Consider the following 47,645-nt stretch of genomic DNA (forward strand, 5'->3'; position numbering starts at 1 on the left):
CCGGCACGGTTAGCTATCAACCATTTAGTCCGTTGTGGATTTAGTTTTCCCTTCCGCTTTCTACTTCACATATCAACCATTAAATCCGCATACCCAGAAATTGTTGGGAGGCCCACTGCATAAACTCCTCGAGCCGGAGGAGGCTGACGCCATCCGAAAGGCCGGGGAGATCGTCCGCTCGATCAATATTCGTGTTGAGCACGCCAAAGAGATCAAGCGCCGGGAGGAGAAGCAGAGGGAGGCTCGGCTTAAAGCTCGCAAGGCCCTGATTGACGCCGAGGTTAGAGCTGCATTCCGGAGGCCCCAGGCAACGGCGGAGGACGCAATACGGATTACAACGCTGGCGATGGCGCTTCACCAGGAGAAATTCATCCTGGATTTCTATGATGTCCCAACCATGACAAGTCAGTATCAGGAGCGACTACAGCGAGCGCTCAAGGAAAAGGCACTGGGTGGCTACGTCGATTACGCTCATACAGACATCGTGCGCGGATTATCTGAAACCCTCGACTATCGGCAGAGTGGGAGTCCAAAGGCGGACATCGCGGCCGCACTTAGCTTGTGTGAAAGCTGGAAGCCAAAACACCGGACGGCGCAAGAATTCCTGGAGTTTGTCCATCGTCAAATAGCGATTGAGCACTCGGCCAACGTAGAGAGATTGCCGGTCAAGAAGAAGCCGGCCGGCAGGTAGCCACAGCAAACCTTCTCACAGCAATTCAGGCTGAGCCTGAAGGCGGGCCATGATTCGGCTGTTCAAGGCCCGCCGGTCTGCGGCCATTCTGGCCTCTCTGGCAGCACCTACGCCGTTGAACTGGTTTACGACATAGATCAGGTACAGCGGGTCGCTCGGGCCTACCCAGGCGTTCCAGGCTGCACGGCATTTGGCTCGGGTCTCTGCATTCAAGGCGAAATACGCAGCTCGTGCTTTACGCCACACGGCGGCATGGTTCTGACGCATACGGTCGGTGACCTTGCCCTCGTGAAGGTCACGCAGACGCTTTTCTTCTTCCCAGCTGTGCTGGATCTCGCGAATCTGATCGCCGAAGAGTGGCAGTGATTCAGCTTCCCGCGCCTGTTTGCGCTCAAAGGCCTTCTTCATCATTTTGCGGCGAGAAACCTTGCCTGAACGGCGAGGATAGCGCGGCGCGCTCAGCGCGCCCCTGCTCTCGCTGCCTCCTTCTGGGGTTGGGCGCTATCGGTCGGGGTGTCGGAATAGGCGTAGCCATCGGCTCGCTGGATCAGGGTGCAGTGGCGGTGGTGGATGCCCTGCACTACGCCATCAGGCGTCTGGATGTTGAAGCTGCCGGTCTTGCGCACGGCGACGCGACCCTGGTGGGTGCCAGCCTTTTTGCCGGTCGGCACCTCGGCGCGCACCTGATCGCCGGTCTGGAAACCGAAATGGCGTTTCTGTCGGGTCAAATAGCCGCGTGGAAAACCGTGGGCGGTAAGGCGGGTGCGCTGGTACTCGCCGCGTCCGGTGGCCTTGATCGCCAGCGTGGGGCGTTGCCAGTGCTCGATGGCCCTGATCTCACCGACACTGGCTGCATCGAGCGCGTGGGTCTTCGGAAGGCCGAGGCATCGTCGGTTAAATTTGGTTTGCGCCCCGGTGCCCGTGGTGACCGACAGGCCGGTATCCAGCAGGGCACGGAACAGGGCATTGCGGGTGGCGTTGACGGCGGCGGCATCCCGAAGTGGGACTTTGGCTTTCGCCTTGATTCGGGCCAGCAGCTCTGGCCTGGCCTTCAGGAACACCTCGACTGGCTGGTTGCCCTTGCGCTGATTACAGGGCCGGCAGGCCAGGGTCAGGTTGGGCACCCGGTCGCTGCCGCCGGCACTGCGCGGAACGATGTGCTCGATCTCCAGCGGCGTATTTTCAGCGTCGCAGTAGGCGCAGCAGCGGCCCCACTTCTCCAGCAGGTATTCACGCACCTCGTAGCCGGCCAACTCGCCCTGCTGGTATTGGACGCCGCTGATCTCCGGGTTCTGTATGGCCTGCATGTCGAACTTGACCCGCTCGACTGCCAGATCGCTGATCGGAGCCCAGTTACGCATCCGCCCGACCCAGCCCAGCGTGGTGTCCAGCCGGTGGCGCAAGCTTGGCGGCAGCCAGCCTTCCGGCCGGGTGCGGTTGTCGAAGCGCGGTGTGCGGTGGCGCAGGTTCTGACCACGGCGGCGACGGCGAAACGCCGCCCGCTGCTGCATGGCCTGGCGAATCGCTGCGCCCCGATGGGCCAATTCCATCAGTGAGAGAACAGACACCCGCTGGCCCTTCTGGCGTACCAAGGCAATGCCAGTGAATTTGCTGCCCGGATCGAACTTGAGCGTCAGCGATTGCAGCGCGCTATCGGCCTGCCGCCGATCCACTAGACGGATCACGAACGGCACCTGCCGGTGTATGCGGGCGCGACCGCGCTCCAGCAACAATCGCGCTCGCTTCTCGCTGCATGGCATCAACGGCGTGCCTGTCTTATCCAACACATAGACCGCCACGGCGATCCTCCTTTGAACTATGCCCTTACGGGCCTGGTGACGGAGCCTTGCGGCTCGCTCCCCTCGGGAATGTCTGCACCCGGCTCCCGCTGTCGCGGCGGTCGGAATCTTCGGCGTTTTACCTTTCGCCAGCATGATCCCGACCTTCCAGTGCCCGGAACTGAGGAAGCATTCCGGGGTGGGTCGGTTCGACCTGGTGCAAACGGAGCGGGTTAATACCGCTTTCCCTGGTCAACCCAGCCTGCTTTCACAAGCTCCGACCTTCAGGCCGGGGTAGTTGACTCGCTCTGTGACAGTGCGTTTTTCCTGACGTAGCAGGTACTTCTTGAATCTCATGACCGACACTCCAGCGCCCGGCGGGTAAGAGCGGCCAGCAGCAACCCCAGGGCGCACCAGGTGGCCAACATGAGTAAGCCGAGGAGTGCGATGCCAGCGGTGCCGAAAAGCCCGCCAAAAAGCAGCAGGAAGGCCTGAGGCGCGGCTGCGAACACCCCAGACCAGATCAGCGTGGCATTGGCCACCCCGGCTAGGAACATGAGCCATGCAAGGTATTCCGGCAAATAGCTCGACTTGAATGAAGGGGACTGCATGAGGCAACTCCTTGTTGTCAGAGGGGGAGATGCCTTCAGGCTATTTCCATTCCGGAATATCCCAAGCCAACAAAAAGCCCGGCGAACCGGGCTGAGATTGCTCTAGGTGCTAGTCCTCAAAATGCAAGCTCTTGCTGGCGGTCTGCGTAGCCGCACCAACGGGCGAAGCAGTCGGGATTTCCTACCTCCATCTCTATGTTTCCGGCATAGCCGTGGGTGCGCGCGTCACGGATCAGCTCTGCGATAACTTCGGGACTATCTCCCATCTCGAAGCAGGTATCAAAAGTACGCTCGCCCAGCCCTTCAAACCCACGATCCCACAACTGGTAGCTGGTGATCTCATGCACGAGATTGTGGCGGTAGGCCAGCTGAACAAAGCGCACACGAGCTTTGAAGCCCGAAGCGGTTGTAAGGCCTACCTTGTCGCGTAGACCAAACAGTTCGGTGATGGTGGCGGTGGTGTAAGACATATGGCGATCCGAGTTATCCAGGAGATGCCATCAGGCTACGGCATGAGCTGGGAATCCCAACCAGACTCAACGAGCCACGGGAGGGGCGATGCCAAGCGGCGGCATGATCAGGATTTCGTAGACAGAAGGGGGCAGGGGATCAATTTGCACCCTGATGCCGGTGTATTGGGCTGAAGGCCTCCCATCCAGAGGAAAAACGCCGTGGGGAATTTCAGGATCGGTGCCGAGCCACATCCGGGCGCGGTAGTCGACCCGGTAAATCCCAACCTCGATCCAGTAGTGGGGAGAAACGGCCCGGCCAGCAACGAGCAGTTGGCCAAGCATGCCTTGGTAGGGAATTCCTGCCTGAGCCAACCGGGTAGCAACCAGCCTGCACATCCCATCGCACTCGACAGGTGCGCTATCCAAGGATTCTAAGAGCCTATCCAGGACTGCGGCGGTGATCGGGCGGTCAGTCATAGTCCTTTGCCTTGAGGAATGTTGATCGTTCGCGAAGATGGCCAGAGTACGGTGGCTAGAGGGAAACCCAATTGCTGGTTGAGCGACAGTGCGCTGCTCAAAGAAAAGCCCGCCTAGGGCAAGCCTGGCGGGCTTCGGAAATAAAATGGGCAGCTTCAGCGACACCACAGACGAGACAGGTGAGGGGAGGAGTGTCTTGGGAGCGTAGCTTCTACCATGAAGCTGCCCAGGGCCTAATTTACCATGACTCGCTGCGGTCTTCTGCTCTCTCAGGAGAACAGCGATTTGATTGCCGAGAGAAGGCTTCGCTTTGGCGCTTCTGGTTCCGCTGGAGTGCTTGCCGCACGGTAGGCCGCCATCAGGTGAACATCCTTGGCCAACATCCGGTAGACACACTGGTTTGCGTCTGGGGTCGGCTTATGCAGTTGGTACCCATGATGTTTGCTGAGATACAAAGCAACTGCTGCACTGCGGGATCGGCCGGCGTGGCAATTGACAGCGATATATTCCCCCTGATCTGCAATTTCTCGTATGCGCTCCCGCAGCACATCAGCCTTGCTGCTGAGCAGGTAATCGACGTAATTCCGCTCAAAATCTGGCCCGTATATCTCAATGACTTCTTCGTCAAAGCCAGCATCAATGAAGTGGTGGTAGCTCACACTCTTCCAGCGTGCTTCGTCGATGCAGGCCTGATCTTCAAGGCCATCAGATATCGATATCAGATGGCAGTCAGGGCCTGGCGAGTATGCTTCAGCCTCGCTGCGCGATAAGAAGGTGCAGCTGGGTATGGTTTGGTGCATTTTTCTCTCCGTTGCTACCGACATGTCTACTGGGTTACCGAGGCCCTGAATTTCGATACATCGATGCGCTGGGCTTCCACTAGGCTCTGTAGTTTGCCGACATGAAACGCGGCAATGACCGGGCTCTGAAGAAAAGCAACACCGGGAATGGTGTTTGGCAGCAACGCCGTAACCTTGGTATGCAAATGTGCCCGAATCGGCTCATACCATGGCGCGTAACCACCCTCTCTCTTTTGGCTCGGATTGCGGTAGATGGACTGGCCGTCGCCCTCTGGCAGCTTGAGCATTTTCCGACACTCCAGTGACTCGTGGCTGAAACAGCCGATTTTCATATCACCGTCCAAGATGCCTTGACGCAGAGCACTTACCTCGGACGTTGCGAAGATGAAGGACATGCCCAGCACGACCAGGAAGAAGCCGGCCACGCGCAGGCTTAGCAGTTGCCCTAGCCCATACAGCGCAAGTAGCCCCCCCATTACGGAGCCATGCCAGTAAAGACCAACTCGAGGGCTGAGGAACGATGCGTTCCGCATATCTTCGTTGGTGATTGGCACCTGGAAGGTCAACCAGGCGGATGCGAGGACGCAGATAGCCAGCCACGCGAAGATCAGCAAGCCAGCCGTCGCGATGACAATGCTCATGAGCTTTTCAGCCTGAGTTAGCAGGGCCTGCTTGGGCATATCGGAAGAGGGAATTTCTGTGGACATGGGTAGATTCCTTTTTCAATGACAAAGCCCGCGAGCTGGTCGGGCTTGCGGGCTTCTTGTGTGGGAGGAAGGATTACTTCTTGGCGTCGATGAACGGCAGGGTTCCGCCTGGAAGTACCGTGGTAGGCAGCACGCCGTTCCAGCGCTCGGCTTTGGTAAGCTCGACCAGGCCGGGGTTGCTGCCCAGGGCGCGGGCGCGGGCGTCGATGGCTTTTGCTTCCGCTTCGCCGCGCAGCTGGATGCTTTCCGCTTCGGCACGTGCGGCGGCCAGTGCCGAATCCGCGGTAGCCTGGGCCTGGGTGACGACAATCCGCGCCTGGATCTGCTCAGTGGCCAGTTGCTGCTCACGAGTCTTCACGGCAACCTCAGCGCGCATGCGTTCTTCGATCGACTTCTCGTAAGCGTCACTGAAGTCGATGTTCTCGACTTGCACACTGTCGATCACCACCGGCCCACTGATTGCGCCCTTGATTGCGGCGGCGATATCGGCAACTAGCTTGCCGCGTTGCTGTACCGCGTTGACGGCGGTGTACTGACCGAAGACGTTTTCTACCTGTGTCGGGACATGGCGGCTGATCGCCCTTGTCAGCAGGCCTTCCAGATCGGCGTAGCCCTTGTAGACATCCGCGACCTCGCCTGCCGGCACGTGCCAGCTGACCGAGACCGACAGCGTTGCAGCCTGCTGGTCACGGCTGTACGCCTGCAAGCCGTCCCACTTGGTGGCGTTGTTCTGTATCGAGATCGCTTTGGCGCTGTCGATGAAGGGGATTTTCCAATGCAGCCCAGGATCTGCCACCTCCATAAAGGCACCGTTGCGCAGGACTACTGCGCGCTCTTTCTCGTCGACGGTATAAAACGAACCCAGCAGCAAACCCACACCAATAACGGCCACAACGGCAATCGAGCCGAGAGCCAGGGGAGATCTGGAAGAGGATGAGAAATTGTTGAATTGCATACTGATGATCCTTGGTGGTTGGTCAGCGGATAGTTTGTTAGGTAATGGCTGAAGGATGTCCCGATTTCAGGCGGTTTTATCGCCTGAAAGCGGGCTATGCTGTTTGCGGTTGTGCGGTGTTTTTCTCCTCGGTTTCGGTCGAGTTGCATTGGCCACGCTATAGGCATGCCTGAAAAACCCAAGTCACCTCGATACGGCCGTCTAGCTGGCTGATTGAGTCGTAGGGGCTGACAGCGCGAAAAAAAAGGCGACACAAATGGTCGCCTGAGTTCTATGGGCCTCCGTTTAGAGGCTCTTCAACACACCCCAGTGAACTGGACGGCGATCCGCCTTTTCCAGTGCCTCCGCTGCTACCGAGGCTTGCTCGTGCGAACTCCACACGCTGTCGGAGCAACGCTCAACTCCGTGCTCCTGGTCTCGGAAAATCAGGTCAAAGGTCGGAGCCTCATACTGGTCAGAGATATCCCGCACTACAAAGCGCTCGTGCTCGAGGTGATGTGTCACGGCGGATGCGGCGCTCACAGGCACGATCCTGCTTTCAGGGGAGCTGAGGATGCAGACCCCGAGGGGACTCCCAGCTGCTCCGCCGAATCACTCTTGGGGGGCAAGCTCGACGCCGAACCGTCGCGCTCTGGTTGGGAGATGGACGTTTCGATGTTGCAGCGACCGATCTCAATTCCAAGCTCATTGCTGGCCTGTTGGGAGAGATCTTGCAAAGCATCCTCAACAGCTAATTCGAGCTTGGCCTTCAGTCGAGAAAGTGCTTGTGGTGAGCCAGTAACTCCAATGGCCAGGCTGAGGTTAAGTCCAGCCTGATGCCGGGCTTGGGGCGTGACGACCTGCATAAATGGTTCTCCGTATAGGTTGATCTGCCTCCTTCTCTCACGATCGTCGAGAATCCCAAGTTCCCGTTGCCTGTTCAGGATTGCTTCTCCTCAGTGTTTAATAGCCGTGTATAAATTTTCTGACGGAAATCCCATGGATCAAAGCCTTGAAGTCTTGGAGCGAACGCTGCAAGCAAGCATCAAAGAGCAGCGCTCAGCACGTCGCTGGAAGAATTTTTTCCGTCTCGCGACTCTTGGGATCGTCGTGACTGCCTTTGTGGTCGGCGGAAGGGCAGACCTTGATGGCGTTGGGGCCGATGTGCCGGTAACAGCAAAAATCAAGGTGAGGGGAGTGATTGCGGATGGGGAGGAAGCGAGCGCTGAGAACCTGAAGCGTAGCCTCGGCAAGGCCTTTGAAAGTGAGAATACGAAAGCTGTGATTTTGGAAATCAACAGCCCAGGCGGTAGTCCCGTCCAAGCAGGCCATGTTTACGACGAAGTTCGCCGCTTGCGTGCACTGCATCCAGACACGAAGGTTTATGCCGTCATCACAGATCTGGGGGCCTCCGGTGGCTATTACATTGCCAGCGCAGCCGATGAGATATTTGCGGACAAGGCCAGTTTGGTCGGATCGATCGGTGTAACCGCGGCGAGCTTTGGTTACGTCGAGCTCATGCAAAAGCTTGGGGTCGAACGCCGCTCCTATACGTCCGGCGAACACAAGGCCTTCCTCGATCAATTCCAGCCTCAAAATCAAGAGGAGACGAAGTTCTGGGAAGGGGTGCTCAAAACAACCCACAACCAATTCATTCGCTCGGTTGAGGCTGGGCGGGGAGAGCGTTTGAAAGCGAAGGAGAATCCCGACCTATACTCGGGGCTGATATGGACTGGTGAGCAAGCGGTAGGACTGGGGCTGGTTGATCGCCTGGGTGATTCTGACTACGTGGCTCGTGAAGTCGTAGGTGTGAGCAAGATCGTTGACTTCACCCGCAAACAGAATCCCCTGGATCGCTTTGCCAGCAAGATCGGCGCTTCGGTTGCCGAACACCTCTCATTGCGGCTTGGGTTCGACGGCCTGAGCTTGCGCTAAAGCCCAGCAGGAACCCGGCCAGGCTAAGCAGTATCTGCCCCGTCCAGAGATGGACGGGGCATTTTTTTAGCCGCGCTTGAGTTGATCACGCAACTGAGTGGGTAGATTGCGAATAGTCAGCGTGCCGGCATTCTCGTCGTAGTCGATCTTGGAGCCCAGCAGGTGGGCCTCGAAGCTGATCGACAGACCTTCGGCGCGGCCGGTGAAGCGGCGGAATTGGTTCAGGGTGCGTTTATCCGCTGGGATCTCAGGTGACAGTCCGTAGTCGCGGTTGCGGATGTGATCGTAGAACGCCTTTGGTCGATCTTCATCGATCAGCCCGGACAGCTCCTCCAGCGTCATCGGCTCGCCCAACTTCGCCTGGCTGGTCGCGTAGCCAACCAGAGTATTGGTCTTCTCCCGCGCCTGCTCCTCGGGCAGATCCTCGCTCTCGACGAAATCGCTGAATGCCTTGAGCAAGGTGCGGGTTTCACCGGGGGCGTCTACACCCTCCTGGCAACCGATGAAATCACGGAAGTAGTCGGAGACCTTTCGACCGTTCTTGCCCTTGATGAACGAAATGTACTGTTTGGACTGCTTGTTGTTCTGCCACTCGCTGATGTTGATGCGCGCTGCCAGGTGCAGTTGGCCGAGATCCAGGTGCTTGGCTGGGGTCACGTCCAGGGCGTCGGTCACCGCCACGCCGTCGCTGTGGTGCAGCAGGGCGATGGCCATGTAGTCGGTCATGCCTTGCTGATAGTGGGCGAACAGGACGTGGCCGCCGGTGGAGAGGTTCGATTCTTCCATCAGCTTTTGCAGGTGCTCTACGGCAGCGTGAGTGAAAGATGTGAAGTCCTGGCCGCCCTCGATGTACTCCTTCAGCCATCGGCTGAAGGGATAAGCGCCGGACTCCGCATGGAAGAGCCCCCAGGCCTTGCCCTGCTTTGCGTTGTAGCTCTCGTTTAGATCGGCGAGCATGTTGTCGATGGGTGGCGACACACCCAGCTCGCTGTCGCGGGCGTGCAGGACGGCTGGAGTACCATCAGGTTTTTTGTCGATCTGATGAACGATGATGTGACGGATTGGCATGAGCAAAGTCCCTGTAGTTTGGGGTTAGTAAGGCGTTTCGTGGGGGTGTTTCGACAAATGGGCGGTGAGCACTTGCTTACTGAAGTCGGTCAGGATTTCAGGAGCAAGAACGGAACCGGTGATTGCAGCGGCGGGGCGAAAAATCCTCTTGCCGGAAGCCGTGAGCCAATCGAACACCATGAAGTGTTGGTGCGCTCCAGTTTTGAGAGGCGGCAGCGCCTGCCAGGTCATAGTTGAACTGGCGTATAGCGACAGTGCTGATATGACGGTTTGCGACTCCCCTGCATTGCGGCTCCGCTCGGGCAGAGCGTCATAGGCGCTGAGGGTTGCGCCGAGAACATCAGCGGGCTGAAGTCCGTCAAGATTCTTCAGATCCTCGCCGCTCTGCATTGCTCGATAGCCGTCCAGCGTCAGCTGGCCAACGAGTCGGGGGCCAGCAACCAGGTTGTATGAGTACAGCCAGAATCCAACGGCATTTCGTGCGCCGGCTGCTTCATCATCGATAACCCAGCTTGCATGCCGCAGCGACTCAGCAAACTTGCGAGCGCGCGCCTTTCCTACGTCATCCATCTACGACTCCTATCTCTTGGCCTGCGTCGACGCCTGTGCGAAAGCTCAGGCAATGTCGAACACAGTCGCACGCCGGCCGGAAAACCCAAGTCGAGATGCGAGCATCAGGAAGAGCCTGTATCGGCGCATTGGCAGGAAAAAATATCCGTCTCAATCAGGCTGCGCTCTGTTGCCGTCTCCATTCCACGGATCGAGCACCTGGCTTGGGTTATTTCGAAGCGATGGTTTCCTACCTGTAGTTCTTACAGCGGGAAACCTCGATGCAGCTCCGACCCTACCAACAACAGCAGGATTTTGAACTCCGCAAGGGCATAAGCCTTGGCGCGATCATTCAGATGCTGATGAGTCCTACGGGCTCCGGTAAGACAGAGGTGGCCAAGCACATCATTGCCGGTGCGCAGGCGAAGAACCGGAGGGCCTGGTTCATCGTCGACAGCGTGAAGCTGCTCGATCAGACGCTTGAGCGGTTCCACAAAGATGGATTGGTCGCCGGTGCGATTCAGTCAGACCATCCCTGCACTGACTATCGAAAACCCATCCAGGTCGCAACGATCCAGAGCTTGCGTCCGCGCCTGGACTACATGCTCAACCACCACAAACCACACCTTGTTCTCATTGACGAGGCGCATGTCATCCACGAAGCCCATATTGAGCTGATCACGTGGTGCCGGCGGAACAAGGTGCCAGTTATCGGGCTCAGTGCTACCCCTTGGCGGCGAGGCCTGGGCCGCATCTTTGACAGACTGGTCAACTGCATCTCCCTTTCCGAGCTGACAGACCAAGGTTTCCTTGTCCCTACACAGTGCTACGCGCCCTCCGTGCCTTCGCTGAAGGGGGTGAGCACGAAGCCGAATGGTGACTGGATCGAGGACGAGCTTGCCACGGTCATGGGTGACGCCAAGCTGCTTGGTGACGTGGTAACGCACTGGAAAGAACTGGGTGAAAACCGCAAAACGATGGTTTTCGCCTGCAACGTCCAGCATTCCAAGAAGCTCGCTGCTGAGTTTTTAAAAGCTGGGGTTGCCGCAGCTCATATCGATGGCTATATGCCTCCGCATGAGACCGAGGAGATCTTGCGCCAGTACAAGGCGGGCAAGATAAGGGTCTTGGTCTCAGTGGCTATGCTGATCAAGGGGTTTGATGACCCCTCGACCAGTTGCCTCGTGATAGCGCGGCCTACCAAGTCCCTGATGCTTCACTACCAGATGATTGGCCGCGGGCTGCGACTCTCGCCTGAAACTGGAAAAATCGACTGCATTATCATTGACCACTCCGGGAACCTCTTGCTTAACGGGAAGCCAACGGACGAGGTGCCCGATGCCATGGACAATGGGGAAGGGGAGCGTCTTGACCGCCGCCCGCAGGACAAAGGCGATCAGGAGAAAAAAACCAAGCCATGTCCGAAGTGCAGCTTTGTTTTCAGCGGATTGCTCTGTCCGAAGTGTGGCAATGAAATCGTAATACCGGATGGGGTGGCGGTGGCCACCGGCAAACTGGTGAAGCTAGACGATCGACGCAAAGTGCTCGGGCCGACCAGTAAACAGCACACTTTCTGTGAGCTGCTTGGGTACGCCCGTGAGACCGGCAAGAAAGACGGGTGGGCTCAGTACGCATACCAGGCATACATGAAAGAGCTGCCAGATCGCGCATGGATCGGTACCGTGCAACCCAAACCACCGAGTGAAGACATGAAAAGCTGGGTGAAGGGCTATAACGTCCGTCGCGCCAAAAGCAAACGCCGATTCGGGTGAACCGGCGGCTTGGGATTATCCAGAGCCATGTTTCACTGCTTTCAGCTGGGACTTAACACCCATGCGATTTTTCAACAACCAAGGATTGACATCCTCCCCCGGCTTAAACGCCGGGGATTCCCTCTCCAGGACGCTCATGCCCGAGCGCGAGAATGTTCCTGGCCGCGTTCACGTCGCGGTCGTGAGTGACACCGCACTCACAGATCCATTCTCTTATTCCAAGCCCTGCGATACCTCTCGGCCTGCTGTCGGGCAATGCACCGCAACAGCTACAGGTTTGGGTGGTGTACGCCTCGTTCACAACCCTGAAGACGATGCCTGCGTGCGCGCATTTGTAGGCCAGCATTGTTTTCAGTTGACCCCAGCCGGCATCGAGCACCGACTTGGCCATCTTGGTTTTGACGAGTTTCTGCGAGCTGACATCGCCCACGATGATCGTGTTGCAGCGCTCGACCAGCGAGCGGCTGAATTTGTGTAAGGCATCCTTGCGCCGGTTGGCTATCTTGGCGTGGATTGCCCGCACGCGAGCCTTCTTGCCGGCACGCTGGGCGCTGGCCAGCTTGGGCTCCAGGTCGCGGTAGAAACGCCCATTCTCCAGCCGCTGCCCGTCGCTACAGGTGGCCACGTCCTTCAGGCCCAGGTCGATGCCTACTACCCCTTGCCCCGTCGATAGCTGGGTCTCCAGCTCGACGACCACATTGAAATACCAGCGGCCTCGGGCGTCTTCGCTGAAGCTGCCGGAGCGGAGGCGGTACTGGCCCAGCCCGTAGCTGTCCCAGACCTTGAAGCATCTGCCATTGTGGAACACCTGGCCGTTCTTCCAGCTCGCTGCGCCGGATTTGAACGGAATCCAGCCGAGCGAGCGGCGAACACCGATCGATTTACGCCAGCTCAGCCGGGCCTTCTTGAACTGCCGGCGGCGCGTGGCGTATTCCCGCGACACTTCCTGCAATGTCTGCGAGTGCAGGCCCAGTTCCTTGCTTGCGCCCTGGGTATAGCGATCTAAGTCGTAGGCCGACAGAAAGACCCCGCGCTCACGGATCGAGCGATGGCTGAGTTCGTTCAGGTAGTTCCAGACGAAATTCACCTGCCGGGCCATCTGGCGCAGCAGCTGAGTGTGTTTGTCTCGAACGCGAACCTGGAGGGTCTTGGTGTGCTTCATGTCGGCAGCGTGCCATAGCTCTGGAATAACCCAAGGTGAGCCATCGCTATTCTCCGGCCGCCCCGATCTAGGGCGGCGTCTGCGTAATTCAGACCAAAAAACCGCCCGAAACCAGACCTTTCCCCGCGACCTGCATGAAACGATCTCCTCACCTAAGGAGACTCACATGCCCAGCGAAAAATATCTTCCGGCGATATGCCGATCACCACTCATTGACTACCTGGCAGGCATCGGCTCGCACGCGGTCATGATTCTGACGTTCAGGCACAGCGGCGAAGAGCTGCGCTCGATGTCCAGTCGTCACGCTGCCGGCTTGATGGCAGTAGCGGTTGGCATGGTCGTCGCCTGTACCCACCTCGCCCCGAGCTCCAGCTCCACGCATAGCTTGGCGCTTTACACACTATTTCCCCTCCTCATAGCAGCAGCAGCCTTACGCACCTTCGGAATGCATGCCGTTGCAGGGTATGCGACGTTCCTGGTGGTGACAGAGCCGGTAGCCCTGGTTGTTCGCCATCTCCCAATGGGCGACCTGATTGATGCCGTGTTTTCGTTCTGGTGCTTAGCAGCGCTGTCTGTCTACGGCGGCAAATGTGCAAAAAACAGAATGGAGTCGCCTCAATGAAGTCGACCGCAGAACAGCTCCCCATCATCGAATACCAAGGTGACCATCTGGTGGTGAAGGCCTATGCCGGGTGCGGCAAGACGACAACGCTTGTTGCCTACGCCAACCATCACAGCCACTTGCGCATGCTCTATCTGGCGTACAACCGCGCTATCCGGGATGAAGGCGCGGAGAAGTTTCCGAAAAACGTAGTGTGCAAGACATCCCACCAGTTGGCCTGGCCGCAGTTTGGCCGACACTATCAGCACAAGCTCGGGAACATCCGTCTGACGGATGCTGCCGGGCTCCTCAAAACACGGAACTGGGGAGATGTTCGAGACGCTATCGCTGTGCTCAATGCCTACCTTTCGAGCGCTGACGAAGAAATCAGTGAGGCGCATTATTTTGCTGCGCTCAGCGAGGAAGAGGCAGCGGAGCACGGAGCCGATCACCTCGACCGGACGATAAATTCTGCCCAGAAACTCTGGGACGAGATGATCGATACCGAGAGCAAATTCCCCTGCCAGCATGACGCATACCTGAAGCTCTTCCAGCTCAGTAATCCCCAGCTGCCGTATGACGTGATCCTTTTCGATGAGGCGCAGGACAGTAACCCCGTAACTGCCTCCCTGGTCGCTGGTCAGAAGGCGAGGAAGATATTTGTCGGCGACAAATGGCAGCAGATCTACCGTTGGCGAGGGGCTGAGAACGCACTTGATACGCAGATTGTGCAGGGCGCGGCGTCGATGTTCTTGACCAACTCGTTCCGGTTCGGGCCGATGATTGCCGGCGTAGCCAATGCGATCCTCAAACAGCAAGGGGAAACACGTCCCCTGGTTGGGTTTGGTGCCCGCGACAAAGTGACGACATCGCTGCCCTCTGGATGTAACCACTACACCGTGCTCAACCGCACGGTGATCGGCGTGATCATGACGGCCATTGATGCTGTATCTGACGGCCAAGTTGTCTACTGGAACGGGGGGATTGAGGCATACCAAATCTCCGACCTCGAGGATGTTTACCATCTGAAGGTCGGCCGCAAGGATGAGATCCGCAACAAGCGCCTTTTCGGGCAGTTCAGCGACTTTGGAGGGTTTGCCGAAGCGGCAGAGGAGTCGAAGGATGCCGAGATGAATCGGATGCTCAGGATACTCAAGGAGCACAACGACATTCCGAAGTTGATCTCGGCGCTACGCCGCAACTCAACAGATGATCCTCTTGATGCAGATGTGATTGTGAGCACCTGCCACCGCTCGAAGGGGCTGGAGTGGGATGTGGTTGTCTTGGAAGAAGATTTCCCAGACATCTTCGACGAAGAGAAGATCACCCCTGATCAGCGGGTTGATGAGTTGAATTTGCTCTATGTCGCAGCCACAAGAGCAAAGAAGGTGTTGGTGATCAACAGCATCACCCAGGTCGTGATCCAAAAAAGTCACGCTGAGGCCAAGCGGGAGATGGAAGCAGCAGCGGGGCAGCGCGCATGATCTACCTCTATCTCGCGCTTTTACTGGTGCCGGCCGGCGCGATTTTTGTCTGGGGTAAGCTGGTGTCACAGTTTTCGGTAAAGACGTGGATCGTCTATCGGAACACTGGAATCATCGGCGGGCCTGTACATGAAATGGCGCACGCGATTGCATGCCTGCTCTTCGGCCTGCGAATCAGGAAGCTTGCTCTATTCGCACCGGATGCAATCACTGGGCAGCTGGGCTACGTCGAGTTTTCCTACAGCCCGTTTTCTCTGCGCAACTCGATTGGTCTCCTTGTTCAGGGCATAGCGCCCTTGTTGGCCGGGGGCGCAATCGCCGTTATCTCCCTTGGCACATCATACGATCAGAGCCTTCCCGACCAGGGATTGGTGCCGTTGGTTGTCTGGATCGGCGCTGTGGCCACCGGTTCTGTTACCGCGATCGTCGACTTGGGTACTGGCTCATTGCAGGGGTTTGCTCTGGCGTTACTCGTCCTGGTTATCTCGATGCACGCCATCCCAAGCACAGCCGATACCGCCCTGGGTCTCAAGGGATTCGCGATCATCGCGGTCGCTTTCGGCGGATTAATTTTCTTGCTCCAGATGATCCCATTCCAAGGAGAAGGCGTAGCAATGGCGTTCATCATCAAGGCAGCGGATCTGGGGACGCGCTATCTCGAGATCGGCATGTGGCATGCACTCAACGGCGCGGTGACGGTGGTGACCCTATCTGTAGTAGCGAGCTTAGTGCTGATCCTGCTCCCAGCGTTTTTCTTCCATCTAAAATCCTTCTGGGATGGAGCCCGTGGCCATGTTTGAGCACTTATGGTGCATGCAATCGCGGGTGCATTAGGCCCGAGCAATTCACGAAGTCAAGGAAATTATATGCCCAAGTTTCTTAACACCAGCGCTACCAATTACTACCTGGAGGAGCTGATCAAGAACGCCAAAGAGCGGCTGATCCTGATCAGCCCGTTCCTCAAAATCAATGATCGCATCCGCGAGCTGCTGGAAGACAAAAACCGCATGAAGATTGACGTGCGGATCGTCTACGGCAAGAGCGAGCTCAACCCTCAGGAAATTAACTGGCTCAAGGCCCTGACCTTCGTTCGCACGAGCTTCTGCAAGAATTTGCATGCCAAGTGCTACCTCAACGAAGAAGTGGCCATCATCACGAGCCTCAACCTCTACGAGTTCAGCCAGGTCAATAACAACGAGATGGGCATCCTGCTGACCCGGGAGGCTGACTCGGAGTGCTACCGCGATGCCTACGACGAGGCTCAGCGTATTGTCCGTGTAAGCGATGAGGTGCGTATTGCAATGGAAATGGTCGTCAAGGTCGAAGGCGGTGGCGCTGCTGCTCAGGCAGCATCGGCATCGACCGATGAGGCTGATGGTGGTTCAGGCGCTATGGCCAAGCTCACCTCTGCAAAGTTGGCTGCAAAAATGGGCATCAAGACGAAAGACCTGATGGATCGGCTTGTTGCGGGGGGATACCTCGAGCTTCGAGATACCATGCATTACCTGACAGACCTTGGTAAATCCGCAGGTGGCGAGTTCCGGAAGGGGCCTGGCGGTTTTTACTTTTTATGGCCGTTTGATTTTGATTTTTGACGCTTGTGTCGAGGCCCGACCGGCACGGAAAGCAAGCCTGAATGCCATGGAATTCCTCACCTGATGTGAGCCGGCCCAGAAGCACGATAAGCGAGCCGCCCAAGGCTGACTAAGGGCGGCTTTTCTTTCTCCTCCGGGCCTGCTTGACCGCAAATTTGCGTGATCCCAGAGGGTTGCAGGCATCCCTGTAAATAGGCATCATGGCCCTACCGAAAGGTGCGTAAGCTGCGCGCTATTGCAGCTCAAGAACCCTCACAGTCCCGATCGGGGCTGTTCAAGTAAGCATAAGTCCGTCTGACCTATGCTACCCCCCAGAATCAACCATCCACGCATGAGCGTAGATGTTTGTCCGTGCCTGGCACGGGTCGTTAGCTGCGACTCTAATCAGCTTAAAAACCTACCCATGCGGGGAAACCCGTATGGGATTTCTCCGCTCTGAAAACTGGAGTTGAGAATATGAGCAATACCAACGAAGTCGTTAATCTGACCAAGTTTAAAACTACCCGTGAACTCGAAGCCTTCGGGGTTCGTAATCTTACGAGTTGGAAGGAATTTCAGGAGATTCGTAATCTCCTTTTCTTCCCGGTGTTGCCGACCAAGGAAAGTGTTGCAAAGCGCGTTGAGCGTCTTGCCGAAATTGCCCTTGCTGAAGCAAAAAAATCTGGCACAACTACCGTTCTGGTCAGTTGCCCGCCATGGATGATGCATTCGCTGTGTGCCGAGCTGGTTTATCACGGGCTCACACCAGTCGTAAGCTTCACCAAAAAAACCAGTGAAGACAGCCTGTCTGTGATTGATCTGGTAGTTGCTGCGTAAACCTGCACAAAATAAACCGCCCACTGGGGGAGTCTTCCCCTATGGGGATTCTCCTTTTCTTGGGCAACTGCTTTCGAGAACGGAGAATATAAAATGCAATTCAATGCAAAAGTTGAGATGAAAGAGTTCGGCTTCAATACCAACGCGCAAGCGCCAGGTTTTGCAGAAGGACACCAGTGGATGCATCACGTCGCGCCGAAGAAGAAGTATTTTTTCCGCGAGATGCTGGTCAAGCCGTTCATGAGTTGGCTCTACGCTCCGTTTGGGGATAGCTGCATGCTCCTCGGCCCAACTGGATCGGGTAAGTCTTCGCTCGTAGAGCAAGTCACTGCCCATCTTAATTGGCCCTGCATCACCGTTTCGGCACATAGTCGGATGGAAATGCCGGAGCTTACTGGTTACAACCTGCCTGTCACTGATCCGGTGAGCGGCGACCTGAACACGAAGTTTGTGGATGGGCCGCTGACCCAAGCAATGCGTAATGGGTTTGTGTTCGTGCTCGATGAGTACGACACGCTTGATCCGGCAGTAACTGTAGGTCTGCACGCTGTCATGGAGGGGAGACCCTTGGTGATTGCGGAAAACAATGGTGAGGTTGTGAAGCCTCATGCCAACTTCCGGTTTGTCGCTTGCGGCAATACGGCGGGACAGGGTGATGCATCGGGAGTACATGCTGGCACCATGCAGCAGAACCTGGCATCGCTGGATCGCTTCCGAGTGTTTGGGGTTCCGTACCTTGAGGCTGATAACGAAGTAGCAACTTTGATATCTGCTTTGCCAATGCTTCCGGAAGAGATGGCGAAAAACATGGTGAAGGTTGCGAACTCCATTCGTAATCAACATCAAGGGTTAGGTGGTAATTACCTAAGCGTCACGATGTCCACTCGGACATTGCTTCGCTGGGGGCGTATCTCTTGTGGATACACTCACCAGGGCGCGGCTAATCCGCTTCAACTTTCGCTGGATGAATCGCTGCTCAATCGCTGCGATTTAGTTCAGAAGACAGCAATTCGTAAGATCGCCCAGAGTGTCTTTGGTGGCGATTGGAAAGTTGCTGTGTAAAAACCCTAAGGGGGAATCTCCCCCACCGGGCGCGATTCCCCCTTTTTCATGCATGTGAGAAAGGAGAATCGTGAAATGTCCATTCAACAGAATGAGATCAAAATCCTAGACCAACTACTGCTGGTCGATCTTTCCGGTATCCATCTGTGGACTGCTCGGAAAAAGCTTAAACCTGAAATGCTGGAGGGGAAGATTCCTCCTGCTATTTTGGCTTCACTCGGCTCGATGCGTGTAATCGACCCGGAGAAGCTGAAACCGTTTGAGAAGATCAAGCGGCAGGCTACAAAGGTGGTGGAAGAGTGTGGTGTGCGGTTCCTCGGTGGCTATGCAGTTTCCCAGGACAAGATCCAGGAGGTTGTTGACCGACTGGAAGCGCTCAAATCGCAATTCTACGACTTGAAAAACAACTTTCTCCCTAACTACGAACGCTGGATCACTGAGTGGATCGACAAGGGCTGGGAGAAGCAAGAATGGCGTGATGCTATCCGCACCTCGGTGACACCGAAGGCGCAGGTAGATGCAGGGATGCATTTTGGGTACGCGGCATGCCGTGTTTCCCCTGATGGCGACAAGCACCTCTCTAACACGCTGGGTACGCAGGTCCGTGGTTTGTCAGATCAGCTGTACGCTGAGACGGCAGATACAGCCGAGCGCTTGCTTGAAACAGGCTTGGCCACTCGTGGCCATGTCACACAAACGACGCTGAACACTGTTCGGAAGATCAACGCCAAGCTTCGCGGCCTGATGTTCCTGTCCAGTGAGGTCAAAGCCCTAACCGAACACATTGAGGAAGTCCTTGCGGCTCTCCCCAAGTCCGGGGTGGTTAATGGCTCTCAGTACAACAGCGTTGTAGCCCTTGTGTCGGCCCTTTCTGATGAGGACTCGATCAAGCGGCTGATCAAAAACCTGAACATTGCCAACGGTCATGAAGATGCATCGATGGCCTTCGTTCCAGCATTGCCTTCAGTTGAAACCGAGGCCCCGGCCGGTGTTGAAACAGAGGCTCCTACAGCAGTTGAGATCGAGGCCCCGGCCGAGACTGTCGCTGTTGTTGCTGTACCTGATGCTGAAGTACCCGCGGATGCCGTAACGATGGTCGAGGAAGAGCTGAGCGCAAGCGTAGCTACTCCGAGTTGTCACGACAGCATCAACGAAGTACCAGCAACACCCGAGGTTGTTGAACCAGCTGAATCCGTTCCAGTGGAGCAGTCTGAAGAACCCCTCGTAATCAATCCGTCCGAACCCGATATGCCCTTCGGCACCTTCTGGTTCTGACATCACACACAAACCCCGCGTGGGAGTAGCCCTCCTCGCGGGGTTACTCCTTTTCGCGGTGGCGAGAAAGGAGATAAACGATGAGCAATCAATCCCTGGTCGGCACTCTGCCGATCTATGCACAGCACCTTGCCGAGCTAACTGGCGTCAAAGTGCACGTTGAGGGTATCCAGGCTAAGACAGATGGAAAAAACGTATTTGTCCCCTTCACCGAGGACGATCTGCCGCTGTCCTTCGGGTACATCGCACATGAATGCTCCCATGTCCGCAACACAGACATGGGCTGCTTTCGCGACTCATGCCCGACACCCTTCCGCAAGAATCTGCTGAACATTCTTGAGGACATCCGCATTGAACGATTGAGCATGGATCAGTACCCAGGTACTGAGTCGGACATCCGCTACCTGAACCGCAAGGTTCTGCTTGAGCCGTTTCGGCCTGAGCAGGTGGATGACTGCCCGGCGCTCCATGTGATTCACAACGGAATTCTCTACGGCGGTTACTGGCTACTCCAGGAACCGCAGCTTGAGGTTCCAGCAAAAGCCTACCTGGCCCGTATGGAGACCCTTCTTGGGGCTGACCTTACGGATCAGATCCTGACCCTGGTGAAGAACACCCTGACGTGCGAGAGCACAACAGATGTTCTCGCTCTGGTGGACGCGATTATCGACCTGCTGCCTTCGCAAGAGGATGAGCAGGAAGATGAGCAACCGCAGCCCGAGCAAGGCTCGGAGGGTGCTCCTCAGGACTCGCAAGAGTCGGGTGGAGGCGATCAGCAGCAGGAGCAGAAGCAAGACGGTGGTGCGGGTGCAGGTGATGAAGGCAAAGAGGAGGGGCAACCCGAATCCAAGCAGGAAACATCTGATGGAGGCCAGTCCGGCTCCGAGCCGCAAGACCAATCCCAACCAAGTAGCGGCAGCAATGCCGGCGACGATGGCCAAGAAACCTCGCAGTCCAGCAATGGCAGCGGCAAACCTTCCCCAGAAGCCAGCAACCTGCGCGAGCAGGCCAAGGATGCAACCGAAGCCGACCTGAAAGGGTTGATCTCGGAAGTTGGCGACAAGGCGGGTGAGTTGCTAGGCCGTAAGGCAGTGCGCGACGGTAATCCGCTCCGACCATTCTCTCTGGATGGGAGGGGGAGGAACCGATCCGATCAAGCGAGCGTCCGCCGTGTGCAATTGGGCATCGAGCAATCTGCCGGTCTACGACAGTGCCTTAATGGGCTGTTACAGGCGCAGGTTGATTGCCGTGTTCGGCTGAAGCGGCAGGGCAAGAGGATCGACACTGGCCGTATCGCCATGATGAAAGGCGGCGAAACGCGGGTGTTTAGAAGTAAGTCTCGAGCAGAGCGTCAGTCTGCATCAATCCAGATTCTTCTCGACAAGTCGGGGAGTATGAAGTCTGCGATGGATCAGGCCGAAGCCGCAGTCTATGCGGTGCTAAGCGCGCTGGAGGGACTTCCGCTGGTGACAACCGGCGCGATGTCGTTTCCCAACAAGGCAAACGATGGCGTTGAGCGCTGCGCACTGATCAAGAGCCCGAAAGAGCGATTGATCAGGGCGGTAAGCGAAGGTGGCTTTGGTGTGATGTCGGAGGGCGGTACGCCTCTTGCGCAAGCACTGTGGCCGGCTGCTGTTGAAGTTCTTCGTGCGAAGGGCGAGAAGAAGATTCTTTTCGTCATAACGGATGGGGAACCGAACGCAGGTACTACTCATGCAGCGAAAGAGTTTATTCAGCGGTGTGAGGTCAGCGGCATCGAAGTGATTGGACTTGGTTTCGGAAGTGCCAATGAGCACATCCTGAAAGCATTGTTCAGCCAATACCGTGCTGTTGGGGAGGTTGCGAATCTCAAGAACTCGCTCTTTGAGCTTGTTCGCGAAGCATTAGCTGCCTGACAAATAACCATTCAACCCACTAGGGGCTTTCCCTAGTGGGAGGCCTCTGTCGGTTTGAGGAGGTCTGAAATGGAAAATACTGCGACTGCGTTGCCCTTGCTGGATCTGTTTGGGGAACAAGTAATTATTCAGCGCCGCTCGTTTGAGCGGAGACCACGGAGAAAGGCAAGCCATGCGCGAGTCTTTCAACTTGGATTTCTCGACATTCTGGAAATGTCAGACGCTGAGTTGGAAGCCCTGCGGACACGAGACGAAATCACCGATGATTACGTTGAGTGGATGCGGGAATACCTGCTGAAAATCACTCTGAGGCAGATCATTCATCCTCAGCTCAGTGAGCAGAATTGGCGCGAAGCAATGGATTGGGTACTTTCGGACGAAGTTCATCCGTTTAGCTTCCGAGTCTGTTGTGAAGCAATGATGTGCGACTTCGAAGATGTTCGCGCTACCACATTGAAAATCGCAGCCAAAGAACTGGTTAAGTAAATAGAAGCCCGATAGGGGGAAAGCCCCCTACGGGCTTTCTCCCTTTCTGCGTTTCGTAGAAATGGAGAATCAGATGAATGCTTATAAGGATGCCCAGGCCGGCGAAGCCAGGACGTTCGTTACTCGTAACGATCAGGTGGTCAAGCTAGTTGAAAGGCTGCTGAAACGCGCTGCCGGCGTTCTCGTCGAGAAGGTTTGCCGCAAGGCTATGACGGAAGGCGAGCTTCAGGTTGTAAAGCAGGCGGTTGAGCGTGGCGAGCTGTACAAGGTTTTCAGCCTTGTTCGTCCGGCTGCTGACCAAATGCGACGTGTGGACAGCAAGAACATTTACTGGGACTGGATTGATGCCTTCGGGAGCTATTCGGACGCAGTTGGCTCTTGCTGGCCATACATGAGCCAGGAGCGAAGAGCGTACGCTCTGCTGCACGCTGAAGAGCTGGCCAACGCAATCTGCAAATAACCCTACCGGGGAACCCCGGCGGGGTTCTCCATGAAAATGGAGATGAAAATGCACCGGTTTGTTGAAGAAAAGATGGCAAAAGCCGCGCCTGTTCCATGCGACTTCATCCTTGGCGATACCGTGACGGTGACAAATGGATACGGAGTCGAAATCCAGGGAAAGAAAATCCTTGGATTCGTCCGGGAGATCGATCCTGAGTTTCGCCCTGATGCATTCGTTTTTCTGGATTGGGATTGCTACTGGTTCCCGGTTTCGCCAGAAAAATTGAAGCTCGAAAGCAGATATTCAGGACTCTAAAAAACACAACCCAAGGGGGAGAAATCCCCCGCGGGGCTTCTCCCTGCATGGATGTATGGAGAAGTCGATGAACGCGATCCTCGAAGCTGCTCGTTTGCAAGGCCAGGCCTCGATAAGCCGTAAGGCTTGGGTAACCAAAGGGGGCACAAAGGTTCACCTATGGGAGCTGTCATCAGGGGGCGTCATCCTCCTGAAGCACTCGCGGGGAGAAGGTTTTTTCCAGCCGATAAAGCTGGAGGAGCCAATGGAGATGGTTGTTGACCGTTTCCGGAATAAATGCGGCCACAAGGTGTTCTCACCTAATGGGCTATGAGTGTGAAAGGGTGGCCTTCGGGTCACCCTTTTTTTTGGTTCGCCATCTTGTTAAAGGGCATCGGTTTGGTATCATCGCAGGCATAGAGCGGGCCTCAGGTCGAGCTCTCAAGAACCCCTCCAGCACAGAGCCCTCTGTGCTTAGAACTTAGCGCCATGCATGAGCATGTCCGCCAAGGCCTGAAACGTGTATGCGTTCAGGCAGTGTTCTCATCATGTATGTGATGAGTCACAAAAAGCAGAGCCACGCTTTCAAACCGGCTTAAAAATAGCACTCAAATTATCGACATCCAGGCAACTGGATATTGGTTTTTCTGCGTGCATAAAAAACCCGCAGCGGGGAGATTACTTCCCGCCAGGGTGGTTCTCCGTCTGCATCTTTTGCTAACGGAGAACACCATGAAAACTCTCATCGTCCTTACCGCTCTTGTTGTTGGTGGCATTCAACTTGGCTTCAAGGCGTTCGATGCAGGCGTTGAAACTGCTCAGCAGTCTCACACCGCAGAAATGATCAAGGCACGTCACGCGCTTTGATTCAATAAGGCTCTTGGCAAAAAGCTTTCGGTTTTACTGGAAGTCTTTGCTTCGTAAGAGGTCGTCCCGATGTTTCATGTAAACGCAATTGACGCTGTTCGCAGCGCATCATCGTTGGCAGAAAAATCGAACTTTGCCTATGCGATTTATTCGCAGGCAAATGGCTTTATTGTTGTTCTTCTAACTCAGCCGAACGGCTCGGAGTTGGAAATAATTAAACCCTGACGGGGAATCCCGTTGGGACTCCTCGTCTTTTTGAGGAGTAAAAAAGATGTACAAGAAAATACTATTCGACTGGATTAAGGCTTCACTTATGGGCGTTGGCTGTAGCTTGTTGGCAGCCGCTTTTGTTTCCATCGTTACACCAGGAACGCATCCGCTTGTCGTATCGTTCTGTCTGGTGCTTGGCGTGGTAATGATGATCGCCGATTTGGTGGTATCCTTGATTACAGCGATGAGCAATCCGAAAGGAGAATGAAATGGACTCGATGCAGATGCTTGTTTACGCAATCGTAGGCGTTGTCGGTGCTTTGGCCCTAACCGGCGTGATCGGTTATGTGGTCGCTGACCGTCTCGACAAGAAGCACGGCACGAACATCAAGGCCCACTGAGCCTTCCCTCAGGGGTTGGCCCAGTGAACGGATTCAAGTCTAGCTTCGGCTAGACCGCTGCGTGGTCACCCTCCGTGGGTGATCCACCAGAGCCCTTCCGTGTGAAGGGCTCTGGGGATCACCCACACCTGGAGAGTTGAACATGACCGCAGCAAACGCACTATTCTGCCAAGAACTCAAAGAACTGATGGTCGAGTCTGGACGGGTGTTCAAAGTCCCCGAGCAGATCGCCAGAACTGTTTCGTCCTCCGATCCGGATACCCGGTTCGTTAAATCATGGGCGGTGATTCATCGCTTGATCCCGAGTGATGGCCAGGTCTTAGTAGTGCCTGAGGCATGATCAAAAACACAGCGAGCCCCGGCCGGTGACCCCACCAGCCGGGGCTTTGCTTTTTCAGGCGATTTTGTTGCCTGAAACCGCGCCATCATTTCTCACCCTTCCCCTAGCATCGAAGCATCCCCATTTTTGGACATGCGATCGATGCGACAACCACTCAAAACAACGCTGAGACGGCTGGTCAACGTGACCGTGATCGGCCTGTATCTCAACAGCATGACCTTCACAGCCTGGGCCGACGCTGTGACAGCAGGATCTGCGGCCGGTCAATCGGTAGGCCAGCAGGCACTTCAGGTATTCGATGGTGGGGACGCCTCCGTCACGCTTCAGGATCTTTTCCCTGAAACTGGAGACACTGCCTCGCTCGAGAACGTCTACGGCGACGATGTGAAGACGATCGATCTCGGGTTGCGAGCAAATACCCGCCTCCAATCGGAATCGTCCTCTGAGGGAGAGGCATACCGAACCCTGATCGACAGCGGCAACCGCATGTCGGTAGATCTCTCCAACGACCCTATGCTCAATCAGGCTGATCAAGTTCGTTCCCCTGACTTCATGGATGGGTTTAAGCAGAACTTCGCGGACTGCACCTCTACCGAAGTTTTTGAGAACGTGACGAAAAACGCCCATGTTGCCAATTACAAAACATGTGAGCGCGTCGTGGATCAAGGCGGAAACGTTGAGTTCCTGCATGACTACAAGGTAGGTGTAATCGAATACGTTTCCGGGCAGCCAAACTTTCAGTCGTGCGGACCAGGTTGCTTGTACATCTGGGTCGGCACGGTAGGGGACAACTACTGGAGCGGGAACTGCAAAATCTATGAGGAGTACACCCGATTCCGCGTGATAGCCAAGGACGCCATTATTTCAGCTACCGTCGACAGAGCTGTTTTCGACGATTATTTCCAAATCCTTTTCAATGACGAAATGCTTTGGACGCACACACCTGGTGTCTTCCCGCCGGAAACAGCTGGAAGCTGCGAACGCGGAACAAGCTGGAACGTAGCTCCGAACAAGGTGATCACTGACAAGTTCGGCAGCGATGATGACGTGATCACGTTCAAAACCCGCACCTCGGTTACCGGTGGTGGTGAGGGTTACGCCCGCATCAAGATCATCTATGACCCGGCAAAGGCGTTTGTCGATAATGGTTGGGGGCCGGAAGAGCGCCTGCCTATGTTCGACATGATCGAGGATGGGTTCTGCACCAACGCTCAGATGTCGTGCACGTCTATGCCGGCGGTGGACGCCAATGGCTGTACTGAAACCAATGGCGTTCGGATCTGCCGCTCTGACATGCCACCATCCCCGCACCCGAGCATCGATCCGCTTTGCAAGAAGGCCCAGGTAAGCGCCGAGTGCTCCTACTACAAGGGGAATATGGATTGCTACACGGACGCCCAGGGTGTGCAGCGGTGCCCCTCAAATGATGGCGGCAACCTGAATACCTGCACCCAGTACGAGCAGAACCCCAGCTGCGGTTTTATCTCTCAAGGTTGTATTGATGGCGCAAAAGGCGAGACAGGCTCTTGCTATGCCTTCGAGGAGGTCTGGGACTGCGGTTATGACACCAGCTACGAAACTATCGTGAACACTGGGGCCCAAATCGAATGCCCTGGTGGGGCGCGCTGCATGGGCAGTGAGTGTTTCGACTCGTCGAACACGAAAAGCGGCGATTTTGCCTATGCGGTGGCCATGCTTCAGGTTGCTCAGTTTGCTGAGCACGACCTGGACTGCGGTGGTGATGGTACCGATATCAACGAGGCCAATGACTGCAAGGTGTTCAAAGGCGAGGCTATGGAGTGCAAGAAGGCGCTCGGGGGCTATGTTGACTGCTGCGAAGCGCCGGAAAGCGTAAGCATCTTCGACTATGTAAACCTGACCATGAACACTCTCAAGATGACCAGCTCACTTGAGGCATTGAGCAGGACAGGAAATCTCTTTGCGCCGGGATACTGGGCCGCGGGCACTGAAGCTGCCATGTCTGTCGGCTCCTCGGTTATCAAGGGCCAGTGGGGCACCATTGTCGATAGCGCCACTGCTGCGTTCAATGAGGGATTCCAAGGTGCAGCGATGGGACAGATTCAGCAATGGCTGATGCAGCAGGCCTATGATGCAATGGTTGAAATGGGGGCCTCTGCTGCTGCAAATGCGGTATTCGCTACAGGTGCAGAAGGCACCGCGACCCAGGGTACTGTTACTGGACTAAGCGCCAACGCTGCGATGGTAGTTAATATCATCGGCTGGGTTTATATGGTCTATGTGATTGTGGATCTGCTGATCAACATTATTTGGGAGTGCGAGCAGAAGGAGTTCGAGCTTGGTGCGAAAAAGGAAACCCGGCAATGCCACTTTGTTGGCAGCTACTGCGCATCCGAAGCACTTGGGTCATGCGTTGAAAAGCGAGAGGCCTATTGCTGCTTTGGCTCGGTTGTAGCGCGCATCATTCAAGAGTCAGCCCGTGAACAACTGGGGTTGGGATGGGGTGACGTAAAGTCGCCTACGTGCGAAGGAATTACGCCAGCTCAGATGGCGCAGATGGATTGGTCGCGTGTGGATCTGTCTGAGTGGATCGGCATGCTGAATCTTGCAGGGCGTCTTCCTACCGCTAATACAGTTTCCCTGGAGGATATTACCGGGAGTGGTAGTAAACTTCAGACAACAGATGGAGAAAAGCGTCTGAACACATTAGATAGAAACCTACAGAGGCTTGAGAATTTCGATGTAGACGCGGTAAAGAGAAAGGCAGAGGAAGGGCTGCGATAAAATAAGCCCCGCGCTGGCGGGGCTTTTTTTATTTATCAGTTGTTTTATTTTCCGATGAAATACATCGATTGACCTTTATTGATAATGCGCGCTGGAACAGAGTTCTTCCGCAGCCTTTCACCTGGGTGGTACATGTAAAACCATTCAGGTAGTTTCTCCGAAACCTCAATCATGGCGTCCAGTGTAGATATATCGTTTTTGTTTCCGTCAATTGTATACTGCCCATGATGAATAAATATCGGCCCGTATGCCTCGGAAGAAGCAATGAAAGTAGGAGGAACTGAAGCTACCCCGTCAAACTGAACCGGGGTCTCTTTCCAAATTGCTACGGGGTCAACATAGGCTTTCCCACTACCAGGCGGATATTTTCCAACTTTAGGCGTGAGTGTTGATCTTTGATTAGGGAAAGCTTTAAGGCGGGCCTCATCAAAAAGTTTTAGTACAAGAGCAGATGCTTCTTCGGGGGACTTAGCAAGTGTGGATGGGACCCACGCGGCTGTTTGATACCCCCGAGCTGGATCGCTCGAACCGCCGAGTAGAAAGAGTCCTACCCCAAGGCCAAGAGCTGCATTGCTGCTGACGCCTGAGGGCGGGGACGCATAACCGCCTGCGGCAATAGCGACATCGCCCACAGACGAACCGCCCGTACCTGAAGTCGCTGTTGTCGGGCCGGATGTAGCCAGCTCGAGAGGAACATCACGCTGGCCAGAAATGTTCATGGCAGTCAGAACGTGCATTGCATCCGACCATTTTTCCTTCGGTACATTCTGCGGATCAGGCAGCTGCACGGTGGCAGTCTTCGGCGTGGAAGAGCACCCGACCAGGAGGGCAATAGTTGCTGCGAGGAGGCCGGTGTAAATCGTTCTACGATGGTTCTGCATGGTGAAACTCCTTGTTTTGATAGGCATAGGTTACCGGCTTCGGCGGGAATCCCAAGCGAAGCGAATGACTGGTGGGCTTTCTACGCATTGGACGGGTAGCGCACGCCTCGCGGCGGCCCTATACTCGACACTGTACAGATAGCCAGCAATCCAATGCTCAGACGCCAAGCCTACAAATTCCGCATCGAACCAACCGGCGAGCAGCAGCGTAAGCTGCGGCAGTTCGCAGGGGCGTGCCGATTCGTTTTCAACAAGGCGCTGGCGGTGCAGCAAGTCAACCGCGAAGAAGGCGGCAAGTACATCGGCTATGTGGCCATGGCCAAATATCTCACCGCCTGGCGCAACGGCGATGAAACGCCTTGGCTGAAGGATGCCCCGGTGCATCCCTTGCAGCATGCGCTCAAAGACCTCGACCGGGCCTATCAGAACTTCTTCGCCCAGCGGGCCGACTTTCCCCGCTTCAAGAAACGCGGTCAGCGCGATAGCTTCCGCTACCCCGATCCCAAACAGATCAAGCTCGACCAGGGAAATTCACGCATCAACCTGCCCAAGCTGGGCTGGCTGCGCTATCGCAACAGCAGGCAGGTGCTGGGCACGGTGAAGAACGTCAGCGTGAGCCTCAGCGCCGGGCACTGGTGCGTTTCGATCCAGACCGAGCGCGAGGTAGATGTACAGCGGCACTCCTCCCCGCTGGCGGTCGGCATCGATCTAGGCGTGGTGCGTTTTGCGACACTTTGGGATGGTCGACAGGAAACAGTGTTGCAACCGCTCAACAGCTTCAAACGGCATCAGCACCGGCTGGCAAAGGCCCAGCGGCAGATGAGCCATAAGACCAAATTCAGCAACAATTGGAAGAAGGCCAAGGCTCGCGTCCAGCGCATTAACCGTCAGATCGCCGACGCCCGAAACGACTACCTGCATAAGGCGACTCACGCCATCAGCCAAAGCCACGCGCTGGTGTGTGTCGAAGACTTGAAGGTAGGCAACATGAGCCGTTCGGCCAAGGGCACCGTCGAGCAGCCAGGGCAGAGCGTCCGGCAGAAGTCGGGGCTCAACCGCGCGATCCTAGATCAGGGGTGGGGAGAATTCCGCCGTCAGCTCGACTACAAGGCCCAGTGGGCCGGTGGTTGGCTGGTAGCGGTGCCACCGCAGCAAACCAGCCAGCAGTGCCCCGAGTGCGGACATACCCATGCGGGCAATCGACAGACTCAGGCACTGTTTCTCTGCTTGGCTTGCGGCCACTCTGACAACGCCGACCGAGTAGGCTCCAGGAACATCCGTGAGCGCGGATTGAAAACGCTCGAAGGGCAGGGCCATGCCCCGATCGCCTGTGAAGTGAACGGCGCTGTATGGCCGTCAGCAGCAGGAACCCGCCGAAGCGAAGAAGCTGCATTCGCAGCCTAGCGCCGTAGGAATCCCCGGCCTTGCGGCAGCTCTGTGAGCGAAGCGAGAGGCTGGAGAGGATGTCAAACGGTTGTTGAGGTCGTACCCAAGCACAAGAAAAACCCCGCCGTGGCGGGGTTGCAGTCATCGACTCGTAGGTGTAGCGGCCTGCATTTAAAAACGTCCCGACCTGCAATCAATACGATTTTCGACCGGAATTAACTGCGACTGACCGGCCCGGCAAACCAGAAAAACGTCCCGACCTGCAATCAATACGATTTTCGACCGGAATTAACTGCGACTGACCGGCCCGGCAAACCAGCATTAACTGCGAATGAGCCTGCATTGATCCGCGCCGACCTGCATTCCATCGTCGCCAGCCTGCATTATTTGCAAATGACAGGACTCAGATAGGCAAGCCCGCTGCCAGCATCTTGTCACGTAACTCAACCGCCCGCGCCGGGTCTAGCGCATTACTGAACAGAGCCTTGATTTCGGTGGGTTTGGCATCGAATTGCTCCACTAGATCCTTGATGCGGTAGCCGTGACGAGTGAGGGTTGGCTCCAGATCATCCAGTTGGCGCGACAGCACCGATTGCACGAGTTCCGCCGAAACGGGTTTCTCGCCGGTCAGGTAGCCGGCTTCCAGTGCCAGGCTGAGGTGCAGTTGGATTTGCAGTGGCGTGCGCAGTTTAGTGGCGAGTAGGTCGATCGCGTCTTCGGTCAGAATCGACTCGGGTTCGACCTTCCCCGCAGTGCAGGTTTCCAGCAGCCACTGAATGTATTCCCGCTGACTGCCAGCAATGCCATCGAGCGAGAAGATGTCGGTGCGGTAGCCGATTTCCTCCATCGTCGGTCGGCGCAGGTCGTTACGCAGCTTGGGATGCCCGGCCAACACGATCGACAGCCGCCCGTCACCGTCCTCCACCAGCTCCATCAGACGCTTAAGACCGGTCAGGGTATGGCCGTTGAGGTCATGGGCCTCATCGACGAACAGGGCGACCGGGCGCTTGTTCTTCCTCACCAACTCGCGTAGGTCACGCTCACGCTTTTCGCCCTGGGTGGGGATGCGTACCTGCTTCTCGGTGGAGAGGTCATAGAAGAGCGCTGCGATGAAAGTGGCCAGCTTGATGCTGTGCTTTTCAATGGCGAGAGACTTGGAGACCGTGATCTTCTTTTCCTCTTCCATCGCTTGTTGAAGCCGGCGCAGCATTACGGTCTTGCCGCTGCCGATGACGCCGCACAGTGCAATCAGCCGTCCTTCGAAGATCGCCCCCTTGATGTCCTTGATCAACTGCTGATGGTGGGCGGTTTCAAAATAGCCGGCCTGGTTCAGTGGCAACGCCAGTCCGTAGTGCTGCATTACTTCAGCCCGCATGTTCTTCTCCTGTTTTCTTATGGCGGAAGTAGCCCCGCACGCGCTCCAAGACAATGCGGCGTGTCAGGGTTTCGCTCAGCACCTGATGGATGAAGGCTTGATCGTCGGGAGAGAGCTTAGCCAACGGCTGCGCTAGGTCATCGGCAATGGCGAGCTTGGCGGCGATGGCATTGGGAAACCGGTATTCGTGCGCCTCGGCATCGAAGGGTTGGCGTGGCAGTGCCGTCGGAATAATAGAGGGTGTGAGTCGCACATCGTCGCCAGCCAATGCGGCGATAGGCAGGCCAAGCTGGCCGGCTAGCAAGCGGATGCGATCAGAGCGCTCATCCGCCTTGCCGCGTTTGAAGGCGCGGTAACGATGTAGGGGAATTGGCCCGGAGACGGGGTAGTAAGGTCCGAAGCGCTCCCCCTCGAACTCGGCATAGAGTTCGTCATCGAACAAGCCCCAGAGCAACACCACGGTTTCGCCCGCCATGTCGGGCTCCACCTCGTAGGCCGTGCCGTCGATGGTGACGCGGGCATCGACGCCGACCTTGCGTCGTTCCGGCTCGCGGGCAAAGCGGCAAAACTGTTCCCAGGTGCACATTTCGCGCAGGCCCTCGACGGGCAGGTTGGCCAGCCAGTCCTCAATCCGCGAATGCGGTTCGGAGCGATGATCCTGCACGTTGTAGGTGCGCACCAGATAACGCAGCAGCCACTCATTGGCCTGCGCTTCGGTTTCCGGTTTGTGGAAGTGATACAGCGTCTCGTGGGCTTCCTTCACCGTGCGGAAGGGGCGCTCCACTTTGCCTTTCGAGCGAGCCGTGGTGCGGGTGCCATCCTTGCCGGCCGGGATGTGTGTCTGCCATTCGATGTCCAGCGCCTGCATGACGTTCTGGAATACTCGGCGTTTGGCCACCGGGCCGTTGTCCAGGTAGATCATCTTCGGGCGGCCTTGGAAGGGAAAAGTCGGGTCCGCCTTCAGCGTCATGGCGTTGAACAGGAAGCGCAGCGCTGACTCCGCGTCCTCGCCATATACACAGTGGTACTCCTGATAGGCCACTCCGCTGCGGTCATCCACCACGCTGAACAGCATCAGCGTCGGCATGCCCCTAGCCGGATCGATCCAGTCCGGCTTATCGATGTGCTTGAGGTCGGAGGGCGACAGGTCGAACTGCCAGCAGTCATTGCTGTGCGCAGCCTGAAAGCGGGTGGCCGGTGGTTGCCGCAACAGCCGCGACTGGTCCAGGTGCCAGCGGCTTAGGTACTCGTTCACCGTGCTGCGGGTCAGAACCCCTTTGGGCGCCTTGACCAAGCCTTGCTCGGTTTCCACCCCATAGCCCTCCAGCAGCTCGATGGCACGGCGGGTAGATAGGTGCCGCCCTTGTTTGTTGGTGGTGCGCAGTTTCAGCGCGGCAATTAGCTCGCAGTAGCGCTCCAGCTCGGCCTGCTGCAATACCCGCGGCTTACCATGGTCGGCGCGGTGAGCCGCGTGGGGTTTATGGATGAGGTTCAGCGCCCGGTATACGGTGCTTGGGGACACGCCGTACACCCGCGGCTTACCATGGTCGGCGCGGTGAGCCGCGTGGGGTTTATGGATGAGGTTCAGCGCCCGGTATACGGTGCTTGGGGACACGCCGTACAACTCGGCTATCGCGGCCACCTGAGTAATCCGTTCCGGGCTTTTCTTGGGCAGACGGTCGAGCCGCTGCCGCAACTGCATCAGCGAATCGGTCGGGATGGCTTTACGCCGCCCGCTGGGCATCACGCTCGGCCTCGGTGAGATAGTTGTAGAGCGTCGAGCGGCCGATGCCCATCATCCGACAGATTTCCGCCACGGTATGTTTCCGCTCATGGTAGAGGCGCAGGGCAAGCTCCTGCTTGGCCGGGTCGAGCCGTTTCTTGCGTCCGCCCTTGCGGCCTCGCGCCCGTGCAGCGGATAAGCCGGCTTGGGTGCGCTCGCGGATTAGGTTGCGTTCGAACTCGGCCAAGGCACCGAACAGGTGAAACACCAGGCGGCCACCAATCGAGGCGGTGTCGATGTTTTCCTGCAAGCTGCGCAAGCCGACGCCGGCGGCGTCCAATTGCTCAACCAGCCGGATCAGATCCTTCAGCGAGCGGCCGAGGCGATCCAGGCGCCAAATCACCACGGTGTCGTCACGGCGTAGCGTGGCCAGCAAAGCGGTCAAGCCAACCCGCTCAGCCTTGGCACCGCTGGCGGTATCCTCGAACACCCGCTCGCAGCCGATCTTCGCCAGAGCATCGCGTTGCAGATCGAGGAGTTGGTCGTCGGTCGAGACGCGGGCATATCCAATCAACATGGCGTTGTCCAACTATTCAGCGATAGTTCAGTGTAGTCGGATACTGAAAGATGGAGACTGTAGTTGGATGCCAACGATGCGGGTTTGCGTGGGAATTGTGTCACTTTCAGAAGGCGACAGCACGAAATATCAAAAGTCGACCGCACGGTCTTTTCTGACGTTGGAGTCGCCTCAGAAAACGGAAAATAAAGCACGCTAAGGCGTAGTTCCCTCGGGCTACACCGCGTCCGCACTGCGCGGTTCTTTCTTCCCTTGCAGTGACGCAATCAGCGGGCAGGAAACGTTCCCCTTCCGCGCATGGCAGGCGCACACCAAATCAGACAGCACGGCCTCCATGCGCGCCAGGTCAGCCATCCTCTCGCGCACGTCCTTGAGCTTGTGCTCGGCCAGGCTGCTGGCTTCCTCGCAATGGGTGCCATCCTCCAGCCGCAGCAGCTCGGCGATCTCATCCAGGCTGAAGCCCAACCGCTGGGCTGATTTCACGAAGCGCACCCGCGTTACATCCGTCTCGCCATAGCGGCGAATGCTGCCGTAAGGCTTGTCCGGTTCCGGGAGCAAGCCCTTGCGCTGATAGAACCGGATGGTCTCCACATTGACCCCGGCCGTCCTGGCGAAAACGCCAATGGTCAGGTTCTCCAAATTGTTTTCCATATCGCTTGACTCCGTACATAACTACGGAAGTAAGCTTAAGCTATCCAATTCAGATTCGAAAGGACAAACGTATGTCTGAACCTCAAAACGGGCGCGGCGCGCTCTTCACTGGCGGGCTGGCCGCCATCCTCGCCTCGGCTTGCTGCCTCGGGCCGCTGGTTCTGATCGCCTTGGGGTTCAGCGGCGCTTGGATCGGCAACTTGACGGTGTTGGAACCCTATCGCCCCATCTTTATCGGCGTGGCGCTGGTGGCGTTGTTCTTCGCCTGGCGGCGCATCTACCGGCCGTCAGCCGCCTGCAAACCGGGTGAGGTTTGCGCGATTCCCCAAGTGCGAGCTACTTACAAGCTCATTTTCTGGGGCGTGGCCGTGCTGGTTTTGGTCGCGCTCGGATTTCCCTACGTCGTGCCATTTTTCTATTGATCACAGGAGTTCACCATGAAAAAGCTGCTTTCCGCCCTTGCCCTCGCTGCCGTTGTTGCCCCCGTGTGGGCCGCCACCCAGACCGTTACGCTGTCCGTACCGGGCATGACCTGCTCGGCCTGTCCGATCACTGTCAAGAAGGCGATTTCCAAGGTCGATGGCGTCAGTAAAGTTGACGTGACCTTCGAGACGCGCGAAGCGGTGGTCACCTTCGATGATGCCAAGACCAGCGTGCAGAAACTGACCAAGGCTACCGAGGATGCGGGCTACCCATCATCAGTCAAGAACTGATCATGAAAGACCCGAAGACACTGCTGCGGGTCAGCATCATTGGCACAACCCTCGTGGCGCTGTGTTGCTTCACCCCTGTTCTGGTCATTTTGCTCGGTGTGGTCGGCTTGTCCGCGCTGACCGGCTATCTGGACTATGTGCTGCTGCCTGCGCTGGCGATTTTCATCGGCTTGACCATCTACGCCATCCAACGAAAACGCCAAGCCGATGCCTGCTGCACCCCGAAATTCAATGGAGTAAAAAAATGACCGAAATCACCGTGAATGGCATGACCTGCACATCCTGCGCCACCCATGTCAAAGATGCTTTGGAAAAGATTCCCGGCGTGAATGCCGCTGTGGTGTCCTATCCAGAAAGCCGCGCGCAAGTCATGGCAGACACCGCNCCCATGTCAAAGATGCTTTGGAAAAGATTCCCGGCGTGAATGCCGCTGTGGTGTCCTATCCAGAAAGCCGCGCGCAAGTCATGGCAGACACCGCCGTGAGCCACAACCAACTGCTGGCCGCCATCGCCGCATTGGGTTATCAAGGCTCGATCCGGGTTGGTGATTTCAAAGATGAACCAAACCGCCGTGAGCCACAACCAACTGCTGGCCGCCATCGCCGCATTGGGTTATCAAGGCTCGATCCGGGTTGGTGATTTCAAAGATGAACCAAAAATCCGTGATGCACTTGAGGGCGCCGGTTTGCATATCGCCATCATTGGCAGCGGCGGGGCCGCGATGGCGGCGGCGCTGAAGGCCGTCGAGCAAGGCGCGACGGTCACGCTGATCGAACGCGGCACCATCGGCGGCACCTGCGTCAATATCGGCTGTGTGCCGTCCAAGATCATGATCCGCGCTGCCCATATTGCCCATCTGCGCCGGGAAAGTCCGTTCGACGGCGGTATTGCGGCAACTGTGCCTGCGATTGACCGCAGCAAACTGCTGGCCCAGCAGCAGGCCCGTGTCGATGAACTGCGGCACGCCAAATACGAAGGCATCCTGGACGGCAATCCAGCCATCACCGTTTTGCACGGTGAAGCGCGTTTCAAGGACGACCAGAGCCTGGTCGTCCGTTTGAACGAGGGTGGCGAGCGCGAGGTAACGTTCGACCGCTGCCTGGTCGCCACCGGTGCCAGTCCGGCCGTGCCGCCGATTCCGGGCCTGAAAGAGTCACCCTACTGGACTTCCACCGAAGCGCTTGTCAGCGACACCATTCCCGCACGCCTGGCCGTGATCGGTTCGTCGGTGGTGGCGTTGGAACTGGCGCAAGCCTTTGCCCGGCTCGGCAGCCAGGTCACGATCCTGGCACGCAGCACCTTGTTCTTCCGGGAAGACCCGGCCATCGGCGAGGCCGTGACAGCCGCTTTCCGCGCCGAGGGCATCGAGGTGCTGGAGCACACGCAAGCCAGCCAGGTCGCCCATGTGAACGGCGAATTCGTGCTGACCACCGGACACGGTGAATTGCGCGCTGACAAGTTGCTGGTTGCCACCGGTCGGGCACCGAATACGCGCAGCCTCGCGCTGGACGCGGCGGGGGTCACTGTCAATGCGCAAGGGGCCATCGTTATCGACCAAGGCATGCGCACGAGCAACCCGAACATCTACGCGGCCGGCGACTGCACCGACCAGCCGCAGTTCGTCTACGTGGCAGCGGCCGCCGGCACCCGTGCCGCGATCAACATGACCGGCGGCGACGCAGCCCTCAATCTGACCGCGATGCCGGCAGTGGTGTTCACCGACCCGCAAGTCGCCACCGTGGGCTACAGCGAGGCGGAAGCGCACCACGATGGCATCGAGACCGACAGTCGCACGCTGACACTCGACAACGTTCCGCGAGCGCTTGCCAACTTCGACACACGCGGCTTCATCAAGCTGGTCATCGAGGAAGGTAGCGGACGGCTCATCGGCGTGCAGGCGGTGGCCCCGGAAGCGGGCGAACTGATCCAGACGGCGGTGCTCGCCATCCGCAACCGCATGACGGTGCAGGAACTGGCCGACCAGTTGTTCCCCTACCTGACAATGGTCGAGGGGTTGAAGCTTGCGGCGCAGACCTTCAACAAGGACGTGAAGCAGCTTTCCTGCTGCGCTGGATAAAAAAAGGAGGTTTTCAATGAGCGCCTACACCGTGTCCCGGCTGGCCCTTGATGCCGGGGTGAGCGTGCATATCGTGCGCGACTACCTGCTGCGCGGATTGCTGCGTCCGGTGGCGTGCACCCCGGGCGGCTATGGCCTGTTCGATGATGCCGCCTTGCAACGGCTGTGCTTCGTGCGGGCGGCCTTCGAGGCGGGCATCGGCCTGGACGCGCTGGCGCGGCTGTGCCGGGCGCTGGATGCTGCGGACGGCGATGAAGCGGCCGCGCAGCTTGCCGTTCTGCGCCAGTTCGTCGAGCGTCGGCGCGAAGCGTTGGCCGATCTGGAGGTGCAGTTGGCCACCATGCCGACCGAGCCGGCACAGCACGCGGAGAGTCTGCCATGAACAGCCCCGAGCGCTTGCCGTCCGAGACGCACAAACCGATCACCGGCTACCTGTGGGGCGCGCTGGCCGTGCTCACCTGTCCCTGCCATTTGCCGATTCTCGCCATTGTGCTGGCCGGCACGACGGCCGGCGCGTTCATCGGAGAGTACTGGGGTATCGCAGCCCTCACGCTGACCGGTTTGTTCGTCCTGTCTGTGACACGACTGCTGCGGGCCTTCAAAGATCGATCATGAGCGCTTCCCATTGAGACAAACCACGCTGTCGCTACGTTGCCTCATGCCGGCATCAAATTCGGCTGAGTAGCTTCTCGCCATCTGGACGTAGCTCACCCTTGGGTGAAACATGCCGATACAGGGTCTGCCGCGTGACGCCAAGTTCCTGGCACAGGTCGCCGACCTTGGTCTCTGGCTGACCCATTGCCGCCATCGCCAGCCGCAGCTTGGCGGCGGTCATCTTGAACGGCCGGCCGCCTTTCCGCCCGCGCGCGCGGGCCGAGGCTAGGCCGGCAATCGTGCGCTCCGCGATCAACTCGCGCTCGAACTCGGCCAGGGCGGCGAAGATGCCAAAGACCAGCTTGCCGGCGGCGGTCGTGGTGTCGATGGCCGCGCCGTGCCCGGTTAATACCTTCAAGCCGATGCCGCGCCCAGTCAGGTCGTGCACGGTGTTGATGAGATGTCGCAGGTCGCGTCCGAGCCGATCCAGTTTCCACACGACCAGTGTGTCGCCAGTTCGCAACGCCTTCAGGCAGCTCGTCAAGCCGGGCCGATCCTCGCGCATGCCGGATGCCTGGTCCTCGTAAAGATGTACTGGATCGACCCCGGCGGCAATCAGCGCGTCGCGCTGCAAATCGGTAGCCTGGGAGCCGTCCGCCTTCGATACCCGCATGTAGCCTATCAGCATGTCGTACCTGTCACATATACGTTCGATTATGTGACAGTGTGAGCCAGAAAGTTCTCGCCGTCAAAAACTGTCACTTAACCCGTCATTTAGTCTAAGACCTGCAAACGGCCATTCAGGCTCGTAATGTGACAAAAACTCCGGCGGGATGCCCTCCTTGGTGAACGTGGCGCGCAAACGTTCCAGGGATTCGGGGTCGCGTCGCCCGTAGGACGCCAGTGTGAACAGCAAGCGGGCCGTCTCCGGGTTGTGTCGCGCTTCAATGATGGCCTCATCGATGGCCTGGGCTGCTCGTTGCCAGTGGTTGATGGGTTCCGGCTTCGGCACCTTCGCCGGCAGGCCGTTGGTGAAACCAGTGTGCGGCTCCGTCTGAAACAGCGCGGCCTGTTCCCCGCGCGGGATCAGCGCCTTTGACTCGATCAGCGTGATGGCGGTGGCCGCCGCCTCCAGCATCTGCCACTGCACCGCCGGGGCCAGAATCTCGTAGGGACGCCACAGACTCTGCCCGGCGCGCAGCGGATGGCCGCAGCGCTCCCAGACATGGCGGATGCTCGCCGAGCAACTGCCGCAGTGCGAGAGCGGCGTGTTCAGCTCATCAAGCAGGGTGCGCAGCAGCCGGAACCACAAGCCGGCGTGGACACGCCGACGCGGCAGCTCCACAAAACCCGTCGTCAGCGCCTGCCAGGTGCGCCGGTCCATGCAGGCGATTGCGTCATCGGCAGGGCGCGGCGCAGCATCGGCGATTTCCCACTGAAGATACCGGCCGGGCATGCCCCAGTAGGACTCCAGCCAGCAGCCATGCTGCGGGCAGCTCAGCATCAAGGGGAGCTGCCAGACGAGTAGCACAGCTTGATTCGTTGGATCGTTCAGACACTGCGGACACGCCCGGCGAATCGTCTGGCTCGGTAGCCAGGCACGCCAGCGAGTGATGGACCGCACCTTGCGGGTGCGCTTGGGCAGGAGCACCGCGCATTGGAATGTATAGGTTTCCAAGGCTGCTGGTACCGAATCGTCGAGACTGTCGAGCAGCCACGGCACCCAGCCTGCAAGACTCATGCTGCGCAACCGCTCCAGCTCGACGCCACTGCGCTGGCAGAGCGCCGTCAGCAACGACAAGGATGGTGCGGTATCCAGGTCATCAAGTTGGCTGTGACCAAGATCGTGGGCCAGCAGCTCGTGCACGTCCATCTGGTAGCAGGCGGCGACCCGGTTGAGCCATGAGGACAGGGCTTCGCCTTCCTTGGGTGCCGGATGCAGCGGCCAGCGCGGCGCGGACTTCACATCAGTTCCCGCTCGAACTGTCGCCGCCGCTCACTGGGGCCGATGTAGTCGGCCATGCTGAGCGTGCGGTGGTTGATCGCTTCCTCGCCACTCTCCACGGCGGCGACGGCCGCCGCCACCAGCAGATGTGCAAGCTCGCCGATGGTGCCTTCGCTCCGGGTGAGCAGGTAGCTGTACCGGCTTGCAATCGAAAACGGCCGTGCTCGCAATCAGCGCAATTTCCGGCTCAGATTAACTGCGACTGACGGAGCCGTCTGGCTCAGATTATTTGCGAGCGAGCTTGCATTCAGCCGCGCCGGCTTGCATTCCATCGTTCCCTACTCACATTAACTGCAACTAGCCCCGTCTTTAGAGGTGGTAAAGATGCCGATGATGGCCATGGTGTTCTCCTTTCGGATTCATGGTCGCGCCCATCGCGTCCTTGTTGTGAGCCGATCGGCGGGTGAGGGCCGAACGCACTGCCAATGCAGCCGAAACGTAGAGAAGGACCTTGAGCTCCGAACAATTTGTTGCGCGAGAAAGCCGCTCGCCGGCGGGGAAAATGTTCGGTGGGAACGGTTGTGGGCCCAGGTCCGATCCCGCCAGGATTCACGACGACTCAAGGACGCATGGCTGACCGGCCGGACAGGAGTATTGGCCGACTCTAAACACCAGTCGTAGGCGCTGGAATCTCGCGACATGCGTAGCCCTTGCTTGGCGAAAAATATTCCCGATCGCCGAGCGCTCGATCTGACATTCGTCGTTCGGTATAGTAAAGAGTGCAGACCAGGCAGATAGGGGCGCCGGTAGCTTAAGGCCAAACCAGAGACGAGCCGCGCGAATGCTCGCCGAGGACCCGGTTTTCAAGCGCATGAGCTTATTTGACCGCGACGGAAACTTGGTCTCCTCAAGCCACGCGGATGAACCGCAAAAACTCCCTGCGGGTTGGCTGTCGCAACTGCGCGAACACACGGGTAGAAGTGCCCCGGCCAGGCGCGGAGGCTTCGATGAGCGCGGATCGGACATCTTGTCCTAACGGTCGACCCCGCCAGCGGGGGCTTCGTCAGCACCGCGCTGCAATTGCCGGCAGGGCTCTGGGACAACCATCTGCGTCTGGTCTGAAAGCGTTCAAGTATCGCAGCGGTACGCCGACATAAGGGGGCGAACGAACGGTCATTTGGCTGACCGCTCGCTCAATCTTGCGTATGACTCAAGCGCCCCCCTTTCGATACGAGACCGCCCAGATGCTCTTGAAAAAATCCCTGCGCGCTCAGCTGCTCACACTGATCGGCGGCAGCCTGTTGGTGATATTGCTGATCGCCTTCGCCAGTTTTTCCTTCTTGTCGGATGACATTTCCAAGTATCAACAACTACTCAAGGGTCCGATCGAAACGTCGCGCCTGATCGACGAAGCCAACGTGGAATTCAAAGTGCAGGTGCAGGAGTGGAAGAACGTCTTGCTGCGTGGCAAATCACCTGAAGCCTTGAGCAAGTACTGGCAAAGCTTCGAGAACCAGGAACGAAAGGTCCAGGACATCCTGGGCAGACTCGTTGAGCGAAGCGAGCACAACCCTGCCCTGTCAAAGCAGCTCCGCGACCTGCACGAGGAGCACCGGCGCCTCGGCGCCGCCTACCGCGCGGGCCGTGCGGCCTACATCGCCGGCGGAAACGATCCATTCGCCGGCGACGAGGCGGTTCAAGGCATCGACCGTGCCACCAGCGAACAGCTCAGTGGTTTGGTCATCCAGCAGCGCGATTCGGCGCTGCATCGTTCGGAAACCATCAGCGAAGCCGCAGATCGTAAAATAGTCGTCGGCTCGTTGGTAATGCTAGCCGCTGGCGTTTTCATCGCCTTGCTCAGCCTATGGTTGGTAAACCGCAATCTGATCGCCCCCATCCGTCACCTGATCGACCACATCGCCAAGCTCAGCCAGGGCGACTTTGCACAGCGCGTCGATGCGTCCCGTGCTGACGAATTGGGACGTCTGGCAGTTGCCGCGAATATCCTGCGTGACTTCCTTGCCGATACGTTCACCCTCCTGCAACGCAACACCTCGGACCTGGACAGCGCCAGTGGTGAATTGAGCGCCATCGCCGCACTGATGGGCCAAGGCACTCGCGAGCAGTTCTCGCGCACCGATCAGGTCGCTACCGCCATGCATGAAATGTCCGCTACGGCGCAGGAAGTCGCCCGTCACGCCGCCGAAGCCGCGCGTGCAGCGGATGCGGCCGATCATTCGGCGCAGCAGGGTGAGACCATGATGCGTTCGACTATCCAGACCATTACCCACATGCGCGGCGAGATCAGCAACACCGCCGAGGTAATACGCCGTCTGGAGACCGATAGCGGTCGCATTGGCAAGGTGCTGGAAGTTATTCGCGGCATCGCCGACCAGACCAATCTGCTGGCGCTAAACGCAGCCATCGAAGCCGCCCGCGCGGGCGATGCCGGACGCGGGTTTGCCGTCGTTGCCGACGAGGTGCGCACGCTGGCCAGGCGCACCGCCGACTCCACCGCTGAAATTCATCAGATTATCGACACGGTGCAGACCGGCGCGGTGGATGCGGTGCGTGCGATTGAAAATGGACAAACCCGCAGCAACGAAGGTGTCGAACAGGTTACGGAAGCGGGCAGCATGCTTCAGCGCATCACCCAAGAAGTCGAAGCGATCCGCGACATGAACCGTCAGATCGCTACCGCTGCCGAAGAGCAGACGTCCGTGGCGGAAGATATCTCGCGCAATCTGACCGAAATTACCGCCATCGCCACCACCAACCAGGACAATGTCGAGCGTACCGAGGCAGCCAGCCAGAACCTGCATACGCTGTCGGCCCAGCTCAGCGAAGTGACGCACCGCCTCGCGGGCTGACACAGGCTCTGCTCCGGCCCTAGATGATCGGTGTCACCACGTTGCTAGGTCCGACTCATCCGAGTTCGAGGGAGTTGGGGCAGGGCCGATCAACATGGCTTGTCTCGTGCTTGGTCGATTCGTTCCTGCATCGCCTGCATGACTTCTCGTGGGTGTACGACTTGGCGTTGGGGTCGTCGGCCTCACGGAGAGCTTCTTCGACCTCGCGGGTCATCCGCTCATATTCTTCTGGCCACAGCGCTTGCTCCATGCGCAGCGACGCCTGCCCCAGTAGGTGCAGACCGAACAGACGCATGTCATTGGTGGCGATGACGTGCTCTCGAATCCGCACCTGGATCACCTCATCGCCAGTTGATGCAGCTTCAACAGGTCGGTGCGCAGTTGCGGAGGCCCGCCGTCTGCGTTGTCACTCAATCGCCGCGCAGCTCGTCCACGGCATCGACTGCCCGCAGCAGTGCGGTGGTATCGAAACTCTCGGGAGTCAGTTCGTTCCAATCGTCGTCGGTGATGCTGATTGTCATGTAGCTTCTTTCCTTGTCCTGGGCAGACCCCGGCGTTACAGGCCAAGCTCGCTATGCGATCCGAGACGCACGAGTTGCAGCACGGCGTCATCCGGCTTGCGGTAAATCAACACCAGGTCGGGCTTGATGTGACAGTCCCGGTGGTCTTTCCAGTCGCCGGTGAGGGCGTGGTCACGGTGCTTCTCGGCCAGAGGCTGGTTATTCGCCAGGGCTGTGACGACGGCAATGAAATCGCTCGCCAGCGTCTGACGATGCGGGCCTTTGGCTTCGCGTTTATAATCGCGTTTGAACCGGCTGGTCTGTTCAATCGTCCGCATTCAGATCCGCCATCAGATCCTCGACGGAAGCGAACGACTTCAAGCCGCCACGGCGCGCTTCCTTCATCGCCTCGATGGTGGTGGCGTTCGGAATCAGCGGCTCGAACGGCAAGGCTTTCTCGCGGGCGACTCGGGTCAACATGATGCGGAAGGCGTCAGACACGGTGAGTCCCATCGCTGCCAGCACGACGGTCGCCTCTTCCTTGATGTGCTCGTCGATACGGGCACGGACTACAGCATTTGCGGACATGGTTTGATCCTCCAGATTGATGAGCTACATTGTAGCTCAATCCTTCCAGGAGTGCACCCAGCACACCTCGCCAGAGGCGTCTATCAAACGAAGGTTTATTGGACTGTCCGTACCATTGATGTTCACTTGTAGAAAGTGAGCCCATCGCGATGGAATACAGGATCGGTTGGTCAGGCTTTCAATGCCAGGATTCGGCGCGCACCGTTCAATACGATGAGGCCAACGACCGTACCAATCACCAAGTCTGGGTAGGGAGAGCCCGTCCACGCAACCAGCGCGCCGGCGACGATAACGCCAATGTTCGCGAGCACATCGTTGGCCGAAAAAATCCAGCTCGCTTTCATGTGTGCACCGCCTTCGCGATGGCCATAGATCATCAAGAGACAGCTGGCGTTTGCGACGAGTGCAACTAAGCCAATCCCCATCATCAGCATCGACTCAGGTTCGCTGCCATAGTGGAAGCGTCTAGCCACCTCCACGAGTACGCCCAGTGCCAACAGGATCTGAAAGAAACCCGCCAGGTGCGCAGCGCGAACTTGCAGCTGTGCACTGCGGCCGACGGCAAAGAGAGCCAAGCCATAGACGGCAGCATCCGCAAACATGTCCAGCGAGTCGGCAATAAGGCCCGTCGACTGAGCGATCAACCCTGCGCCCATCTCGATAACAAACATGGCAGCGTTGATGCCGAGCAAAATTTTCAGGGTGCTCGCCTCTTTCGACGCCGCTAATTCCTCATCAGCGCGATTGGTCGAGGCTGCTTCCTGACTAGCTGGTTGAGTCCCCAGTAGCGCTGCCCCTAGACCCAGGGACTCCAGCTTGGTAGTGATTGGGTCAACCGCCCCGTCATGGAAAGCGAGTACCTGCCTGCTGCTCAGATCAAAGGACAACGAACGAAGCTCAGGCAAGCTATTCAGCGCGAGCCGAATCATTCGCTCTTCCGAAGGGCAATCCATCTTGGGTACAGAAAAATGGCTGACCCAGGCTCCTTCGGTCGAGGGCGCGCTCGCTGCTTCAGCAGGCGCTGACACTGAACCGCAGCCACAGGATTTTTCACACGAGCTCATGATCCGCCTCTCCTATCAGGTTCAATTCTGGCAATTGAAAACCATATAGCAGGTATAGGGTCAAGCCTGGATATACTGGCTGTTTATCGAGGAGCAGCCTATGCGCATTGGTCAACTTGCACAGCTGACGGGAGCGGACATTCAGACCATTCGTTTCTATGAGCGCCAGGGCCTGCTTGCATCGCCCAATCGCCAGGCAAATGGCTACCGAGCCTACGAAGCGGATCATGTGGAGAAACTGCTGTTCATCCGCCGTTGCCGGTCCTTTGGCATGTCGTTGGACGAAATTGGTGTTTTGCAGAGCGTTCAAGCACAGCCGCAGCAACCGTGCGCGGCGGTCAATACGCTGCTTGATAGCCATATCGCCCAGGTCAGGGCCCAGATCGCATCCTTGCAAGCCCTGGAAAACCAGTTGGTGACGTTACGCAGCTGCTGCGATGACGAACGACAAAGCCTGGACTGCGGAATACTTTCGGGTCTAGTGGAGGGAGGCAAACGGCTTCCATAAGGCGCGCTAGAAAAGTGCCATTCGCTTCTGCTCAAAGCGTAGAGCTTGACCCTATAGCGGCTACAGGGTGTTCACTTGCACGATCGGCCCAGAATCATGGCCTTCCAACTGCTGCGCAAGTGAGTTCCAGATGAATACCGCCCTCCGCAATGCCATCGATGAAGCCTTTTTCCAGGCAAGGACAGCACTCCGTGAAAAGGCGCCAACCGAGGCATTCCCCTGGCTCGAGCGCGCCCACATCTTGAGCCAGCACATGCCCGTCCTGCATGCGCGGAGCCATTGGTTGATGCTAAGGGCTGGCTGGCAGTTGCGCGACTACCGGGAAATGTTCGGCCAAGCACCACGGATCATCGCTGCCGTGTTGTTCTCGAAGATCTGGGTACCGCTCGGCAATACCGGACGCGCGAGGATCAGTGCATTCGCGCCGATGCCCGTCTCACCCGGATTGCAGCGACTGTTTCAGGGAGCGAAACAATGAAATCGCCACTTGGAATGGCGCACCGTATCACTCCCGGGCTCTGGTGGACGCTATCGCTAGCCGTTGCCCTGGCCGACCAGGCGATCAAATATGTAATTGAGGGTTCGCTCTCGGTCGGCGCCGTGGTTCCTCTGACCCCAGTCTTCAATCTGGTCCATTTCTGGAATACCGGCGCAGCGTTCAGCTTCCTAGCTGACGCGGGCGGTTGGCAGCGCTACTTCTTCATTCTCCTCGCACTGGTTGTTTCGATTGGGCTCGCGTTGCTCTTGCGTAAGCCCAGGGCCAAGCTCGAAGCGCTGGGCTATAGCCTCATACTGGGAGGGGCAGTGGGGAATCTGATCGATCGCAGCTTCCGAGGCCATGTGATCGACTATCTGGATTTTTTCTGGCAATCCTGGCATTGGCCTGCATTCAACTTGGCGGACATCGGCATCGTGGGCGGTGCCGCCATGTTGCTCCTGAGCAGTGTGCTGAGTCCAAGCGCGGAACTGGACCGGGGCAGATAATGCGAAGCTCGGATGCCGCAGAAGTGGCTCGCTGGTCAGGCCATGCCTGGGTCGGCCCCGGTATCGGCGTCTTTCTCGGCCATGCCGCCCACCAGGATTGGCACCATCATCAAGCACATCAAATTGCAGTGGGGCTCGACGCCGCGATAACGGTTGAAACGCCGTTGGGTGGGCAATCTGGGGCTGCCATCTTGATTCCGGCAGGCTTGAAGCACCGGCTCAGTGCTGGGCATGTCCTGTCGATCTACCTGGATGTGCTGTCCGATGAGGCGCGTGCCTTGCGGGTGAGCGGAGCCGTGAGGCTGATGGAGATCGTAGCGGCCGATATTGCTGCGATGGTCGAGGCACTGAGGGCGTCGGGGCATTCGCCTGTCCAGTTGCAGGCGCAGGTACGTCGGCTGTTGCGGCTTGCCGATCCACCAATCCCTGATCCGCGCTTGACCAAGGTCACCGCAGCGCTGCGCGAAGGCCAAATGGGGCGTGAGGCAATGGCCGCGTTGGTGCATTTGTCACCCACGCGTTTTTCCCATTGGTTCGTGGAGCAAACCGGCCTGCCGTTGCGCAGCTATGTCAAATGGCTGCGCCTCACCCAAGCCCTGCAACACCTGGCCAAAGGGGGACGGCTGACCGAAGCCGCGCATGCGGCAGGTTTTTCCGACTCGGCGCATTTCTCCCGGACATTCAGGGCGCTGCTGGGCATCGATCCGTCCTCCGCCCTGGCTGCGGTCGATCTCCAGAAGTCATAGCTCTTTCGTTCAAGTCGAACGTCGTCCTCTGCACCTACCGTGAAGGCTCTCTACATAGGAGCTGAGCGATGTCCACTTCTCTTCGATTCGCCCTACGCTGGTTGAGCTATCCGCTCGTGTTTGGTGGCAGCGCCGCCTTCATGGTCTGGGCCTTGTACGCCGGGGTGCCGTACTGGCCCAGCACACCCTTGGTAGCCGCAGTCGGTCTATTGGCCGTCGCGGGGCTGGAGCGTATCCAGCCTTTCCGGGAGGGCTGGCTGGAGGATCACCAGGACACCCTGACCGACCTGGTGCATATGCTGGTGAATCTTTCCGTCATCCAGTTCACCGCCGAAATCCTGGCCAGGCTGGGCGATGCAGTGCCGGCTACAGTTCGTCTCTTCCCAGTCGAGAGTCCACTTTGGGTTCAGCTGCTGCTGGTCGCCGTCGTGCTCGATCTGAGCCTGTATGCCATGCACCGCATCAGCCACCACGTACCCTGGCTGTGGCGTTTTCACATGATTCACCACAGCGCCGAGCGCTTGTACTGGATGAATGGGGAGCGCCGGCATCCCCTACATGCGATGCTCATGGCTGGCCCGGGACCCTGGCTGTGGCGTTTTCACATGATTCACCACAGCGCCGAGCGCTTGTACTGGATGAATGGGGAGCGCCGGCATCCCCTACATGCGATGCTCATGGCTGGCCCGGGATTGGTGCTGCTGTTTGCATCCGGCGCGCCTTCGGCAGTGGTTGCCACCTGGTTCGGCATTCTGACCGTTCACTTGGGCTTTCAGCACTCGAACCTGGATTACCGGCTGGGAGCATCCGGCGCGCCTTCGGCAGTGGTTGCCACCTGGTTCGGCATTCTGACCGTTCACTTGGGCTTTCAGCACTCGAACCTGGATTACCGGCTGGGTTGGCTGCGCCATGTCATCGGGGTGGCTGAAATTCATCGTTGGCACCACAAGCGCGACTTCGAAGATGCCCAGGTGAACTGCGGCGAATTTCTGATGG

General features: G+C 57.8%; 58 protein-coding genes and 2 pseudogenes. 36 read left to right on the forward strand and 24 right to left on the reverse strand.

All coding sequences use genetic code 11. The annotated features are described in order from the left end of the window. The first annotated feature begins 34 nt into the window (after nt 1-34). Nucleotides 35-691 carry a hypothetical protein gene (locus tag AO268_RS22995; RefSeq protein WP_039614006.1) on the forward strand — a complete coding sequence of 219 codons (657 nt, stop codon included), beginning with the start codon at nt 35-37 and terminating at the stop codon, nt 689-691. 15 nt (nt 692-706) lie between these two features. Here the strand turns inward: AO268_RS22995 and AO268_RS23000 are convergent, their stop codons facing one another. The 9 genes from AO268_RS23000 to AO268_RS23045 form a co-directional block, all read right to left on the reverse strand. Continuing rightward, nucleotides 707-1,102 (reverse strand): hypothetical protein, encoded by a 396-nt coding sequence (locus AO268_RS23000; protein ID WP_047296792.1) that lies wholly within the window; start codon nt 1,100-1,102, stop codon nt 707-709. A gap of 47 nt (nt 1,103-1,149) precedes the next feature. Then, entirely contained in the window at nt 1,150-2,478 is a 1,329-nt protein-coding gene (gene iscB / locus AO268_RS23005; protein WP_257154432.1) for an RNA-guided endonuclease IscB, read from the reverse strand. Between the two features lie 344 nt (nt 2,479-2,822). Next, nucleotides 2,823-3,080: a hypothetical protein gene (locus tag AO268_RS23010; RefSeq protein WP_047297019.1), complete on the reverse strand. Its 258-nt coding sequence runs from the start codon at nt 3,078-3,080 to the stop codon at nt 2,823-2,825. Nucleotides 3,081-3,196: 116 nt separating this feature from the next. After that, on the reverse strand, nt 3,197-3,550 hold the full coding sequence (locus AO268_RS23015; RefSeq protein WP_084341938.1) for a hypothetical protein: 354 nt from the start codon (nt 3,548-3,550) through the stop codon (nt 3,197-3,199). Between the two features lie 66 nt (nt 3,551-3,616). Further along, nucleotides 3,617-4,009 (reverse strand): hypothetical protein, encoded by a 393-nt coding sequence (locus tag AO268_RS23020; protein WP_099169973.1) that lies wholly within the window; start codon nt 4,007-4,009, stop codon nt 3,617-3,619. Nucleotides 4,010-4,278: 269 nt separating this feature from the next. After that, entirely contained in the window at nt 4,279-4,809 is a 531-nt protein-coding gene (locus tag AO268_RS23025) for a dual specificity protein phosphatase family protein (protein WP_099169974.1), read from the reverse strand. A 26-nt stretch (nt 4,810-4,835) separates the two neighbouring features. Beyond that, nucleotides 4,836-5,516, reverse strand: coding sequence for a hypothetical protein (locus tag AO268_RS23030; RefSeq protein WP_060763797.1), 681 nt, complete (start codon nt 5,514-5,516; stop codon nt 4,836-4,838). Nucleotides 5,517-5,589: 73 nt separating this feature from the next. Further along, nucleotides 5,590-6,471 (reverse strand): prohibitin family protein, encoded by an 882-nt coding sequence (locus tag AO268_RS23035; RefSeq protein ID WP_060763796.1) that lies wholly within the window; start codon nt 6,469-6,471, stop codon nt 5,590-5,592. Nucleotides 6,472-6,989: 518 nt separating this feature from the next. Continuing rightward, a complete protein-coding gene (locus tag AO268_RS23045) occupies nt 6,990-7,316 on the reverse strand; it encodes a hypothetical protein (RefSeq protein ID WP_060763795.1) in 327 nt (108 codons plus the stop codon). A 133-nt stretch (nt 7,317-7,449) separates the two neighbouring features. Between AO268_RS23045 and sppA the strand changes: the two genes are divergently transcribed. After that, entirely contained in the window at nt 7,450-8,385 is a 936-nt protein-coding gene (gene sppA, locus AO268_RS23050) for a signal peptide peptidase SppA (protein WP_060763794.1), read from the forward strand. Nucleotides 8,386-8,451: 66 nt separating this feature from the next. Here the strand turns inward: sppA and yejK are convergent, their stop codons facing one another. Both yejK and AO268_RS23060 read right to left on the reverse strand, forming a co-directional pair. Next, nucleotides 8,452-9,453 carry a nucleoid-associated protein YejK gene (gene yejK / locus AO268_RS23055; protein WP_043859657.1) on the reverse strand — a complete coding sequence of 334 codons (1,002 nt, stop codon included), beginning with the start codon at nt 9,451-9,453 and terminating at the stop codon, nt 8,452-8,454. 24 nt (nt 9,454-9,477) lie between these two features. Beyond that, nucleotides 9,478-10,023 carry a hypothetical protein gene (locus tag AO268_RS23060; protein WP_060763793.1) on the reverse strand — a complete coding sequence of 182 codons (546 nt, stop codon included), beginning with the start codon at nt 10,021-10,023 and terminating at the stop codon, nt 9,478-9,480. Between the two features lie 260 nt (nt 10,024-10,283). On the opposite strand from AO268_RS23060, the gene AO268_RS23065 reads away from it, so the two are divergent. Next, nucleotides 10,284-11,774: a DEAD/DEAH box helicase gene (locus AO268_RS23065; protein ID WP_033045069.1), complete on the forward strand. Its 1,491-nt coding sequence runs from the start codon at nt 10,284-10,286 to the stop codon at nt 11,772-11,774. A 103-nt stretch (nt 11,775-11,877) separates the two neighbouring features. Here the strand turns inward: AO268_RS23065 and AO268_RS23070 are convergent, their stop codons facing one another. Continuing rightward, nucleotides 11,878-12,936 (reverse strand): RNA-guided endonuclease InsQ/TnpB family protein, encoded by a 1,059-nt coding sequence (locus AO268_RS23070; protein WP_060763792.1) that lies wholly within the window; start codon nt 12,934-12,936, stop codon nt 11,878-11,880. A 166-nt stretch (nt 12,937-13,102) separates the two neighbouring features. On the opposite strand from AO268_RS23070, the gene AO268_RS23075 reads away from it, so the two are divergent. The 17 genes from AO268_RS23075 (at nt 13,103) to traN (ending at nt 27,467) form a co-directional block, all read left to right on the forward strand. Then, the gene (locus AO268_RS23075; protein ID WP_028622355.1) at nt 13,103-13,558 is read left to right on the forward strand and encodes a hypothetical protein; all 456 of its coding nucleotides are present in this window, start codon (nt 13,103-13,105) and stop codon (nt 13,556-13,558) included. Then, nucleotides 13,555-15,021, forward strand: coding sequence for a 3'-5' exonuclease (locus AO268_RS23080; protein ID WP_028622354.1), 1,467 nt, complete (start codon nt 13,555-13,557; stop codon nt 15,019-15,021). Before AO268_RS23075 ends, AO268_RS23080 begins: the two co-directional genes overlap by 4 nt. After that, on the forward strand, nt 15,018-15,821 hold the full coding sequence (locus AO268_RS23085; RefSeq protein WP_028622353.1) for a hypothetical protein: 804 nt from the start codon (nt 15,018-15,020) through the stop codon (nt 15,819-15,821). Before AO268_RS23080 ends, AO268_RS23085 begins: the two co-directional genes overlap by 4 nt. A 66-nt stretch (nt 15,822-15,887) precedes the next feature. After that, on the forward strand, nt 15,888-16,616 hold the full coding sequence (locus AO268_RS23090) for a phospholipase D family protein (RefSeq protein ID WP_028622352.1): 729 nt from the start codon (nt 15,888-15,890) through the stop codon (nt 16,614-16,616). 456 nt (nt 16,617-17,072) lie between these two features. Further along, on the forward strand, nt 17,073-17,432 hold the full coding sequence (locus tag AO268_RS23095; protein WP_023049098.1) for a hypothetical protein: 360 nt from the start codon (nt 17,073-17,075) through the stop codon (nt 17,430-17,432). A gap of 93 nt (nt 17,433-17,525) precedes the next feature. Further along, nucleotides 17,526-18,494 carry an AAA family ATPase gene (locus AO268_RS23100; RefSeq protein ID WP_099169975.1) on the forward strand — a complete coding sequence of 323 codons (969 nt, stop codon included), beginning with the start codon at nt 17,526-17,528 and terminating at the stop codon, nt 18,492-18,494. A 75-nt stretch (nt 18,495-18,569) separates the two neighbouring features. Beyond that, the gene (locus AO268_RS23105; protein WP_028622350.1) at nt 18,570-19,769 is read left to right on the forward strand and encodes a DUF3150 domain-containing protein; all 1,200 of its coding nucleotides are present in this window, start codon (nt 18,570-18,572) and stop codon (nt 19,767-19,769) included. A gap of 80 nt (nt 19,770-19,849) precedes the next feature. Continuing rightward, entirely contained in the window at nt 19,850-21,664 is a 1,815-nt protein-coding gene (locus AO268_RS23110; RefSeq protein ID WP_033040889.1) for a nitric oxide reductase activation protein NorD, read from the forward strand. A 69-nt stretch (nt 21,665-21,733) separates the two neighbouring features. Further along, nucleotides 21,734-22,150: a hypothetical protein gene (locus AO268_RS23115; RefSeq protein WP_033040891.1), complete on the forward strand. Its 417-nt coding sequence runs from the start codon at nt 21,734-21,736 to the stop codon at nt 22,148-22,150. A gap of 73 nt (nt 22,151-22,223) precedes the next feature. Continuing rightward, nucleotides 22,224-22,610, forward strand: coding sequence for a hypothetical protein (locus AO268_RS23120; RefSeq protein WP_013100877.1), 387 nt, complete (start codon nt 22,224-22,226; stop codon nt 22,608-22,610). Nucleotides 22,611-22,640: 30 nt separating this feature from the next. Continuing rightward, nucleotides 22,641-22,907, forward strand: coding sequence for a hypothetical protein (locus tag AO268_RS23125; RefSeq protein WP_169838426.1), 267 nt, complete (start codon nt 22,641-22,643; stop codon nt 22,905-22,907). Nucleotides 22,908-22,974: 67 nt separating this feature from the next. After that, nucleotides 22,975-23,220, forward strand: coding sequence for a hypothetical protein (locus AO268_RS23130; protein WP_013100879.1), 246 nt, complete (start codon nt 22,975-22,977; stop codon nt 23,218-23,220). Nucleotides 23,221-23,618: 398 nt separating this feature from the next. Then, complete coding sequence (locus AO268_RS33295) at nt 23,619-23,753, forward strand: hypothetical protein (RefSeq protein ID WP_013100880.1); 135 nt, start codon at nt 23,619-23,621, stop codon at nt 23,751-23,753. A gap of 271 nt (nt 23,754-24,024) precedes the next feature. Further along, nucleotides 24,025-24,231, forward strand: a complete 207-nt coding sequence (locus AO268_RS23135; protein ID WP_011077965.1) for a hypothetical protein — start codon at nt 24,025-24,027, stop codon at nt 24,229-24,231. A gap of 1 nt (nt 24,232) precedes the next feature. Then, nucleotides 24,233-24,364 carry a hypothetical protein gene (locus tag AO268_RS33300; protein ID WP_255311629.1) on the forward strand — a complete coding sequence of 44 codons (132 nt, stop codon included), beginning with the start codon at nt 24,233-24,235 and terminating at the stop codon, nt 24,362-24,364. Between the two features lie 142 nt (nt 24,365-24,506). Next, a complete protein-coding gene (locus AO268_RS23140; RefSeq protein WP_013100883.1) occupies nt 24,507-24,704 on the forward strand; it encodes a hypothetical protein in 198 nt (65 codons plus the stop codon). A 141-nt stretch (nt 24,705-24,845) separates the two neighbouring features. Further along, nucleotides 24,846-27,467 (forward strand): conjugal transfer mating pair stabilization protein TraN, encoded by a 2,622-nt coding sequence (gene traN, locus AO268_RS23145; RefSeq protein WP_033040477.1) that lies wholly within the window; start codon nt 24,846-24,848, stop codon nt 27,465-27,467. A 44-nt stretch (nt 27,468-27,511) separates the two neighbouring features. Here traN and AO268_RS23150 read toward each other — a convergent pair whose 3' ends face one another. Beyond that, nucleotides 27,512-28,348 carry a hypothetical protein gene (locus AO268_RS23150; RefSeq protein ID WP_047296868.1) on the reverse strand — a complete coding sequence of 279 codons (837 nt, stop codon included), beginning with the start codon at nt 28,346-28,348 and terminating at the stop codon, nt 27,512-27,514. Between the two features lie 153 nt (nt 28,349-28,501). Between AO268_RS23150 and AO268_RS23155 the strand changes: the two genes are divergently transcribed. Continuing rightward, the gene (locus AO268_RS23155; RefSeq protein ID WP_013100886.1) at nt 28,502-29,752 is read left to right on the forward strand and encodes an RNA-guided endonuclease InsQ/TnpB family protein; all 1,251 of its coding nucleotides are present in this window, start codon (nt 28,502-28,504) and stop codon (nt 29,750-29,752) included. A gap of 385 nt (nt 29,753-30,137) precedes the next feature. Here AO268_RS23155 and AO268_RS23160 read toward each other — a convergent pair whose 3' ends face one another. From AO268_RS23160 to merR, 4 genes are all read right to left on the reverse strand, one after another. Further along, entirely contained in the window at nt 30,138-31,109 is a 972-nt protein-coding gene (locus tag AO268_RS23160) for an ExeA family protein (RefSeq protein ID WP_024015038.1), read from the reverse strand. Then, nucleotides 31,099-32,829, reverse strand: a complete 1,731-nt coding sequence (locus AO268_RS23165) for a DDE-type integrase/transposase/recombinase (protein WP_218927887.1) — start codon at nt 32,827-32,829, stop codon at nt 31,099-31,101. The genes AO268_RS23160 and AO268_RS23165 overlap by 11 nt, the downstream gene beginning before the upstream one ends. A 4-nt stretch (nt 32,830-32,833) precedes the next feature. Further along, a complete protein-coding gene (locus AO268_RS23170) occupies nt 32,834-33,409 on the reverse strand; it encodes a recombinase family protein (protein ID WP_033902375.1) in 576 nt (191 codons plus the stop codon). A 216-nt stretch (nt 33,410-33,625) separates the two neighbouring features. Continuing rightward, on the reverse strand, nt 33,626-34,060 hold the full coding sequence (merR, locus tag AO268_RS23175) for an Hg(II)-responsive transcriptional regulator (protein WP_000429838.1): 435 nt from the start codon (nt 34,058-34,060) through the stop codon (nt 33,626-33,628). 71 nt (nt 34,061-34,131) lie between these two features. Between merR and merT the strand changes: the two genes are divergently transcribed. The 8 genes and pseudogenes from merT (at nt 34,132) to merE (ending at nt 37,465) form a co-directional block, all read left to right on the forward strand. Continuing rightward, nucleotides 34,132-34,482 (forward strand): mercuric ion transporter MerT, encoded by a 351-nt coding sequence (merT, locus tag AO268_RS23180; protein ID WP_001294667.1) that lies wholly within the window; start codon nt 34,132-34,134, stop codon nt 34,480-34,482. A 15-nt stretch (nt 34,483-34,497) separates the two neighbouring features. Then, on the forward strand, nt 34,498-34,773 hold the full coding sequence (gene merP, locus AO268_RS23185; RefSeq protein WP_000735441.1) for a mercury resistance system periplasmic binding protein MerP: 276 nt from the start codon (nt 34,498-34,500) through the stop codon (nt 34,771-34,773). 2 nt (nt 34,774-34,775) lie between these two features. Continuing rightward, nucleotides 34,776-35,021, forward strand: coding sequence for a mercury resistance system transport protein MerF (merF, locus tag AO268_RS23190; protein ID WP_000654684.1), 246 nt, complete (start codon nt 34,776-34,778; stop codon nt 35,019-35,021). After that, a pseudogene (locus tag AO268_RS33305) lies at nt 35,018-35,152 on the forward strand (cation transporter); the annotation flags it as partial. The gene merF and the pseudogene AO268_RS33305, both read left to right, overlap by 4 nt. 23 nt (nt 35,153-35,175) lie before the next feature. After that, nucleotides 35,176-35,412 carry a hypothetical protein gene (locus AO268_RS33310; protein ID WP_257154434.1) on the forward strand — a complete coding sequence of 79 codons (237 nt, stop codon included), beginning with the start codon at nt 35,176-35,178 and terminating at the stop codon, nt 35,410-35,412. Beyond that, a complete protein-coding gene (gene merA, locus AO268_RS23195; protein WP_257154435.1) occupies nt 35,330-36,850 on the forward strand; it encodes a mercury(II) reductase in 1,521 nt (506 codons plus the stop codon). Before AO268_RS33310 ends, merA begins: the two co-directional genes overlap by 83 nt. 16 nt (nt 36,851-36,866) lie before the next feature. Continuing rightward, nucleotides 36,867-37,232, forward strand: a complete 366-nt coding sequence (gene merD / locus AO268_RS23200) for a mercury resistance co-regulator MerD (RefSeq protein WP_003465059.1) — start codon at nt 36,867-36,869, stop codon at nt 37,230-37,232. After that, on the forward strand, nt 37,229-37,465 hold the full coding sequence (gene merE, locus AO268_RS23205) for a broad-spectrum mercury transporter MerE (RefSeq protein ID WP_001087809.1): 237 nt from the start codon (nt 37,229-37,231) through the stop codon (nt 37,463-37,465). The genes merD and merE overlap by 4 nt, the downstream gene beginning before the upstream one ends. A 52-nt stretch (nt 37,466-37,517) precedes the next feature. Here merE and AO268_RS23210 read toward each other — a convergent pair whose 3' ends face one another. Genes AO268_RS23210 through AO268_RS23220 form a run of 3 tightly spaced genes read right to left on the reverse strand, consistent with a single transcriptional unit; the run spans nt 37,518 to nt 39,619 of the window. Beyond that, the gene (locus tag AO268_RS23210) at nt 37,518-38,132 is read right to left on the reverse strand and encodes a recombinase family protein (RefSeq protein WP_000904941.1); all 615 of its coding nucleotides are present in this window, start codon (nt 38,130-38,132) and stop codon (nt 37,518-37,520) included. 60 nt (nt 38,133-38,192) lie between these two features. Further along, nucleotides 38,193-39,410, reverse strand: a complete 1,218-nt coding sequence (locus AO268_RS23215) for a TniQ family protein (protein WP_003465063.1) — start codon at nt 39,408-39,410, stop codon at nt 38,193-38,195. Next, a complete protein-coding gene (locus AO268_RS23220; RefSeq protein WP_024015044.1) occupies nt 39,407-39,619 on the reverse strand; it encodes an NTP-binding protein in 213 nt (70 codons plus the stop codon). The genes AO268_RS23215 and AO268_RS23220 overlap by 4 nt, the downstream gene beginning before the upstream one ends. Nucleotides 39,620-41,215: 1,596 nt before the next feature. On the opposite strand from AO268_RS23220, the pseudogene AO268_RS33860 reads away from it, so the two are divergent. Together AO268_RS33860 and AO268_RS33865 are read left to right on the forward strand one after the other, a co-directional pair. Next, a pseudogene (locus tag AO268_RS33860) lies at nt 41,216-41,326 on the forward strand (hypothetical protein); the annotation flags it as partial. A 228-nt stretch (nt 41,327-41,554) separates the two neighbouring features. Then, on the forward strand, nt 41,555-42,259 hold the full coding sequence (locus AO268_RS33865; RefSeq protein WP_370588167.1) for a methyl-accepting chemotaxis protein: 705 nt from the start codon (nt 41,555-41,557) through the stop codon (nt 42,257-42,259). 55 nt (nt 42,260-42,314) lie between these two features. On the opposite strand, the gene AO268_RS23235 is transcribed toward AO268_RS33865, so the two are convergent. The 4 genes from AO268_RS23235 to AO268_RS23255 all read right to left on the reverse strand — a co-directional run bounded on the left by AO268_RS23235 (nt 42,315) and on the right by AO268_RS23255 (nt 44,411). Next, a complete protein-coding gene (locus tag AO268_RS23235; protein ID WP_425311902.1) occupies nt 42,315-42,599 on the reverse strand; it encodes a hypothetical protein in 285 nt (94 codons plus the stop codon). A 216-nt stretch (nt 42,600-42,815) separates the two neighbouring features. After that, nucleotides 42,816-43,097 carry a type II toxin-antitoxin system YafQ family toxin gene (locus AO268_RS23245; RefSeq protein WP_011282522.1) on the reverse strand — a complete coding sequence of 94 codons (282 nt, stop codon included), beginning with the start codon at nt 43,095-43,097 and terminating at the stop codon, nt 42,816-42,818. Then, nucleotides 43,084-43,347: a type II toxin-antitoxin system RelB/DinJ family antitoxin gene (locus AO268_RS23250; RefSeq protein WP_020303033.1), complete on the reverse strand. Its 264-nt coding sequence runs from the start codon at nt 43,345-43,347 to the stop codon at nt 43,084-43,086. Before AO268_RS23250 ends, AO268_RS23245 begins: the two co-directional genes overlap by 14 nt. Before the next feature lie 170 nt (nt 43,348-43,517). Beyond that, nucleotides 43,518-44,411: a cation transporter gene (locus tag AO268_RS23255; protein WP_033902376.1), complete on the reverse strand. Its 894-nt coding sequence runs from the start codon at nt 44,409-44,411 to the stop codon at nt 43,518-43,520. Nucleotides 44,412-44,511: 100 nt separating this feature from the next. Here AO268_RS23255 and cadR point away from each other — a divergent pair, with 100 nt between their 5' ends. The 5 genes from cadR to AO268_RS33315 all read left to right on the forward strand — a co-directional run. After that, on the forward strand, nt 44,512-44,919 hold the full coding sequence (gene cadR / locus AO268_RS23260) for a Cd(II)/Pb(II)-responsive transcriptional regulator (protein ID WP_024015046.1): 408 nt from the start codon (nt 44,512-44,514) through the stop codon (nt 44,917-44,919). Nucleotides 44,920-45,049: 130 nt separating this feature from the next. Continuing rightward, entirely contained in the window at nt 45,050-45,397 is a 348-nt protein-coding gene (locus AO268_RS23265; RefSeq protein ID WP_024015047.1) for a DUF3703 domain-containing protein, read from the forward strand. Further along, entirely contained in the window at nt 45,394-45,903 is a 510-nt protein-coding gene (gene lspA, locus AO268_RS23270) for a signal peptidase II (protein WP_003452327.1), read from the forward strand. The genes AO268_RS23265 and lspA overlap by 4 nt, the downstream gene beginning before the upstream one ends. After that, a complete protein-coding gene (locus tag AO268_RS23275; RefSeq protein WP_024015048.1) occupies nt 45,903-46,649 on the forward strand; it encodes a helix-turn-helix transcriptional regulator in 747 nt (248 codons plus the stop codon). Before lspA ends, AO268_RS23275 begins: the two co-directional genes overlap by 1 nt. Nucleotides 46,650-46,717: 68 nt before the next feature. Next, a partial coding sequence (locus tag AO268_RS33315; RefSeq protein WP_257154439.1) for a sterol desaturase family protein occupies nt 46,718-47,645 on the forward strand: 928 nt, incomplete at its 3' end.

The sequence above is a fragment of the Pseudomonas sp. ICMP 8385 genome (assembly GCF_002699915.1).
GTDB lineage: Bacteria > Pseudomonadota > Gammaproteobacteria > Pseudomonadales > Pseudomonadaceae > Aquipseudomonas > Aquipseudomonas gessardii.

Coding starts and splice junctions, on each gene's coding strand:
- AO268_RS23000 (WP_047296792.1), bottom strand. CDS start 1,102: ATGATGAAGAAGGCCTTTGAGCGCAAACAGGCGCGGGAAGCTGAATCA.
- AO268_RS23010 (WP_047297019.1), bottom strand. CDS start 3,080: ATGCAGTCCCCTTCATTCAAGTCGAGCTATTTGCCGGAATACCTTGCA.
- AO268_RS23015 (WP_084341938.1), bottom strand. CDS start 3,550: ATGTCTTACACCACCGCCACCATCACCGAACTGTTTGGTCTACGCGAC.
- AO268_RS23020 (WP_099169973.1), bottom strand. CDS start 4,009: ATGACTGACCGCCCGATCACCGCCGCAGTCCTGGATAGGCTCTTAGAA.
- AO268_RS23025 (WP_099169974.1), bottom strand. CDS start 4,809: ATGCACCAAACCATACCCAGCTGCACCTTCTTATCGCGCAGCGAGGCT.
- AO268_RS23030 (WP_060763797.1), bottom strand. CDS start 5,516: ATGTCCACAGAAATTCCCTCTTCCGATATGCCCAAGCAGGCCCTGCTA.
- AO268_RS23035 (WP_060763796.1), bottom strand. CDS start 6,471: ATGCAATTCAACAATTTCTCATCCTCTTCCAGATCTCCCCTGGCTCTC.
- AO268_RS23045 (WP_060763795.1), bottom strand. CDS start 7,316: ATGCAGGTCGTCACGCCCCAAGCCCGGCATCAGGCTGGACTTAACCTC.
- sppA (WP_060763794.1), top strand. CDS start 7,450: ATGGATCAAAGCCTTGAAGTCTTGGAGCGAACGCTGCAAGCAAGCATC.
- yejK (WP_043859657.1), bottom strand. CDS start 9,453: ATGCCAATCCGTCACATCATCGTTCATCAGATCGACAAAAAACCTGAT.
- AO268_RS23060 (WP_060763793.1), bottom strand. CDS start 10,023: ATGGATGACGTAGGAAAGGCGCGCGCTCGCAAGTTTGCTGAGTCGCTG.
- AO268_RS23065 (WP_033045069.1), top strand. CDS start 10,284: ATGCAGCTCCGACCCTACCAACAACAGCAGGATTTTGAACTCCGCAAG.
- AO268_RS23070 (WP_060763792.1), bottom strand. CDS start 12,936: ATGAAGCACACCAAGACCCTCCAGGTTCGCGTTCGAGACAAACACACT.
- AO268_RS23075 (WP_028622355.1), top strand. CDS start 13,103: ATGCCCAGCGAAAAATATCTTCCGGCGATATGCCGATCACCACTCATT.
- AO268_RS23080 (WP_028622354.1), top strand. CDS start 13,555: ATGAAGTCGACCGCAGAACAGCTCCCCATCATCGAATACCAAGGTGAC.
- AO268_RS23085 (WP_028622353.1), top strand. CDS start 15,018: ATGATCTACCTCTATCTCGCGCTTTTACTGGTGCCGGCCGGCGCGATT.
- AO268_RS23090 (WP_028622352.1), top strand. CDS start 15,888: ATGCCCAAGTTTCTTAACACCAGCGCTACCAATTACTACCTGGAGGAG.
- AO268_RS23095 (WP_023049098.1), top strand. CDS start 17,073: ATGAGCAATACCAACGAAGTCGTTAATCTGACCAAGTTTAAAACTACC.
- AO268_RS23100 (WP_099169975.1), top strand. CDS start 17,526: ATGCAATTCAATGCAAAAGTTGAGATGAAAGAGTTCGGCTTCAATACC.
- AO268_RS23105 (WP_028622350.1), top strand. CDS start 18,570: ATGTCCATTCAACAGAATGAGATCAAAATCCTAGACCAACTACTGCTG.
- AO268_RS23110 (WP_033040889.1), top strand. CDS start 19,850: ATGAGCAATCAATCCCTGGTCGGCACTCTGCCGATCTATGCACAGCAC.
- AO268_RS23115 (WP_033040891.1), top strand. CDS start 21,734: ATGGAAAATACTGCGACTGCGTTGCCCTTGCTGGATCTGTTTGGGGAA.
- AO268_RS23120 (WP_013100877.1), top strand. CDS start 22,224: ATGAATGCTTATAAGGATGCCCAGGCCGGCGAAGCCAGGACGTTCGTT.
- AO268_RS23125 (WP_169838426.1), top strand. CDS start 22,641: ATGAAAATGGAGATGAAAATGCACCGGTTTGTTGAAGAAAAGATGGCA.
- AO268_RS23130 (WP_013100879.1), top strand. CDS start 22,975: ATGAACGCGATCCTCGAAGCTGCTCGTTTGCAAGGCCAGGCCTCGATA.
- AO268_RS33295 (WP_013100880.1), top strand. CDS start 23,619: ATGAAAACTCTCATCGTCCTTACCGCTCTTGTTGTTGGTGGCATTCAA.
- AO268_RS23135 (WP_011077965.1), top strand. CDS start 24,025: ATGTACAAGAAAATACTATTCGACTGGATTAAGGCTTCACTTATGGGC.
- AO268_RS33300 (WP_255311629.1), top strand. CDS start 24,233: ATGGACTCGATGCAGATGCTTGTTTACGCAATCGTAGGCGTTGTCGGT.
- AO268_RS23140 (WP_013100883.1), top strand. CDS start 24,507: ATGACCGCAGCAAACGCACTATTCTGCCAAGAACTCAAAGAACTGATG.
- traN (WP_033040477.1), top strand. CDS start 24,846: ATGCGACAACCACTCAAAACAACGCTGAGACGGCTGGTCAACGTGACC.
- AO268_RS23150 (WP_047296868.1), bottom strand. CDS start 28,348: ATGCAGAACCATCGTAGAACGATTTACACCGGCCTCCTCGCAGCAACT.
- AO268_RS23155 (WP_013100886.1), top strand. CDS start 28,502: ATGCTCAGACGCCAAGCCTACAAATTCCGCATCGAACCAACCGGCGAG.
- AO268_RS23160 (WP_024015038.1), bottom strand. CDS start 31,109: ATGCGGGCTGAAGTAATGCAGCACTACGGACTGGCGTTGCCACTGAAC.
- AO268_RS23170 (WP_033902375.1), bottom strand. CDS start 33,409: ATGTTGATTGGATATGCCCGCGTCTCGACCGACGACCAACTCCTCGAT.
- merR (WP_000429838.1), bottom strand. CDS start 34,060: ATGGAAAACAATTTGGAGAACCTGACCATTGGCGTTTTCGCCAGGACG.
- merT (WP_001294667.1), top strand. CDS start 34,132: ATGTCTGAACCTCAAAACGGGCGCGGCGCGCTCTTCACTGGCGGGCTG.
- merP (WP_000735441.1), top strand. CDS start 34,498: ATGAAAAAGCTGCTTTCCGCCCTTGCCCTCGCTGCCGTTGTTGCCCCC.
- merF (WP_000654684.1), top strand. CDS start 34,776: ATGAAAGACCCGAAGACACTGCTGCGGGTCAGCATCATTGGCACAACC.
- merA (WP_257154435.1), top strand. CDS start 35,330: ATGAACCAAACCGCCGTGAGCCACAACCAACTGCTGGCCGCCATCGCC.
- merD (WP_003465059.1), top strand. CDS start 36,867: ATGAGCGCCTACACCGTGTCCCGGCTGGCCCTTGATGCCGGGGTGAGC.
- merE (WP_001087809.1), top strand. CDS start 37,229: ATGAACAGCCCCGAGCGCTTGCCGTCCGAGACGCACAAACCGATCACC.
- AO268_RS23210 (WP_000904941.1), bottom strand. CDS start 38,132: ATGCTGATAGGCTACATGCGGGTATCGAAGGCGGACGGCTCCCAGGCT.
- AO268_RS33865 (WP_370588167.1), top strand. CDS start 41,555: ATGTCCGCTACGGCGCAGGAAGTCGCCCGTCACGCCGCCGAAGCCGCG.
- AO268_RS23245 (WP_011282522.1), bottom strand. CDS start 43,097: ATGCGGACGATTGAACAGACCAGCCGGTTCAAACGCGATTATAAACGC.
- AO268_RS23250 (WP_020303033.1), bottom strand. CDS start 43,347: ATGTCCGCAAATGCTGTAGTCCGTGCCCGTATCGACGAGCACATCAAG.
- AO268_RS23255 (WP_033902376.1), bottom strand. CDS start 44,411: ATGAGCTCGTGTGAAAAATCCTGTGGCTGCGGTTCAGTGTCAGCGCCT.
- cadR (WP_024015046.1), top strand. CDS start 44,512: ATGCGCATTGGTCAACTTGCACAGCTGACGGGAGCGGACATTCAGACC.
- AO268_RS23265 (WP_024015047.1), top strand. CDS start 45,050: ATGAATACCGCCCTCCGCAATGCCATCGATGAAGCCTTTTTCCAGGCA.
- lspA (WP_003452327.1), top strand. CDS start 45,394: ATGAAATCGCCACTTGGAATGGCGCACCGTATCACTCCCGGGCTCTGG.
- AO268_RS23275 (WP_024015048.1), top strand. CDS start 45,903: ATGCGAAGCTCGGATGCCGCAGAAGTGGCTCGCTGGTCAGGCCATGCC.